Raw genomic sequence first — 53,848 nt, forward strand, 5'->3', positions numbered from 1 at the left:
TCTATTCAGTGAGCGGGTTAAAGCCCTGATAGGTGCCGCACTTCTGTAGGAGGGCTGGAGCCGGAATGGATTCCGGGAAATAAGGGCGCTTCATTATCTCTATTCAAAAGTTGTTTTTAAGAACGAGGGAATCAATGATTTTTTTTGTGTCTGTTGAGGATGGTTTTGGCGCAAACTGCCGGATCACTTTAAAATCTAATGGCCTCGTGACTATTTGCAGTATGAGTGATAATGAACCGGAATCAATTTTATTAAAATGCGTAATTACTAGTGGTTTGTGAGGACACAAACCATGGCCCACGCCACGGTCAGTGTCCTCACTGACCGAGAAAAGAAATAATTTTGATGCCGGCTTATTATGAAATGGTTAAAAGCATTTTCTTATGTCAAAACTAAAATCTTTCGGGGGTATTTTTAGCCCGGAATAATTTTTAAAGATGCTTGCGGCGGATAAAACCACTTCTTCGAAAAAACATGGTTTTTCTTCCGGTGTCCCGATTTTAAAATCGGAAATTGGAGTTTACTATATCATTCAATGTCTAGTTTCAAAAGGTTTTTAAGAAGCGGAAATAAGGCAAATATCGGCGCGGTGTGATAGCCTTTTTCTTGCCTTTCGAAGCGATCTACTATTTTCCCCTGTTTGTCTATCAGGATGAGCACAGGAATACCATTTACCATGTATTTGTTGAAAAGACTGTTTTTCTTATCCAGTACATTAATCCAATCCATCGTTTGGTCCTTTATAAGGGCATTTTTCCATTCTGTGAGGTTGCCATCACAAGAAATACTTATGATTTCAAAATCCTTTCGAACGCTGGCTTTGTAGTATCTCTTTAATACCGGATAGATCCTTCGGCATGGAAAACACCAGGATGCCCAAAAATCCAGCAAAACATATTTCCCTTTTAACGACTCCAACCTTATTTCTTTGCCATGTATATCGTTGGCGATAAATGAAGGGGCTGGTTTGCCTTTTGAAATTTTATCAGCGATTTGTAATTTCTCAAAAATTTCTTTTCCAAAAGTACTTTTTTGTATTGATGATGGAAACTGTTTATAATAATTGTCCACAGCATCCAGGGTAAAGCGTTCGAAATTTAAGTTTTGGGCAATTATAAAAGCACTGATAAATGATTTTGGATTTTCTACGATAAAAGCCGAATCCAGGTTTGCAATTTCTTTTTTTGACATCGTCAATTGCAGTGAAATACTGTCCCGGGGCAGATAGGCCCCGGTATCCGTTTGTAGTTGGCTTTCCAAAAGCTCCGTTTCCAAAAGAAATGGTTTCTTTTTTGTTGTTAAATCAATAAGCTGTTTTTGTATTTCCGTTCCGTTTTGAAGTTGAAAGTACTTAAGGCTATCCTTTTGTAATTTGATGGATGTTTGTCCCGGAACAATAATTAATGCTGCAGTATTGTGCGCTGATTCGGACGGGTAGAAGTATAACCTGGCTATTGAAGGGCCCGCAACTGTTCCCCGGTAGCGGAAACCATGGTTCTTTATCGTTATTGTGTCTATTTCATGGTGTTCGGTCAGTAGTTCAATGATAAGTTGGCCATCCTTCAGGTCATCAAATTTTCCTGATAGTTGAAATTGGTTCTGGGAGAATATTTTGTTGTGAGAGATACTTAAGCAGATTGAAAAAAAGAAAAATAGGACTAATGTTCGCATAATTTGAGGTATTGATCTGGAGTTGTTGACGGTCGTTCTTGATGTTTCATAAATAGGATGATTACTGACTAGAGTATTTGAATTCTAATCAGTAATCACTTTTAATATTACACCTAACAGGGCTTGTTTACTTACAATTTCCTGATTTTGCGTTTGCATCGTAATAAGTACAGGGAGATTGAGTACATTCATCTTTACATGGGGGTGGGGCGCTACCACTGTCACTGCCTTCAATCACCCTTTTCAGTTGCGCTCTTGTGAGAACCTGTGCGCCCTCAACGTTTTGAAGGGATAATTTTAATTTTTTCATCATTCCCAATTTTTAACGTTTTATAATAGCCCTCCCTCGTTCGTACTGCAGGTTAAATGAAGGAAAGCCTTTTCAACCATCAAGGCTAAAACCGTTCGGGCTGCTATTTCTGGCCCGGAAAAATTTCTTCAGATTTCTCTACAGAGCACAAAAATGGCTTTTTCGGAAAAGCAAACCTCTTCGGGTTTCCCGATTTCGCAGGCGTCTTCTCTTGTCAACAGATCTCCGTACTTCATAAACCTGGAAATACAAAACTCCCCGTCTTCTGTATAACAGTATGTTTTGCGCTGCCGGTCGTAGATAATGGTTGCCCCCAGTTCCCGCATTTGGGATAGGATCCCTTTTGTCGCGTTCCTGTATAAATTCATTTTGCGGGCAAAGGTTTCCAGGTCGCCGGAGGCTTTTCTTTTAATTAAATAGTTGGCATATTCCAGCCGCTTAATGGCTTTTATTAAGGACATAGGCAATCATTTCAGGTTATAATAATAATTCCGGTGCGCTGCAGTTATAAAGGTGGTCTCCCGGCTTCTTTATTTTAAAGATACTAAAAAGAAAATAGAAAAAAACGGTTTATCAGGGGCAAACGCGTCTGAATTTTATAAAGCAGTATATTCCTCCTGATGCGGGCTTTGGTAAATGAGCCGGAATCTATGTTGCCGTTGGTGTTGAGCGGGATGCAACATCAACGGCTTAGCGGGGTTTTAGGTGCGCTGTAGTTGTGCCAAACCGGGTGCAATAGCGGAAAAGGAAAGAGCAAAGGCTCAAAAGTTGTTTTTAAGAACGAGGGAATCAATGATTTTTTTTGTGTCTGTTGAGGATGGTTTTGGCGCAAACTGCCGGATCACTTTAAAATCTTTATCAATAATTATGTACCTGGGCAATTCTTCAACAAAATAGTCTTTTAGATTCAGGCGATTGGTGTTCCATTGGTTTCCCTTCAGGCCCATTGATGTTATATACGATTGCCACTTTTTTATATCCTCGTCTATCGATAAAGAAATAAAGGCAACATCATTATTGTCAGCATATTCCTGCTTAAGGCGCTCAAAGTTGGGCAGTTCTGCTAAACAGGGGCCGCACCAGGTGGCCCATAAATCTATATAAATTACACGACCCTTATAATTTTCAATAGACACCGTCATATTATCAGCATCAATGGCCCTGAATATTTTCGCTTTTTGTTCGCCTTCAAATTGAAGCAGTTTTTGCTCAAACACATTTTGAAGAACATCTTTATATTTCGGATTTTTAATACGATCTATTGCAGGCGCGAGGGTTTTCACCGATTCTGTATTTGACGTATGTTTTAACTGGTCGCTAATATTTTTTGCGAACAGCCAGTCCTCAACCGGAATCGCAGCTGTTTTTGTATTGGGCGTGGAGTAGTTTCTTATTACTTTTAAAATGTTCCGGTATACCGGAAGAACCAGTAATGATGCGTCGTAAAATCCAGCCGCGTATTTTTTTAATAAAGGGGGTGCTAAGCGGTCGTATTCTGCCAGGTATGCTTTTAGAGAATCTTTTGGTATTACATCTTCATAGTAAAGCTGCATATAATACAGGCTATTAATAATGTCGGATTTTATCCTGCCCAGCTCATAGTTTTTAAAAACGGGGCTGATATTTTTACAGGACCGCAGTGTTTTCTCTCGTTCATCAGCGCATAACAGAATATTTTTCCAGTTAGATATAAACCTGCCGCTGATACCCGCTCCGGCGTTGATAAAGGAACCTGCTTTTGGGAATGGGGTGTCTTTTAAATAAGAATTTGCCGCTGAGCCTTTCCCCGAAAACCTGGCTGATTTGGGATAATTTCTGTCTAAAAAAACACGCATACTGTCTCCAGGCTCAAGATACAGCATATTCCTGCCTATCCTGAAGTAGGAGGCTGTTTCAAGTGGCAGCACAATCTTAAAATGATTATTTGAGTCAATCAAAAATTGAAAAGCAACATCGGAAAGCATCAATTCTCCGATATCTGAAATATTTTCGATGGATGTTGTTTTTGAAAAATTGATTCCGATACCCTCCAGTATTACGGAACCAGGGTTGTATTCCCGGTTTTGCAACCAGGCGCTTTTAGGGATTAAAGAAAAAAACAGGAAAATAAAAAGAACGCGAAAAAGCATCGGGCAATATTTAATGATGTTGTTTGTTAAAAGTATAAAGAATCATGTTGATTACCACCTGTATTTTAAAGAAAATTTGAGACTGTTTCAAACTAAGGCCAGGCTTCTGATGAATGAGTATAAACCGGGTGCCCCGGAATAATATGAAAATTTAGATGCGTTGGCCCCGGCTGGTCGCACTATTTTTGCGGGTATAAAATTTTTTCTAAATATTTTTCCAGGTCTGTTTCGTATAAATCCTTTGCGATTATTATACCATCGGCGTCAACAAGAAAATTTTGCGGAAGTTTGGCAACCCTATAAAGAAGGGCAACAGGGCTTTCCATGCCCTTTAGGTCGGAAAGCTGTGTCCATGCCAATCCATCGCTTTTAATGGCTTTAATCCAGTCCTCTTTTTTTGAGTATTCGTCCAAAGAAATACTAACAATTGAGAATCCTTTATTCTTATACTTTTTATATACATTAACTAAGTTTTTGTTTTCCCGCCTGCACGGTCTACACCAGGAAGCCCAAAAATCAATTAATAAATATTTCTGCTTGATATCTCTTAAAGAAACTGGATTACCTAAGACGTTATTTAGGGTAAAATTGGGTGCTTTGCCGCCCACCCCAAATCGTAATGAAGCTATTTTTTTTTTCCACTTTTTTACCTAGTATCGATTTTTTATCTGCGGGTAATAAAAGATGAAATAGTGTATCAATCTTATCGATATCTTCCTCTTTAACGTTAACGGGCAACCTCCTGAGGTAGTCAGAAATTAAAAATAGCTTTAGATTGGAGTTGGGATTGCTGATGAGGTATTGGTAGTAAAAAGTTGCGAGTTTGTACGCTTCTTTATTGATTTCACCTTTCCAGTATGCTGCACTGTCTACATTTTTTAGCGCCTCTTGCTCAGACCGTTTTTTATAAAGTAATGATAACGCCTGGTGAAACGGCCGATCTAATTCGTCTACTATGGTAAGCATATCTTCTTCGCGCAAATTGTTTATATCATGAGGATTTGTTGCGTACAATGTAAGTAAGGTGGTTGTTGCTATCTTCTTCGAAAATTCAAACTTATGGTTTGTAACCAAAGAGCTGTCAATCCCGCCTTCTGTGTCGGCATATATTGCATATATATACCGGGGTGATGTTAATAGATTTGAAACTTCTCCACTGATTGTTAAGGATGATGCCGTTTGCTTTAACTGATTTGTTTGGCAAAGCGTTGAAACAGGGGTCAGGAAGAAAAGTATAAGAACGTATTTCATTGTTGTTTGGGAAAAAACTTAAGAAGATGGCTATAACCCTTTACAGGGCTACATTTTTCGGGGTTTAGGCGTATGGGATACTTTCCCTGATCTCGAACAAAGGGAACTGAAAAAAACGCTTGTTTGTATTGAATTAAAAGCATTTTTATTGAATTTTAGTCGGACAGAAATGATTTTTTATGTTTAGAAATAAAAAGATTTCGGCTTTTTAGAAAATCAGTCAATGCTTCCAATGAGAGGTTGGAGTCGATTATTTCCCCTTCTGAAGTAACAAGGTAATTCTGCGGGATCGCATTTAAATTATATTGAGTTTTTACAAGCCTGGTTTTAAAATTTTTATCGATGAAGTTTTTAATAAAAATGCGGTCCTCCTTTGACGCCATTTCCCAGTTTTTTATAGCATCGTCAATGCTCACCAATACTATATCAAATTTTGAAGTGTCCAGATCCGGATAGATCTGCTGTAGCTGTGCTATCGACTTTCTACATGGGCCACACCAGCTTGCCCAAAAATCAACCAGGGTATATGGCTTCTTTTTATAAATCGATTGAAGGTCCGTTGTCCTGTTCCCGGTTGAAAGAAGCTCTGCAGTGGGAAGCGTTTGCCCGATCATTAATTTCTTGTAATTCGTAATTGTAGTTAAAAGCTCCTTTCCCAGCTGTGTCCGCATCAGCGTATCTGTAAAAATCAGGGAACATTCCTCCAGTAATTTTGTGGACATGTATAATTCCTGTTTTAACAGCTTAAATAGCACGAAATAGGAATTGTTGTGATTTTTGACAATTTCCAGTATATTTTGCTCATATTCCCGGTAAGATGCATAAAAAGAGCCGCCTCCGTCAACAGGCGAAAAGTCGTATTTTTTTTTCATGCCGGACATCTGTGGATTGTCAGTAATGAGGGCTGGTGGTGCAAATAGCAGCTCCTTATGTTTTGCCATAAAATCGTTTTCGCCGCCGGTAACCGGGCTTCGTGCGGTTGGGTAATTGACGGTAATCTGAACCAGGTCCAGCGTGGCCAAAAAAGCTCCGATTCTTGTAAGAACGCTGTCTTTACGATCTTTCAGCAACAGTATACACCAGCGGGGCTCGGTTGCTGTTATTTTTAATAAATAGGATTGGAAATTCCGGGCGCCCTTTTCGCTGGCAAGCGCTTTGTCGCTATAAAAGTCTATGATTTCCAGGTTATACATTTGTTCAATACCACCCGGCAACTGCAGTGTTACACTAACCGGGCAAACATGCGTTTGCGCGGTTAGGTATGTAACAGAAAGCATGCAAAAAAACAAACAGAAAGTCTTACGCATAATGTAGTTTTAGTCTTTCATCTATAAGGAAAGATAAATTATTTTATTTGTTACCAGGATCTCAAGCTTTAGCTCCAGCAATTTTTTAACAGAACCAGGATCGTTACCCGCATCGGGGAAGGCCTGGCTGATCTTATCAACAAGCGTGGAAAAGCTGCATCCCTGCGAGGCAAGCAGGACCATATTTGCACAGAGCTCATCCAGAACAAATGTCCTGTGCCCTTTGAAGAACAACCCGGGTACAATAGCGGTAATGATATCCTTTTCATAGGAGGACCGGAACTGAATCGTATTTCCCGTAATTTGAATACTGGTCCAATCGTAGCAGCCATCAATGATTTCTAAAAAAGGATTGGTGTAAACCAATGCGGCTTGTTTCCGGCTTTCAGGAAGTGTAAAAAAAAGCATGCCGGATATGGATGCGGCTTCCTGCTTATGCAACAGCGCCGCATCAATTTTGTTGAATTGTAAGATGACCCGTTTGAGCGTACACTCATACCGGTAAAGGCTTTTTAAAAGTGAATTTTTGGACCGGGCCACCGCTTTTTTTAAATCTTTGCTGGATAGGGTATTTATTTTCCCGGTTATAGCATTCAGGAGCTGAACCGTTTTTGTAAAGGCCACCGGCCCGTTTTTTTTTGACGGAGGCCTGTTTGCTATTTCCTGGATCTTGTTGGGAAAATAGTAATGTGTTTTTCTGAACAGGGCTGTTATTTTTAAAAAGGTCTCCGGGTAATGATGGTAAAGCAGGTCGCATACCTGGTTGCAGATATTTTGGTTGCGCTTGTGGGGCCCTATAAAATGAAGATAATTGATCCTGGGCAGCATTGCAAAGTTGGCAACATCGGCTATCCCGTACCCGTTGTCCGGGAACTGTTTCTCAAAATAACAGTTCACTTCAAGGTTCATTTTCTTTGACAGGGAATAGAAAAGAACCTGTTCAAAAATGATATTAAAGTTCGTATTTAAGGGGTTCGCGGTATTCCTTTTTATGATCGTTGCTGCTTCAGAAAAATAGGTTCTGAAAAAAGACAGGTTTGTACCTCCTAAAATTCCTGCATTGTATGCGTTTACATGGGTTGTATACAGATCGGTTCTTAAATATTCCGGGTAAAAAAAAGCATCGGATCTGTAAGGAGAAAAAAGGTTGTTGTAGTAAGCGGTGCCGGTTTCGGGGTTCTGAGCAATTAAGGGGGATGTCAACAGCTTTTTCCGGAACGGTTTCCAGAGCACCACATCCCCGTCAACATGGATAAACGGCTTTTCCTGGCGGGCATAGGTGAGCAGCTTGGGATAGGCCCATAGGTCCGGCGCGCAATCCAGGTTGTCGTAATCCGTAATTATTTTTTTATAAGGCAGGTCCAAAGTATCTGAGAGGATTGCGGCCCCGTGTTTGTCGGTATACAGCTCCAGTTCTTTATAAAATTTATTTAACTGGAGGCTGCTTAATGCCCAGGCCATCAGGTGGTGTTGCGGCGAAACCCAGCCGAAAGGATCTTCCAGCAGGTTTTTTTTATGGGTCCATAGTGTCTGGCAGATAGTCATGGTTTATTTATTAGCTTCGATGATGATCTCTTTTTCCTGGTGCAGCAGATCTCCGTTTTCGGCAATACCCTCTACAATAATTTTGTAGTTGCCCGGGAGGTCACTGCTGTAAAAATCAAGCGTGGCGCTGCCGGGTACGGGTAAAAAGGGACGCCAGCAGAGGGTAGATAAGTAGTGGAGCGATTCCTGTTCTTTTATGTCCTTTTCCTCCATCCCGGTAAACAGGCGGGCAGTGTTTACACGCTCTATGTTGTTATCTGCACAGCCCTGGTATATAATATTTCCACCAGCGGATCTATATATCTTGCCCTTTACAGGCAGGGTATTTCCCTCGTCACCAATATGAGCCGGGCAGTTCAGTATATTGTTTATACATACGAAATCTCCGCAGTTATTGCCAAAAAGGGCATCGGGGCGTGCAAGCGGCTTTGTGGCCCGGACAGTGACCATCCTCATCGTTTTTGCTTCAAAGGAGTCCTTGAACACCAGGTAATTGCCGGTTAGGGCCTCCTGGTATGGACGGGCTGCGGGCAACCCCGGTTGCTGCAGGTAGTTCATGGGTTCCTGCATCGGGTTGGTCATGATAACAGCATAGCGAATGAGCCCGATCCCTTCCATTGCTCTTTTATTAATGTTCCCGGCTGCGGCGGTAAATACGCTGCCTTCCGGGGTTACCAGTTGTGTGGGAGCGGGAAAGAACCGGCCGCTGCTGTCTGTGGTTATAAAGTTTTTTAGGGTATCCCGGAGAAGGAGTACCATCAATTGTTTTTCGACCTCCACGCCACCCCGGGCCATTACGATGCTGCCGGACACGGTAGGTTTATGGAGGGGAGGCGCAACCGTATTTGCCGGTGTCCCGGCATCGGCTGCTTGTTCCAGGGTATTGCTCAGTAAGCTGCTGCTGCTATAAATGGTTGCCGATTGGTAGGGATCATTCAGGGGCTGCGTATAATAGTAGGCGGGTAATAGCAGGCGGTTATGGTTTTCGAGGCGCGTGGTGTTAACACACCAGGCAGTAAGAATGGCTTTTAAGGGCTGGCCCTGCTCGTTTCCCGCATTGATTTTTACGGTAATTTTTTCGCGGGTTTGGAACCGGTCTTTTGTTGTTTGAAGGGTTATTGTGCTGCGGTTGTTATAGTGGGCAAAAAAGGGTTTCTGGTCGAGTAAGGTCCCGGTTTCATTAAAAAGGGAAAGGATATAAGTACCTTTTTTAAACGACCCCAGTGGGAGGGATATTTTTTTGTGGCCTGTTATATAGATGGGATCCGATCGTTCCTGTTCTGTACTCAGCAGGTTCCTGTAAGCCAGCACCACTTTTTGGGGTTGGGTGGTGGTGATGGTGGCTTCCAGGGAATCATTGTTAATAGTATGGGCCAGCAGGAGGTTTGCCGGCTGGTGGGTGGGGATAGTCTTCTGCGGGCCTGTTGGAGCAGCACTGCCGTGTATTGTTTTTTTTAGGGGGAGCCATAGGGTAAAGGGTTTTGATTGCCCGTTGGCGGTGGTAACGGTATAGAGTACGGGCAGGGAGGTATCTGGTTGCCGGAGGGGTATGATGAGCGTAGCTCTTCCTGTAATATCCAGTTTTTGAGTGTTGGGTTTTTGGCCTGGGCGGTGGTAAGTAATGGCGGCTTTTTTATCATTGATGAGTACTCCTTCAGCAGCGGTGGCCTGCATGGATATGCGGATGGTATCGGATATATGGAGGCTGTCTTCTATATGAAAGGAGAGGTGGAAGGGGGGCTGTTCTGTGGTTTTTATTGTTAAGCGTTTACGGAAACTGAAGCGGGGTTTTCCGGAGGGATCCAGGAGGTTGAGCGCTGCCACAAGCTCGTAATTACCGGGCTGCAGCTCCTGCGGAAGGGTAAGCGTTCCGGGGCAGCAGCCCTGCTGCATCAGGTAGTTTTGGCTGAGGAGGAACCCGGTCGTGTCCTGCCGGATGAGTGCAACGGCCATGATGTCGGGTTGCAGTGTATCGGGTAATGGTTCCTGCGGCAGAAAATACCCGCTGAACCAGATGGCTTCTCCGGGGGTGTAAATGGTTTTATCCGTAGCTACATACAGGGCGCCCCCATTTGAGGAGGGGGCCTGGGCATTCAAAATTGCCCGGATAAAAAACAGCAGCAGTAACCCTTTTCTTTTCAAGAGTGGCAGGCTTTTGGGATGGTGAAATTACAAAAATAGGATCATGGATAATAATTTAAGGGCAACATCATTGCAACCTTCTCCGACCAGTTAAAAAATCCATTGGTAATAAGAGCGGAGTTTTTTCTGTAAGATCCGTTTGGCTTAATAAAAAGGGAAGGACTTTCATCAAGATAGAGCATACTGGAGATCCTGTTGGTTAATTCTTTAAAGGCGGGCATACGTGCAGCGTCCTGCAACCTGGAAAAGAAAAGAAACGAAGCGGATCTTAAATAGTCAAGTACAAGGGGTGCGCTATATAAACTGTCAGCCATCCTAACCAGGAGCGTACCCGGATAATTGAGCGCTACTGTTTGAGCATCCACCGGGGAAGTGATCTGGCCTGCCTGTATCTCCGTACTATCAACCGTTGTTTTGAAGGTATTGCCTATATGCCCCATTGCACGGGTTACAGCAGCCGTCCGGTTCCCCAGTATAACGGTATCCGCAATTTTCAGGGACTTCAGCCGATAAAGGGAATATCCTTGCTGCTTCAGTGAATTATTGTATAATGCCCGCATAAAACGGAGCAAGGATGTTTTGTAGACCTCCGCGCGGTTGCGTCTCCAGGTATTTTGTTTGCTGCTGTCCCCTTTCATTTCTGTAAAGTGCAGGGTTCCGGTGGATACGGTTTCAGCGGTCTTTTCATTCCTTAAAAACCGGTCTGTTTCATAATAGATCGTGTACCCCAGCGCTGCATTTTGTATAACCAGGGGGGCAGTCGTTCTTGCTTCTAATATCCCGTTTTTTTTGTGGTAGGAAAACACTACTACCTCTTTGTTTTCTATCCTGCAGGAGTTGGCATATATAGAATTCCCCATCACAATATCGAAAAAAACGGCGCCCCATTTTTTCCAGCTTCCAGATCTTTCCTTCGTTTTGGAGCGAACCACTACGGGGTTTAAAAAACCGGCCTTCGGGCGCATATATAAAGAATCCGGTCTGAAGGAGGAGGATAGCTGAAACTTCAAGGGATGATAGGCCACATGGGTTACGGTCAGTTCGTAAAAACCAGCGGGAAGATGGTCTATGCGAAATCTTCCATTCGTATCCGTTATGGTACCTAAAGTGGTGTTTGGTAAATAAACACTTGCCCCGGAAACAGGAGCAAGTGTTGCGCTGTCATTTACTATGCCGGTAACTGAAAAAAGTTGCCCCGTACTTTTTATAAAGAAAAAAGAAAATAGTAATAATAGAATACCTGTTTTCATTTATTCCTGGTAAAGGTGAACCGATCAGCTTTATGCGGCATTTGGAAGAAGTTTGTCTCCTGTTGTTCTAAGCACAGGGAAATGGCCCGCCTGGGGCGCAGAAGGCTTTGTACCCGCCGGGGCAGGATGAATCAGGACAGGCCCAGACAGCTGACCCCGGAGGACAGGTTCCGGCAGCGCAGGAGTCGCTGCCGGAACCACTGCCGCTACCGCCATCATGCTCCCCGGGCCAGATACATTCATTATTGATGCATTCCAGGCCCATATCACATTGGGACGTATAATTGCAGCCACTACCGCCCGATCCCCCATCAATTTTTTTCATTTGTTCTCTGGTGAGCAATGCTCCTGCATCTAATGGCAGGTTGCTCCATTTTAGTTTTTTCATTTTTAAAAAATTAAAGAGTGACTAATAATAACACTCAAAACTAAAACTGACCGGGGCACTATTTCTGCCCCCAATTTTTTTCAAATCTCCTCGCATAAAACAAAAACGGCTTTTTCTGAAAAACAGAGTTCTTCAGGCTTACCGATCTTCGCCGCTTCATTGCGGGTCAGTACCTGTCCGTATTCCATAAACTTTGAGATGCAAAACTCCCCCTCCCGGGCATAATAATAGGTTTTTCGTACCCGGTCATAGTGTATGGCTGCGCCCATTTCGCGCATCTGGGCAATCAGCGCTTTTACGGCCCGTTTTGACAGGTTCATTTTCCGGGCAAAGGTCGCCGGATCGCCGGTGGCTTTTTTCTTAATCAAAAAATTGGCATACTCCAGCCGCTTAATGGCTTTTATTAAGGACATAGGCAATCATTTCAGGTTACAGTAGTCTTCATCCCGGGATATAGCAACTCTAAAACAGAAACCCGGAACCATCCTGCTCTAAAGATAATAAAAACAAAGCAGAAAAAAACGGTTTATCAGGGCCAGGCGTGTCTGAATTTTATAAAGCAGCATATTCACTCCGGTCCGGCAATTGAAAATTTCAAAAGCAACCTGAAATTCGTTTGCCAGCATACCGGTTTCGCGTTAAAAAGATATTTCTAAAAGTATTGCTCCAAAATTGTTTTTATTTCAGGTGAGCCGGGATGTTCCGCATCATCATCAATCACCTCCCCATTTTTCCCCAATAAAATGTACCGTGGTATTGTTTGAATATTAAAAACTCTTTTTAAAAGAGCGCTATCGAAATCCGGGATAAGATAGCTGGCGTCAACAGGGAGGTTTTCTTCGGCTGCAGCTTTCTTCCAGGCGTTTATTTCAGCATCGGTGGAAATATAAATAAATTTAACCGGCTTGTCTTTCATTTCAAGCACGAGGTTTTTACTTGATGGAAATGCCCTTCTGCAGGGCATGCACCAGCTTGCCCAAAAGTCGATATACAACAAACTATCCTTATGTTTTTTTAATATCTCGTTCCATGTAATACGATTCCCTTTCAGGTCAATTAATACCTGCTGCCCGTTTGTCGATTTTAGAGCAAGAAGCGCGTCTATTTCATTGAGCAGGTAGTTACTGTATTTATCTTTATCATCGTTAATAAACTTATCATAATATTCCTTGTGCAGTGCATATTGTGTTTTTAGATTTCTTTTTAGCACAACAAATTCTAAGAACCGCTGCTGTTCTTTTATTTTTACCGGGTTGCTGCGTAAATATTCAAACAGGTCAGCAAATAAATTTTCACCGGCAAATTTTTTGGTATAATATGCAAAAACAGGCGATCGTAAAAACATCTGGTTCCCGATTGTCAGCTTTTCGGTGGAAGTAGCTTTCTTTATCAGGCTGTCCAGATATTGAATATATGATCCCGGGTAGTCGGTAATTTTCAGATTTTTCATATGTATGGCCGTTGTAGCCTGTAGCCGTTGAAAATTTTTATAAAGGCTTTCCACTTGTTCTACAAACGATGGGGATAATTGCTTTCCTGTCTGATAAGATTTAAGAAAATCAAGTCTCTTTTGATAAGTATCTAATGATGTTTGAATGTAAGCTGTAAAGTCTATATTGTTGCCTGTCGCAATTGCTTTTGTATTCGGCAAAGAAAAGAAGAGGCTTGATTCTATAATAGGATCCCCGGTTGCCTGGGCTGCAACAAAAAAAGACAGCTCATTATTCCTTATCGTATCGCTTTCGGTTTCGAGAACCGGGGATTTGTTATCACCCAAATATAAATGAAGCGTATCGCCCGGATAAACTAAAAAAAGATTATGCATGACTGCATCTATTAGCAGCACAGGGGTATTACTTTCAATTACTTTTAAAGAATCGGTATTTGTAAAAGAAAATGGCGGTACCGTATTGTCGAATTCTCCAAAATAATAAAAGAAAGCAGCTTGCCCTTTTTTCAAATTGCTATGAATAATTATTTGTTTTTTTTGAATCGTTTCTTTTTCAGACTCAGAAGGGGTAGTTGAACAGGAACATAAATTAAATAAGAGAGAGAGTCCCGTTAATAGGCCGCACCAATAATTTTTTTTATTGATAACAACATTAAATGAGTTTGTGTAAAGCTGTTTTTCCATTATAAAGTATAATTTTTTCCTCAATTTTGGCCCCTCAGCAGGTAAAGATTTGATGGTATTGTTTTTCTTATGAAGCTCCTTCACCCAAAGGGCGTGAAAAAAACTGGAATTGCTGCAGTTGTGGGCAATAGTCGTTTTAGTCAGTTTAATGAAACTCCTTTGTGAAGTTAGGGCATTTTGATAATGTGCAAAGAATAACTTTCTCAGAAGCTGTTTGAAAACGATTCTATATCATTGATACATTCATTAAAATGTGCGGGCGTACTATCGCATTTCTCATAGCATGGGATAGCTGTCATTTGCTAAAAACGGGAGTTACATCGTTTACAAAAGAGGGATCGCTTCCCTGCATATAGCCTTGCGCTCTTGCGCAGGCCGGGAGGCCTGGGCAGCCGTGTTCCTTCATTTTGCGGTAAGTAGGGCGCTGTTTAACTCAGAAACCAACCAAATCACGCGGTAAAACAGTGTGCTTCAAAAATACGCCAGCCCGCATACTACATGCAAAGAGACAAGAATCTTTCAAAATCCGCGCAGCAACTTTTGCGCTCTAGTACCTTTTTGTTTGCTCCAAAAGGACCACGGAGTCGGTTACAGCATGATGCCGGGGAAAGATTTCTATCGGCTTTGGTGCAGCGTAGCAGGTCCCGCTACGTTTATTGAAACCCTGGGAGGAGGGGCGCCCCGCTTCAGAACTTCTATACTTTAATCAACATACATAGCCTATCTGCGGCGGCTTAAATTCCAATCCTTATCCGATTATTGCGGGCAGCATTCGCCCTGGGGCGGACTTGTTCCGATCGACTATCAGGATTGCTTCACCTTGTGTCCAGGACAAAAGTGAAAAATAAGGTTAAGGGGGTGATTATAGTTATTTAGCAGACCCTAAGTATTAAATTTGAATACCCCATAATACGAAGAACGGCTGGTTTTGTTTTTTTCATTTTGCTTCCAATTGTAAGATCAAGGTTAACCAATACGATGTCATATTGATTTATTTGATCCCCCTCAAACATTTCACCTTCAAACACATCGTCTATCAAAAGTTGGTCATCGCCATTTTCGTGATTCCGCTTTATGTTTTAAAATGATATAGCCTATTGCAAGAATCAGTTCAATTTTGTCGCTAATATTATATTTTTCAAGAGTAGTCTTGGAAAGCAGGAGCTCCTTTAACTTTCTTATGTTCATTACTGAAAGTTTCATAAAATCCGATTTGTGAATACAACCTTTTCCAACTTCCAAATTGTTTTTATAATTGGTGATCCATGAGCATTTTGGGTATCATAATGAAAAAGCCGGGTACTACATTGAATCTAACAGGTCTTCAATTGTTGCAAGAAATGATCCCATAAAAAAATTGGTACTCTGTTGTTTTGTTGGAAATCCGCCCGAGCAAACTCTTTTAATCGTTCCCCTTTTTAAAATAAGATTGGTAGGATATCCGCTTTCAAAATTGAGCTTGTTACCAATGTCTCTTTCAACAGATACTGGCATATAAGGAAGATCATGCTGTTTGACGAACGCATTTACAGTTGAATCATCATCAGGCGTTATGGACAGAAAAAGAACATTTTTATTGTCTTTCAGTTTGTTATAGAGCAAACTTATTCCTTCCAGTTCCAAAATACAGGGTTTGCAATTAGCAAAACTGAAATTAAGGATCACAACTCTTTGTTCAAAGACGCTGCCGGGAATACCGGCTTCTTTGGATAGCAACTTTAAAAAAGGATATGAGGTTCCAACCAGGGATTTACTTCTTGTCTGAAATTTTTTGATCTCTGATTGAATAACATCCTCAGACACATTGTGCTGTGTTTTTAAAGGAGGCGCAGGCTTATCTGCTGGAGTTGTTGAGGAGTTACAGCCAATCACGAGAATTGAAAATACAATCAAGCGATACTTTAAAATGACAGCCATTGTGATATGCGATAGATGAATATTGATACACTTGAAAACTGTTGAAAATAGCACATACTTCTTTTAAGTGTATAAAAGAAACTTGGTAGCTATTTAATTCAAAAAACCAAGGCTGCTGATATTAAACAGCCTTGTTTAAAAATTAGTGCCCACAAATTGAAGCATCGCATGCTACTCCGCATACGATCGGTACACCTGCATCTGGCCCGTTTTTACAACAATAATCACATAAACATTTGTTGTCCGTTGTCCAACAGGTACCACATATGGATACGTTGGCTGCTCCTCCGCAGTGATCGATGGTTCCACTTCCTTCCCCGCTTCCCTGTCCCCCCATAATCCTTTTCAATTGGTCTCTTGTAAGCACCTGTGTGCCTTCTAAATTAACAAGATTCAATTTCAATTTTTTCATTGCTTCAAATTTTTAATGCTTTAATAATCGCTTCCCCATCATTCGTACTGCAGATGGAATAAGGGAGAGCATTTTCAACCATCAAAGCTAAAATTCCTCGGGCCGCTATTTCTGGCCCCGAAAAAATTTCTTCGTGTCTTTTTGTAAATGACAAGAATGGCTTTTATTAAGAACATAGGCAATCATTTCAGGTTATAATAATAATTCCAGTGCGCTGCAGTTATAAAGGCCGAACCTCTTAAAGGTAATAAAAATAAAAGGAACTTTTTATGAATATTTTATAGGCGGCTGCCATTCTGCTATCATAGCGGTTCTTTTTATACGCGGGCCCATTATAAATATAAGCAAATGCAGGCCAATCCCTTCGCTGCAATGCAGCCAATAGTCCTGTATTTTTTACAAAGTTACAAAAGGCCATAAGATGGGCCGGTTCGCCGGTATACATCGCATTTATAAATAATGGCAAAGTGGCAAAACCTGCTAATTTGAAGTTCAACCCCAATACCTGGAATTTTCCCCAGGATACGGCCATCAGTGCTGCCTGGCGATCCTGGGCCGCAGCCCTTTGCAAACGCCGGTGCTGGTCGCTTATTTTACCGTGCCCACCGGGTATGGAGTTGCTGATATCCGGGTATGCGGTATCATATTTTCCTGCGGTCAGCTGGTGAAACTTATGCCTTTCAAAAAGGATCTTTGGCGTGTCATTGGCAAGGAACCCGGCGCCGGCCGATTCTACTTCTGCCACCGCCGTTATTGCAGCAACCTCACAGCCCAATAACCGGGCCGCCTCCTTGTAATCCTGTTGTGTTAATATGGGTTTCATCGTTAAAATTTAAGAAGGTCCATATTGATACCACCCTGAATATATGGAACCATTTTACCCGCGTTATACAGGGAATAAAGGTATCCGGCCCCAATGTACGGGCTGAGCCGGCCATCCGGGGTAATGTGGAACTGCAGCCCGGTGGAAAGCAGGTTGCTTTGCTGATCCCTTAACCCTGTTACCAGGGTACTGTTCCAGGTAAGCGCAAACCTGTCCTTTGGGAACGCTACGGGCTTCTTATAGCGCTCCAGCCCGTTGATATGAAAATCAGGATCCGGCGATGACACATCGATAAAATTCCGGTAACGGCCAAACAGGCTTTTCCGTTTCCGGTACCCGATGATATCCAGTACCGCATGGTACCGGTAACGGATGGCCTGGCTGCTGCTATTGGTTGCCGCCCAAAAGTGAGGACCTGTATAAGTTGTTGTAATATTCACTGCCCCGCTTTTCAAGGTGTCTATTGGAACACTTAAGAGGTAATAAAACGTCGCTATCAAACAATTCCCCCCACAGATAGCGGCAACAGCCAAAGAGCCAGACTATACAAGAAATTAATTCGCTTTTCTCTTTTTTTCTTTTGAAACCTTTCTGGATGATTTCTTTGCATTTTATTTCAGCATCCTATTAGATATAGGAGCCGACTTCAAAATAGAAATTTATAAAGTCATTAAATTTAGCGTCGGACCATGTAGTTAAATTTTTCCCTATTCCAAAATTTGCCGGTTTTTCTTTTTGTTCATATAAGCGAATCATTTCTATTCCAGCTTCATAGTGATTTGCGAGTGAGCTTATGCGTATTGTGTTTTGGTGACTCAGATCGCAGCAGTAACTTGGCGGGGCTTGGGTGTGGTCTATGAAGAGACACTTCTCGTTTACCGCGCTTTTGTACCAACAGGAATGGACCTCTAAGGATTGCTGTTCACTAAACCCCTTTTTCTTCAAGTAGTTGTATCTCACTACGCAACTTCCCTCTAAATCGTTGTCCGCTTCCCGAAGCTGAACGTCCTCTAGCCCAAGCTTCTTAAAATATCTGCCCGGCTTCCAAACATTATATTCTGATTGTTTATTTAGAATGCTGGTAGAGTCTGCAAAATGCCCTGGAAGATAAAAATCATCATCGTCCATCAGGCTAACCAGATCTGTGTCTGGAGGGATATGAGAGAATGCGTCTCTGTAAATACTTCCCAGATGTTTGTATGGCTCCATCGTTATATAATCAATATGGTTATTTATAAGAGTTATGTCTTTGTGAGGTTTCATAGTGATGGGTATCGAAGCGTTGTTGAAAATAACAAAGTGCTTTTCTTTAGCGATTTGATTTAGAAAGCAAGTGACCACTCTTTCTAAATGGGAGAATCTGCCATTCGTACAAGTTAATCCAACTATTTTCATTGCTGTGTTTTTATTTAAAAGATCCCGATCTCATTTCATTGTATCTGTCAAGTAGTTCGGTACAATTGCTATTAAAAGCGAAGTTTTTTTCTGATTTGTAAAACGAATCCATCCATTCTAGTTGAGCGGCGTTTGTGTTGTAATGGTTGAATCTCAGATTCTTGCCGGTTGCGTCGCAATAAGTATTATAACCACAAATTACCGGAAGATGGTGGATATTCCATGTATTCATGACTCTGGCAGTATCGAAGTTTTCATGTTTTATAATATGCTTGGGTGCCCACATGGAAGTGTCGAGACCGGCGATACATTTCGTGATTTTTGTTACAGGACAGCGTAGATTGTTAAAACGGTCGTCAAATTTTCTTTGATGGAGGATTATGTCAGAGAAGTTGTTAAAGTCCAGAATGGTGATGAGATTCTTTAACTCGAATCTCGAAAAAATAAATTCATCAATGTCAACAAACGCGGTCCATGAGTCGATGCTTGGTGTATTTTTCAGGTAATGTAGAATGGATTCTTTTTGACCGTAGCAGATTTCGTTATTTTTATTTTTGGGTTGCCAGTCAACTACGGTAATGTGGCCTTTATATTTTGATATGATATTGTTGAACCGTTCATCCAGTTCTTCATCGGATATATCAGCGGTCAATTTTAGAAAGTTGATGTTATATTTATTGGTTGTCGGAGTACTTCCATTGCGTCCTATTGATTTTGAATTGTCGTATAAGTAAAAGTGGTCAACTCCCAGCAGAAGATGATAGTCTATCCACTCTTCCAAAAAGTATATATTCTCCCTGAGAATAAATATTGTGTGAATAAAAAGCTTCATTGGGTTTAAAGATTTTGACCGGAGAAATAAGCGGCTATAAGATGGTATTATTAGCTTTTTTCCTGATCAAAAGTTAGTGTATTTTAGTTTACAGATTTCTTTATTTATCACGCATCCCGTATAACTTAAAATTTAGTACTACACGCTCGAACCGTTGAGTCGATTGCTCAAAAACATAGTTGATATGCCGATATTCCAATGAACGATCATTTACATCAGAATAACCAAAGTCTTTTTGAACGGAAATGAAAGGGTAAAAGGATAACTTATTAGCGGCAATTTGCGAAAGAATGTTATCTGCAGTTACCGATTCATCGAATGGCTCGTTTAAAATTAAGGGGAATATTTTTCGGTAAAGAACCATAAATTGAGAACCATAAAAGGCGTTGATCCAACACAACTCATCGGTGATAGGGAGAATATGGGAAAATCCGCCTGATGGGCCACCCATTAAGATGTCTGCAGCTAATTCATGTGCATATAATATGGAAGTAACTAGCCATTGTTTTGAATATGAATTAGTAAACACATGATCATCCTCACATATAATGATCAGGTCTTCTTCATTTTCCATGGCAGTGGTAACAATGTTTCGGATTGTTTTCCATAAACCCAAAGCTCCCACAGGGTCTTTTATTGCTTCAACAATGGTAATGTCGAATTCTTGTCGTCCGTTAAATTCCTGCCTGATATGGGCTAAACGGTCACAGCGCTCCGGTAGATTGATAATAAAGGTAGGTATGGTAACCGTATCAAGATCAATAGATACATTGAAACCGGCCAGCATGCGTTTGTTGAAATACCGGGAAACCTCAAGTAATGTATTTAGCGCTCCTTCGCTTTGTCTGAACAATGTTTGCTGCCGCTCGGGCTTATTATTTTTCAGTGTAACATCCGAATAACCATAGTCCTGCTGGGTTGAAATATAAGGCCATATCACCCATTTCCTGTCTGTAAATGCGGATATGCGATAATCTCCCGCATCAAAATCGTCGAGTTCCAGGTCCAGAAATGGCTTGAAGAACCTCTTGAAAAAAATAGCGAACTGAAGGCCGGAGAACTTCTCTGTCCAAAATAGATTTTCGGTAGAAAAAAATGCACTCTGGAACCAGCTTACACCACCCAATAAGATGTCAGCATCCAGGGCTTTGGCGTCCTCAATGCACTGTTGCAGTTTTTCAAAGGAATAATGTTCTGTAAACTGATGGTCGTCCTGGCAAATTAAGATAAGCTCATCTTCTGTCTGTACACAATCTTGTAAAATCTGTTTCATCGTTGACCATAGACCAAGCAGACCTACCTCATTTTGTATGGCATCCACTACTGTTACCGTAAACTCGGGTTTGTTTTCAAATTCTTTTAATACGGCTTGCCTGCGCTCAGGACGTGAGGGAAGATTGATTATGTGAGTTGATATTTGCATGAATAGTCTGTTATTTCATTTTTGTATTGTTATGCGATTTATTCAGAATAAACTTACCTTGTTTCGAAATGATAGGAAGGCTTTGATTTAAAACATTCTTTTTAATGGTGTGCGATTTCTTATGGCGTTTTCAACATCCAGCTGTAGCTGTCTGCCTACAGTTGAAGCACCATCGTTATTGGGGTGGCGACGATAACAGTAGACAATGTTCTGGATCATTGCAGTGTTTTCAAAGCCAGCTATTTCCATAAGTGGAAACATAAGCGCTATGTCCGAGGCGTATTCATAAAATTGCCCAGTTTCTGTCTTGAGATTTTCACAATGCGGATCCTGCCGTAGAAAAGCTTTAAATAATTTATATTTAAAGGTTTTTATGTGCGAGGCCTTCCAACGAACGCTTCTTATACTGGCAAACTCTTCTTTTGAGTAAGGCGAACAAAATCCCATGCGTCCATAATTGTCTATAAATTGCCCATAAGAAAGCAAGGTATTACTATCGTATGTCGCGTTAATAATTTGTAATACATATTCCCCTAAAAGATAATCGTCCCCGTCTAATTGTATCACAATGTCCTCATCTTTAATGGGAAGCTCCATTAGTGCTTTATAAATATTTTCCATCAGACCAAGGCGTTTTTTATTTCTAACCCGGTGAAACTTCTCCACTTCTCCGTCAATAAGATCGAGTGTTCCATCGTCTGACGCATCGTCCAGTAAAAAAACTTCATAGTTGTTATAGTGTTGCCCAATAATAGAGTTTATACAATCAATAATATATGGACGTACATTTCTGAAAGGAACTAATATTATTATTTTATGCATAGTCAATGGTACTTCAAGCATTTTTACAGAGTTTTCGTAAAGTGTCCTGTTTTTATGAGTCCGGGTTCTAAAATCTTTTTAATTAACTGCTCATTTTTTGAGTAACAAACTATTAATTGAATCTGTCAGTTGGGACAATTGTGAACCTGGTACATTGTAGTTGTTTCCTTAGCTTTCACCTCGATTGAGCCCCGGGAAAGAAAAAAGTAAAGATCTCCGCGAAGAGACCGGTTGAGGTCATATATGGAAAGTATGGCTTTGCTCGTGCCATTAATTTTTCCTGAAAAATGGGAATGCTCTTTTTTTGATAGAAATGTATCTGTAACGGAGTTTTCTATACTATTGGTATATTGTAAAACAACAGTGGATTTTTCAGCAACAGATCCTGCTAGATAAAAATCATCGTTAACAATTGTTAGAAGGGCTGATTTTGAAACCAAACCAATAATGGCGAAGAAAAATATAAGGGAACCAATTTTAATTTTTCTCATGTCAATAGTTGTCTATTAAAGCGTTGGTAAAGAAAAAGCTACCTACAAAAAGTAAATAGCTTTTGAGTGACGTGTCAAGTAGTTTGACATATTTTATCTCCTTTTTTTCCAACGTTCGGCACATCGAACAATAATGCGGTACATTTTGTACATGTGTTGTCTCCACCAGAACAATCGGAGCCTGATGTACATGGACTGGCGCAATGAGGTTTCCCACTTTCACTATCGTTCCCACTTCCCCCCATCACCGTTTTCAACTGCTCTCTTGTAAGAATCAATGCTCCATCAATGTTTTGAAAGTTCAATTTCTTCATTGGCTACAATTTTGTTTCAAAAGCCTTATTTAGCTCAGTATAAAACAGATTTCCAGTTGAGGGATGTGGAAGGTTGTTGTTTGAAATCTCCCCTTTATTATTAACTACAATAAACCTGGGTATTGTAATTTCCCTGAAGTTCCCATATATGCGGCTTTGAATATCCTCTTTGAGTTTAAAACTGATCATTACATGAGAGCCCTCCAATGGATAATGCTTTATAAAATTGAGCATTTTTTCCCTTGTTTCGGTATTGTCAAAGGAAATATAAAGCCGCTCAACATTATTTATCTTACAAAAACGATCAATTTCGGCATTGAACTGCATTTCTTCAACACAAGGGCCACACCAAGTAGCCCATAGGTCTATTAAAACAGCCTTTCCTTTGAAGAACTTTTTAACGAGACTATCCAAATTGTCTATTGAAGAAAGTTGTAATAGTTTGACTTGTAAAGTATCGGTAGTATTCCTTGGTTTCTTTTCATAGAAAAAAGGAAAGAGATATTTTTTGTATGCCGATTGAGGGAATATCGCTAAAAATGTGTTTAGATCCTTTTGGGTATAACTCATTGGAAACAATTTTTTATATCGCAGTAAAGTCATAGCCCAAAAACCTTCTTTTACATCGTTAGGGGCTTTCATACACATGGAAAGGTTTCCATTTAAAAAATATGATTCCCCTCCTATCACTAAATGTTTTTGGGGAGGGTCGTTAACGTCAATATTATAATTATCCTCTTTAAGTAGTAAAAATGAGTATTTTGTAGATGCTGCAAGGCGCCCATATATGTAACCTTTAACGAGTTGCGGATCATTGTCAAAAAGTGGCGATAGCTGATTAAAAAGTGCTTTTTTTTCTGATGAAGAATATTGCCTGGATGTTTTCGCCTGATATAAAAAATGCATAAGCAAATCTTGCTTGATGGCACGTTCAATAAAATTAAAAAAAGGTGCCGTGATTTTTCCTTTTTTATACAGTTTTTCAAAATCATTTACCTGACTGTTTAGCACCGACTCAAAAAGTTTTAGATCTTTGCTTTGATATATATCAGTTTTTTCTAAAGAAGTATAAAAATCTTCATGTTTACGGGAGGGATAATAATTGTATTTATTAAAAAGGGTATTCCCGTCACCATTCCTACCTGTAAAAGTAATGACGCCGTCGTCTCTTAGCCCGCTACTGTCTCGAACAATAGATTTTTTTATATCAAACGAAATGGTGTCTCCTGAAAAAGCCAAAAAATAGAACGGAAAATAACCAACACGAATGCAAAAAAACATGGGCCCCTTTGGTAAAGTGAGCTTTTTTTGAAACGAATTATTTGAATCTAATAAAATAATATTCGTTGAATCAAAAATATCGGAATTATAAAAATTGTTTATTGGAGTATATAAGACTATCTTATTCTTTAAACTATCTTCTATTGTGCCATTAACGAATACCTGGCCCGAGCTCTGATTGTAAAAGAGCAACAATAAAAAAAGAATCCAAGTCCTCATGAGTTATCAATATTAAAGTACTGAAATATCTAAACAGTAAGTGCAAAGTTTCTCTTCATATTTGCGTAACGAAAAGCTAACTAAGCACTTAAAGTTAGATAAACTTATACGGGAATGGCTGTTTAAGCCGGACATTCTGCGCCGGGGTTGCTACAGTTTACCCATCCGCAACTCGAACTACCCGAACTGCAATTGGATGTAAAATTGTCAATAGAACTTTGAGATGGCATGTTATTCCAGTGCATCATGCCCGCACCGCCGACACAACTACACCGATACTTCATGTTACCACTTCCCCCGCTTGCGCCACTTCCCCCATCTCCCCCCAGTATTTTTTTTAACTGATCTCTCGTAAGGACCTGTGTTCCTTCAATGTTTTGAAAGTTCAATTTCAGTTTTTTCATTGTTTAAAATTTTTAATACTTTAATAATCGCTTCCTCCTCATTCGTACTGCAGATAGAATAAAGGAAAGCATTTGAACCATCAAAGCTAAAATTCCCCGGGCCGCTATTTCTGGCCCCGAAAAATTTCTTCATATTTCTTTACAAAGTACAAAAATGGCTTTTTCGGAAAAGCAAAGCTCTTCGGGTTTACCGATTTTGCAGGTGTCCTCTCTTGCCAGTACCTCTCCGTATTTCATAAACCGGGAAATACAAAACTCGCCATCTTCCGTATAATAATATGTTTTGCGCTGCCGGTCGTAAATAATGGTTGCCCCCAGCTCCCGCATTTGGCATAAGATCTCTTTTATGGCGCTCTTTGACAATTTCATTTTCCGTGCAAAGGTTTCCAGGTCGCCGGTGGCTTTTCTTTTAATTAAATAGTTGGCATATTCCAGCCGCTTGATGGCTTTTACTAATGACATAGGGTTTCTATTATACCGCTAAAAAATAATTCAGATCAGCTACTGTGTATAACTCCGGGAGTTGGTAAAATTTCGCATTTTCTTCTGCAGTATTCACACACAGGAAAAATGTGGGTGTAAAAGCTACCTGGACTGCATCACACCATTCCCGCATCGCTTTTATTTTACGGTCCTGCATTTTTAGCTCCCCGTTTAAAGGATAATTGGCGGCAAAAGCCGCATAATCTTTTACCGGCGCATTATACCAATCGTCTAATGCTTTTTTGGTAAGTAGTTGATCATTTTTTGAATCAACGGCCAGTAAATGGCTTACCGGGGCTTTTTTAATGTCTTTTTCATCCTCCGTAGCGGTAAAGACCACCTGCAGGCAGAGGTCCTCATTATTCTCTGCAAGCGCTTCCATTACAGGATGTGCTTTTGCACAAGGTCCGCAATAAGGGTTGCATACTTTTACGAGCTTAAACCGGGCTTTAGCGTTACCCAGGGTAATGCCCAGGTCTGTAGCCGGCATCTCAATAGACTTTTGTTTGGCCAGTAAGGCCTCAAAGATCTGTGGGTTGTGTTTCAGGCGCTGGAGTTCCGTGGTTTTTTTCCGCAGTGCTTTTGCTTTTTTAAGAGCCGGTATTAGCAATTGAATAGCGATAAATACGGTTCCGAAGATGGCCGCTGTCGAAAACGCTGCAGCGCCGGAAATTTCAGACAGTGGCAACAAACCGTGAAAACTCCCCGAAAGGGCGGTTACAAACTGTAACAGGAGCAGGCCCTGGATCAGCAGGCAGAGCAGGCACCACTGCCGGGCGATCTTCCATTGATAATAAATACTAAAACCGATATAGGGGAGTGCGAGCATATTGATCCAGCTGAGCAGCTCCAGGCTTACCGGGTTGCGGATACCGGTAACCAGTAACAGGATCAGCATACCTGCGAAATAGGTAAAGCCAATGCTGCTCCAGCTTAACCCGAACAGGGTTGAAGCCCTGGAATTTAAAACGGCGGAACAGTTTACCTTTTTGCCGGCCTGGCAGATCTGCTTTAAGGCCGGGTTGTACTGGTCTACCTCAAACCATAAGAGCAGGGTGCTGACAACCGTGCCGGAAAGAGCGATGAGGGTGAAAACCACCGGTGCAATAACCGCATAGGAGCGGGTGGTAATAACCGCCAGCAGGCAGATAGCCAGGGTGAGCACCGGCAAACTCAGCAGCAGCAGGTGGGAAAGCCTATTTTTTTGTTTTTCTTCCTGCTGATGTTTTGCGTACTCCTTTTCTATGGAACTTTTTTCTGCTTCCACGGCCAGGATGGTTCCCAGGTACAGGGCATCAAAGGCTTCGGGAGAAAGCGTTTCTGTTTTTTGGGAGCCGGGATCATAAAGCCCGATGGCGTTTGCAGAAAAACGGGTAACAACGGAAAATACGGTTCCGCCCCGGGGGCTTTTGATATGTGCCATAAAAGGCGTTCGGATCTCCGTTTGGGCAAGGATCTGCTCCCGCTGCATGTTAAGCGCTCCACTGGCCACATTATAGGAAATACCTAATACATCAGCAATAGCAGCCAGGCTGGGATAATCCGGATGCTCCTCTAATTCTTTCTGTAAATGGGTACGGGTAAACGGTACGTTTAAGCAGGTTAATAGATAAGCTGCTGCGGTTTCGCAGGGTTGCATAGGTTGCAGCAACCGGGTTAAAAAGGACATTGGCAATCATTTTAGGTTAAAATAAATGTTCTGAGATTGAGCAGTTATAAAAAAATCCCGACTATTATCTATCCTAAAAATAATGAATATAAATCACAAAAAAAACATATTTTTTGATTGTGTAATGTAATATATCATGTGTCTTTTTTTCCCAAATGAAGAAAAATAAGTAGGTTTGAAATAGCCAAAAACAAACGCTGGTGAAACTATTTGACAAACGCTTTGCCTTCTATAAGCAGCTCAATGCCATGGACTGTGGCCCTACCTGTTTGCGCATGGTTGCCCGTTCTTACGGCAAACATTATAATGCGGATACATTACGCCAGATGGCGGGTTTTAGCAAGGCCGGGGTATCCATGCTCGGTATCAGTGATACAGCCGAAAAGATCGGCTTCAGGACCCGGGGGGTAAAGCTTACCTTGAAACAGCTACAGGGAGTGCCGGTGCCGGCGATCCTGCACTGGAACCATAATCATTTTGTGGTACTAACAGCTATAAGGCGACGCAGCGTTATGGTGGCTGACCCGGGGAAGGGATTTATAACCTATACGGCTGCCGAATTCTTAAAACACTGGGCCGCTGCAAAAGATGAGGAAGGCAATGATACAGGCGTTGCTTTATTATTAGAACCCACCCCGGTGTTCTATGAATCTGAGGGGGAAAAAGAGCACAAGCTTAGCTGGTCGCTGGTTTCAAAGTATTTACTCACGGCCAGGTGGCAACTGGCCCAGGTGTTTATGGCCTTTATCATTACCTCTTTGCTAACCCTTATTTTCCCTTTTCTTACACAAAGCGTGGTGGATGTGGGCATCAATGCGCAGAACCTGCAATATGTGGTAGTGGTATTAATTGCCCAGACCATGCTTTCTTTTAGCCAGACCTTTGTAGGCTTTATCCGGAGCCGTATTATGCTGCGTATTTCCAATATCCTCAACATACAGATCTTATCCGATTTCTGGATCAAGCTCACAAGGTTGCCGGTTTCGTATTTTGATATGCATCACACCGGTGACACCCTGCAACGCATCGGTGATCATGGCAAGATCCAGGGTTTTCTTTTAGGCACGGCATTGTCTACTATTTTTTCTTTTTTCAATTTTATTATCTACGCTATAGTACTGATGATCTACAGTGTGGAGCTCTTCTTTGTATTTGGCATCGGCAGTATTATTTATTTTATATGGGTACAGTTATTTTTAAGGATCCGGAGAAAACTGAACTATGAAAGCTTTCATCTTTCTGCAAAGGAAAATAATACCACATTGCAGATGATCCAGGGCATGCAGGAGATCCGCCTGAACAATGCCGAAAAGCAGAAACGCTGGGAGTGGGAAAATATACAGGCCAATGTATTTAAGCTGGGTTTTAAGAACCTGAACTACAGCCAGGTGCAATCTGCCGGGGCTACTTTTATCAGCAGCCTGCAGGGGATTGTCATCAGCTTTTTGGTGGCCCGGCTGGTCATTGATGGCAAGCTTACTTTTGGGGCCATGCTGGCCGTGCAATACGTGATCGGCCAGCTCAGCGGTCCCATACAGCAATGGGTGGGCTTTGTACAAAGCTTCCAGGATGCTAAAATAAGCATGGAACGGCTGAACGAAATTCACCAGCTGGATGATGAAGAGGACCGGCAAAAAAGTTATATCAGTCAGCTGCCGGAAAATAAATCCATCGCCATCAACAATCTTTCTTTTACTTACCCGGGAGCCGGCAATGACCCGGTTTTGGAACATATAAACCTGGTCATCCCGGAGAACAAGGTTACCGCTATTGTGGGGGTGAGCGGCAGCGGCAAAACGACCCTGGTTAAATTGTTATTAAAGATATACGAGCAATATGAGGGCGATATAAGGGTGGGAGGCGGCCCCACAGCCTCCTCGGGGGAGGGGGAAAATAACGCAGGACTTAAATTTGGGTTCATCAGCCATCCTTACTGGCGCAGCGAATGTGGTGCCGTATTGCAGGATGGCTATATCTTTAATGATTCCATTGCCCGGAATATTGCAGTGAGAGACGAGGAGATCGATTATAACCGGTTGCTCCAAAGTTGCCGTATCGCCAATATCCATTCTTTTATTGAGGGCCTGCCCAATGGTTATTATACCAAACTGGGGGCCGAAGGTACCGGCATAAGCCAGGGGCAGCGGCAACGGATCCTGATTGCCCGGGCCGTATATAAGAACCCTTCTTATTTGTTTTTTGATGAAGCGACCAACTCCCTGGATGCCAATAATGAAAAAGAGATCATCGAAAACCTGGGGCGGTTTTTTAAAGGCAGAACGGTGGTGGTAGTGGCGCATCGCCTGAGCACAGTGAAAAATGCGGATAAGATCGTAGTCCTGGACCGGGGTAAGATCGTTGAGGAAGGGACGCACCAGGAGCTTTCTGATTTAAAAGGGAAATATTATGAACTGGTAAAGAACCAGCTGGAGCTGGGCAATTGATTACAGGTTTGTGATTTGATAGTTGAAATGAGAAGCAACATGAAAAATATGCACAGGGACATTGTAGAACTCAGCCGGGCAGACCTGGAGACCCTTCCCCTTGGAGAGGACCAGGGTGAGGCTTTCCGGGAGCGCTCAGATATCGCCCAGGAGATCATCAGCCGCAGGCCGGATTTTTGGGAAAAATGGGCATTGATCGTTTTCCTGGTCCTGTTATTATTGCTTACCGCGGGTACCTGGTTTATTAAGTACCCGGATATTATCGAAGCGGGTGCCGTGCTTACCGGCCAGAACGCACCCAAGGAAATTGTACCCAAACAAACCGGGAAGCTGACAGCGCTATTTGTTCAGAACAATGAACACGTAAAGCAGGGCCAGATACTGGGCTGGCTGGAGTCCAATGCCGACACCAAAGAAGTGATTGCGCTTTCCGCCAGGTTGGACAGCAGCCTGAAAATGCTGGGTGGCGGACTGCCAGGTTCCATTGTCGGTTTATTTAATACACGTTTTAACAACCTGGGAGAACTGCAGGCCGGTTATCAAACCTTTGTTACTGCATTGCAACAGTACAATGATTACCTGGTGAACGGGTTTTATTCCCGGAGAAAAGAACTGTTGAGCAGTGATATTGCATCGCTTCAGAATATGAAAGAGAAGGTAACGCAGCAAAAAGAATTTACGACAAAAGACAATGAGCTGGCCCGGACAACCTTTGAAATGAACGAAAAGCTTTTTAGAGAAAAAGTGATCTCCGCAGAAGAATACCGCCAGGCGCAAAGCGCGCTTTTGAACAAACAGAAGTCCGACCCGCAAATGGAGATAAGCCTCATTACCCAGCAAAGCCAGATACGGGACAAGCAAAAAGAAATAGACCAGCTGAACCACGATATCCTGCAGCAACAGCAAACTTTTGAGCAGGTATTGCAAACCTTAAAAAGCAATGTGGATGAATGGCTGCGGCAATATACCCTGCAGGCTCCTGCCGGGGGAACGGTGGTGTTTGCACTGCCACTACAACAAAACCAGTATTTACAAGCCGGGAAAATACTGGGTTATGTAAACCCGCCGGACAGCAAATATTATGCAGAGGTAAAATTGTCTCAAAGTAACTTCGGAAAAGTGGATACCGGTATGAAAGTGCAATTGCGGTTCGACGCCTATCCCTACCAGGAAATGGGTTTTGTGCCCGGCATCTTAAATTATGTGTCCGCTATATCCATAGACAGTACCTTTTTGGGAACGGTGCAGCTGAACCAGGGATTGCTGACCAACCAGGAGAGAACGATCCAATACAAAAACGGTTTGAAGGCCCGGGCACTTATTATTACAAAAGACATGCGCCTGCTGGAGCGGCTCTATTATTCGATAGTTAAGTCTACCACTGTTAATAAGTAACAAGAGAATAAATGAATGGCTTTGCTGGTGCCATTAATTTTTCCTGAAAAATGGAAACGCCCCTTTTTTGACAGACAGGTGTCCGTAACGGAGTTTTCTATACCATTGGTAGATTGTAAAACAACCATGGATGCCTCAGCAACAGATCCTGTTACATAAAAACGATCGTTGACAATAGTTAGACTGGCCGAATTTGAAATAAAATGAATAGCGACAAAACAAAACAGGAGAAAGCTGTTTTTCAGGCCGGTAACGGCCTTTGCATAGTGCCGGAAGGGCTGCAGCAACCGGGTTAAAAACGACATAGGCAATCCTTTCAGGTTACAATAATTATTCTTGGGGATAGCAGTTATGAAGTAGGTCCCTAGAAACTTTACATCTTAAAGATAAAGGAAACAAATGATAAAAAATTTATTTTTAACGCATCAATAAAAATGGCTTCCTGCATGAAATGGTGGATCGGTTTGTTTATCGGTATTATCCTGTACTCCTGTAAAGCAGGACGGGAGGCCTTTAACCCTGATAAAAAATTCGGCCCGCAGCAGCTGCAGTCCGATTACCGGCTCTTCCGCAAGATACTGGAAGAACGGCATCCTTCTTTATACTGGTATACGGCCAAACCGGCCATGGACAGTGCGTTTGAAGCAGGAGCCCTCCAATTAAAGGACAGCCTTACAGAACAGGGATTCCGCAGGGTGCTGACAAAGGTGATTGCTACGGTCCGCTGCGGGCACACTTCTGTAAGGGCTTCCAGGAACTATACGAAGTATATGGATACGTTGAAAACCAAGCCCCTGTTCCCTTTATATATAAAAACCTGGAATGATACGGTGGTAGTGGCCTATAATATTTTTAAGAACGACAGCAGCCTGGTACGGGGGGCATTGATCGACTCTATTGGGTGCAAACCTGTAAAAGCAGTGCTGGACAGTTTGCGGGGCTACATTCCTGCAGACGGGGGTAACCGCATCGCGCAGGACCAGCGCCTGAGCACCGGTACTTACCTGGGGGCATTGTATACCTGGGTCAATGGCTGGCCCGGGGACCTGGACATCCGGTTCCGCGACAGTACGGGCAGGCCCGGCAAAAGGCTGATCCGCCCCTACAAGCCCCCGGTGGATACCAGCCGTAAACAAACGGCTTTATCAAAACGTAAACAAAAGGAGCCACGACGGAAGCGGCTGCAGGAAGAGCGCTCCCTGCAAATAGACAGCAGCGGCCGCTTTGCCGTGATGGAGCTGAACAGCTTTTCCGAAAAACTGGAGTTGCGGTCATTCTTCCGGCATTCGTTCCGGAAACTGCGCCGGCAAAAAATTGAAAACCTGGTGGTGGGCCTGCGAAGCAATGGCGGCGGCAGGGTCAGCAACTCCAACCTGTTTATGAAATACCTCAGTAACCGGCCGTTTAAGCTGGCCGATTCGTTGTTTGCGGTAACCCGGAGCTCAGCCTATAGTCGATTCATCCGCAACGATTGGGCGCTGAAGTGGTTTATGCGTTTTACCACGCATAAAAAAGCTGACGGACGCTTTCATTTTACCTGGTATGAGAAACACTATTTCCGGCCAAAGAAAAAGAACCACTACGAGGGAACTGTTTACCTGCTGAGCGGTGGCAACTCTTTTTCTGCTACGTCGCTGGTGGTGGGTGGCCTGCGGAGCCAGGAGCATATAATCGTGCTGGGAGAACCTACCGGTGGCGGCGCCTATGGCAACAGCGCCCTGCTGATACCGGACGTAACCCTGCCTGCGACCCAAATACGGTTCCGGCTGCCGCTTTTCCGGCTGGTTACGGATAAAAGTATTCCGAAGGATGGGCGGGGCGTTCAGCCGGAGATCCGGGTGCTGCCTACGGTTGAGGCGATCCGCCAGGGGCGTGATTATAAAATGGAAAAAGTAAAGGACCTGATCCGGATAAATAGCCGTCCCGGCTTATGGAAGTAACATACTCCCTGCACAGATAAAAGGCAAAAGAAATAATTCGTTAAAGCCGGGTTGTTTTGTTACATTTAATGCAAAAATAATTGTGCCTGTAAAAAAATCGTCAGCCGCTAAAAGGGAAAAGATAAATGTAAAAATAGTCGTTTCACACACACGCAAGCCCGGGAACATGACAGAAGCCGAATGGCAATCGGAATTGAGAAAGCAAATGGCTGGCCAGGTATCTTTTACTATTAAAAATATTGGAACGGAGCTGCTCTTTAGCGATTACCTTGTATATAATCCTGAATCTGCAAACACCTATAAGGTGGCGCTACGTAGCAAAGACAATAGCCGTAATTTTTGCAATTGCCCTGATTTTAAGACCAACGGCCTGGGTACCTGTAAGCACATTGAGGCGGTACGACTGATGCTGGGTAAAAAACGGGGGATTAAAAAATTGTGGGACAGCCCGCCGAAGCCGTTGTACTCCTCCCTGTATGTAGCCTATAGTGATGGACGGAAAATAAAACTGCGCATAGGCAGCGAAAACCAAAAGAAAATGAAGGCATGGGCAAAACAATATTTTGATGAGACCGAGGTATTGTTTGAAGCGGCTTATTTTGATTTTGATAAATTGCTTGCAGAGGCAAAAAAAATAAATAAAAGTTTCCGGTGCTATCCCGATGCGTTGGATGCTGTTATAGCGGAGCGCAGCCGGCAGCAGCGGCAATTACTGGTGCGCAAAAAAGGCACTGCACTTTTAAACGGAATGGTAAAAGCATCGTTGTTCCCTTATCAGCAGGAGGGTGTTTTGTTTGCCACTAAGGCCGGGCGTTCTATACTGGCCGATGATATGGGCCTGGGAAAAACCCTTCAGGCGATTACCTGGGCGGTCTTAATGCAAAAACAACAGGGCCTGGAAAAAGCATTGATCGTTTGTCCTACCTCACTTAAATACCAGTGGAAAACCGAGATTGAAAAATTTACAGGAGTCACTGTTACGGTGGTGGAAGGAAATGCACTGGCCCGTCGCGCCATTTACGAGCAGGATAAGCATTATTTCAAAATTGTGAGTTACCATGTGGCGGGCAACGACTGGCAGTATCTGAATGCAATGGAGCCGGATATTATTATCCTGGATGAAGCACAGCGTATTAAAAACTGGCGCGCTAAAATTTCAACAAATATTAAACGGCTGCGCTCGCCTTATTCGTTAACGCTTACCGGTACACCGCTCGAGAACAATATTGAAGAGCTGTACTCTCTTGTTCAATTTACAGACCCCCTGTTGCTGGGTTCATTGCGGGGCTTTTTGAGCCGGCATCAGCAAACAGACGAAACGGGGAAAGTAACCGGATATACCAACCTGAACGAAATTGGTCAAACTCTATCCGGGGTGCTCCTGCGGCGGAACAAAAAGGAAGTGCTGAAGCAACTGCCCGGCAGGATGGATAAAAATTTGGTGGTCTCCATCACCGAAGAGCAGAAGGCTATTCATGATGAAAAGAAGGATATTGTTTCAAGACTGGTAAGCAAATGGCGGCGTATGGGGTTCCTTAACGAAAAAGACCGCCAAAGCCTGCTAAACAACCTCAACATGATGCGCATGGTTTGCAACAGTACCTATATTCTTGACCAAAAAACCAACTATCAAACCAAGCTGGATGAACTTTTCAGCATCCTGGAAGAGCTGCTGGCAATGGAAGGAGAGAAAGTGGTTGTTTTTAGCCAGTGGGAACGCATGACCCGGCTGATTGCTGCGGAGTTGAAGCAGCGGAATATAAAATTTGAAAACCTGCATGGTGGTGTTCCCAGCAGGGAAAGGGAAGCGCTTTTCACTAACTTTAATACGGATCCGGAGTGCCGGATCTTTCTTTCGACGGATGCCGGTGGTGTGGGACTGAACCTGCAATCGGCGGCGTACATGATCAACATGGATATACCCTGGAACCCCGCAGTGCTGGAGCAGCGTATTGCACGTATTTACCGCATGGGTCAAAAGAAAAATGTATCCATTATTAATCTCGTGGCTCGGGGTACCATTGAGGAGCGAATGCTGGCGGTGCTGAAATTTAAAAGTTCTGTAGCCGCAGGCGTATTGGATAATGGTGAAGACAGCATCTTTATGGGCGACAGCAAGTTCAAAAAACTGATGGAGTCGGTGGAAGCCATTACAATGGAAGCACCAGGCGGCGAAGTGGCGTATTTTGTTGATAAGGAGGAACAGGCTGAAATAACCGGAACGCCGGAGCCGGAAGATCGTCAAAAAACAATGGCCGATTTTTCGGCTGCAATGGAAGAAGATCCGGTGGCAGATGAAGCAATAACGGGTATGGATCAGCAGGAAGCTCCTGTGGCAGCATCGTCGTCCGCAGAGGATGTTGCTGCATTAGTGCAGCAGGGCGCTCAGTTCTTTTCAAAATTCATCAGTGCATTAAGTACCCCCGATGGCGCTAAAAACCTCGCTGCCACGATCACGGAAAAGGATACGGTAACAGGTGCCACCTATTTAAAAATTCCGGTAGCAAAAGAGCAAACCATTACCGATGCATTGAGTTTAATAGCCGGGCTATTAAAGACGGTAGGAAAGAATTAGTTGAATAGCGCTCCCGTTTATAACGCGCCGTCTATCTGGTACACCCATGCATAAGGACTGGGGTTGTTGCCCGGTGTAATTTGGGGCGCGCGAATGGTGATGCCTCCAGCTGCGGGTTGAAAGCTGAGTTTGCCCGGCACTCCAAGCATTTTGATACCCGAAGCTTTTTTAATGCCTTTGATGGTCAGTACCTCCTTCCAGGTGGTGGCAATGGCATAAAGGGTATTGCCTTTGCGGGTAAAGCGGATGGTGGAATCGCTCTGCAGGGGTTTGTCCTTCCATGCGGTGGTGCCGTAAATGGCGTCACCGTTCACTTTAAGCCAGTCGCCCATATCCTTCAACCGTTGCTGCATAATAACCGGGATGGAGCCATCTGCTGCGGGCCCGATATTCAGCAGCAGGTTTCCCCCGCGTGAAACAATATCAATAAGCATATGCACCAGGCTTTTGCTGCTTTGATATTGCTCCAGGTTTTCATTACGATTAAAGCCAAAGGATTCACCAATGCCCCGGCACTCTTCCCAGGGTTTGTGCAAACCGGCATTCCCTTTCCCGTATTCGGTGGAGTTAAAAGTTCCATAATGCTTATTGCCGGTACCCCAGCGGTCGTTGGTAACCACCGTATTTTTTACCGGCGATTCATTATACAGCCAATCGATAAAGGAACGGCTTTTCCATACTGTGTCGGAGTGGTCCCAATCCCCGTCGGCCCAGATCACATCGGGCTGGTACCGGGTTACAATATCCTTTAATTGCGGCAGCATATGCTGGTCCACGTATTTCGAAACATCCGTTTTATACAGCGGGTTGTACCATTCATACAGCGAATAATAAAACCCCATATGCAGGCCCGCATCTTTTACGGCTTTGGAAAGGTCGCCGGCCAGATCGCGGTGGGGGCCCATGTCCACAGCGTTCCAGTTCCAGGCTTCCCGGCTGGGCCAGAGCGCAAACCCATCGTGATGCTTGCTGGTGAGCACTACATATTTTGCCCCGGCCTCCTTAAAGATCTGCGCCCATTTTGAAGGCTCAAATAATTCCGCTTTGAAAAGCGTGGCAAAGTCCGGATATTTAAAATTGGGACCATAGACCCGGTTCTGGAAGTCGACAAATTCTTTATGGATCTTGAGTTTGGTATTGTTCAGCCGCTCCCAGTACCACTCGGCATAGTTGCTGCCAAAGCCATCGGCATTGGAATTGGTGGCCCATGCCGGAACACTGTACAGGCCCCAGTGGATAAAGATCCCGAATTTGGCATTGGTGTACCATTCCGGTACGGGCCTTGATTCAAGCGACTCCCAGGTAGATGGGGTCTGCTGGCTGTTAGCCGTAAAAGCGACGAGTATTGCCGGAAGCAAAAATAATTGAGCGACCTTTTTTTTCATAGCGGCAAGTTAGGAAAGCATGCGGAGAATTTGAAGATTTGAGCACATGGAAATTTGAAAGTGGAGATCTGCGGCAGTCCGGTATGCGTCGCTCCCCTGCCCGCAATACCCCTCTGTGCATATCCGCGGAATTTTTGCGCAAAAGGCAGATGCTATCGGCCGGGGTTCCGGTTGATTCTTCAATGCGGCATCTTAAGCTTACTGTTGCCCGGGGCTATATCTCTGTGAAATTCTGTGCGCAAAAGATGCACGCTATAGGCGAAGACACTGGTTTCCGGCAAGCGCAGGCCAGTGAACGTTGTGCATTAAACCTGGAACAAAAGATCTAAAAAACCAACGGGTATTGCCGGCGGGCATCTGCATAAATGGCTTTATAGGCATGGTACCGGGCAAGGGTAAACAGGATCGCAAGCGTGCAGAACGCGGCCATTGCCAGGTTGAACCAGGGTGTGTGGTTGATATCGAGCTCAAAACCATTCACCGCCAGGTTAAAATAAAGATTGGGAACCTGGAAAAGACCCACGAAAACAGTAAAGCCGCCGGTGTGTTTTAACGACAACAGTTTTTGGGCCGGGCGTTTGAACCGGATGCCCACAAAAATGATGGCAAAAATGGCAAAGGCAAATAAAAATATGCAATAGGTTTTATAGATGGCTGCGGCATTTTGTACGTTAAAAACTGAGACAGGCGCGCTTAGCAGCAGGAAGAGCAGCAGGGACAGGGCTATTTTGGGGAATGTAAACCAGGCTTTGAAATATTGGTGCTCTCTTTTCCGGGAGCGCTTCCGGGTCGCTTCTTCCCGCTGCCGGATCACATTTGAAAAGCCGGAGATGCCAAAGGCACTGTATACACGCTGAAGCGCCGTATCAAAGCCTGTTTGGGGATCCAAAGTCATCTGCCCTTCTATACCTTCCGCCAGGTGGTCCACCATCTCCTGCCGGAGGTCATAATAATGGATCCCTTTCTTCTGGCAGAAAAGGTCAAGCGTCTTTATTTGTTCGTTTGTAAGCATGTTCAGGAAGTTTTTTTCAAAGCGTTCAAAAACGGTATCTACCAGTGCCGGAAAATCAATACGGGCATTGTTTTCCATTATGGCTTCCACCTCTGTGGCCAGGTGATCTGCTATTTCTATACGGAGATCATAATAACGAATGCCTTCCATTTGGCAGCGCTGATCGAGGTATTGGATTTGATCATCAGTAAGCATCTTATGCCAGTTTAGGATTAAAGATCAGCTGCAGGGTGTTTTTAAATGCTTCCAGCTCGATCATGGCCTTTGCCTGCTCTTTTTTGCCGGTTGGTGTTAAGGAATAGTATTTACGTACCCGGTTCCCCAGGTTTTCCATTTCCACTTCCAGGATGCCCTCTGCTTCCAGCCGGTGCAGCAGTGGATATAAAGCGCCTTCCGTGATCTTTAATTCACCGGCTGTAAGTTCCTTTACCCTTTGAGTGATCTCGTAGCCATACATCCGCCCGTTTTCCTTTAATAGCTTCAGCAGGATGGGCTCCAGGCAACCTTTATATAAACTGGCTTTATTCACGGAGATATTAATTTCTGTATAAAGATACATAAGAAATCAATACATAAGTAATTTAGGTATTTATTTTTCCGGATTGTTTCCGCGCAGTGAACGGTTGACTTTGCCGGTCAATAAATCGTAAACCCATCCGCATCTTTCCAGAAGGGAAATTTTGTGCGTACTTCTTCCAGCTTTGTTTTATGCAGGGTAATGGTAAAAATGTCCTCTTCATCTGCTTTATGATAAAGGGTTTCGCCCAGCGGATCAATGACCATGCTATCCCCGCTATGGTAAATGCCATTGCCATCATCACCTACCCGGTTTACGCCCACTACATAACATTGATTTTCGATGGCCCTGGCCTGTAGCAGGGTTTTCCAGGCCAGGCTGCGTCGCTGTGGCCAGTTGGCTACATTAATAAGCAGGTCATATTCCGGCATTGTTTCGGGCGCTGCCGGGTTCGTGCTTTGCCGGCCCCAAACCGGGAACCGGAGATCATAACATACCTGCAGGTTCACCTTCCAGCCGTTTACAGAGGCAATAAGCCGCTTGTTACCGGCGGCATAATGCTCGTCTTCCCCCGCAAAAGCAAACCGGTGGCGTTTATCATACACACCATATTGCCCGTTGGGCAGCATCCAGATAAGCCGGTTAAAATAAAGACCTCCTTCCTGAATGATCAGGCTGCCGGCAAGGATGATTTTTTTCCGGGCGGCTATTTCTTTCATCCACTGAACCGCAGGGCCTTCCATTGTTTCAGCCAGCGGCGCCGGGCTCATGGAAAACCCCGTGGAAAACATCTCGGGTAATACCACAACCTGTGTTTGCGGAATGCTTTCAATTTTCTCCCGGAGCATAGCAAGATTGGCTGCTTTATCTTCCCAATGGAGCCGGGTTTGTATCAGGGTAATACGAAGGGACATAAGAAACCTAAAGTTCGGTTATTTTGAAGAAAGCCGGGCCTGCTCTTCTTCTTTTTCCATCTGCCGGCTGGTTTTCCGGCTGCCGTCGTGGCTGTAACCGGGAGGTCCAAAAAGGTAGCCCAAACGTTGTTTGGTACTGATGCCTTTTTGGGTTACGTCCTTGTAAACCTGTATCCATTCGTGAAAAATAAGGGTAAAAGGATTGGGGTTTTCCAGGTTTTTTGTAAGACCATATTGAATAGGGGCGTATTCGTTTTCCGGCAACTCCCTCTGAAAAGTGCCAAAAAGTTTGTCCCAGATGATCAGGAACATGCCCATGTTTTTATCGAGGTATTTGGGGTTGGAGCTATGGTGCACCCGGTGGTGCGAGGGGGTAACAAATATTTCCTCCAGCCAGCCCAGCTTTCCCACCAGTTCTGTATGTACCAGGGTTCCCCATATTTGGGTGGCTGAATACATAAACAGGATATCCACCGGCTGGAACCCGATCCAGGCAAGCGGAATGAAAAAAATAAACCGGTAAAGCGGCTCAAAAACGGAGGAGCGGAAGCCCACACTGAAGTTGAATTTTTGAGAGCTGTGGTGGGTAACATGCACCGCCCATAAAAAGCGGGTGGTATGGTCCAGGCGATGCAGCCAGTAATACACAAAATCCTCCAGAACCAGCAACAGGAGCCAGTAAACCACGGGATTACTGATGGGTTGAACCACACTATGATTGGCCACCTGGATAAGCACCCAGAGGTAAGAAAGTTTAAACGCCACGTCAACCGACCCGTTGGCAAGGGTTAAATAAATATTGGTAAACGTGTCTTTTACGGTGTAGGTTTTCTTATGAAAATGAAAATTAGACAACAGGAGCTCCGCTCCGATGATCATAACATAAAAGGGAGTGGAAAATAGCAGCAGTAATTGTTCGTGGTAACTGAAACCGTGCATGGCAATGGTTATTTGATGGTATGAAGCAGCGATTGGAACAGCTCCGGCTCATATCCTCTCTGGATAAGAAAGCCGGCCGTTTTTTTCATTTTTACAAAACGGTTGCGCTCTCCTTTGAGACTGTCCCATTTTTGCTGCAGTAATCCGGTCATGATTTGTTCATAAGCTTCCTCGTCGATCTCTTTCATCCCTGCTTTGATGCAGTAGGGACTGACCTGCTTTTGCTGAAGGGCCGTTTTGATCTTATTGCGGCCCCATTTTTTCTGGCGGAAATGGCCTCCGGCAAAGGCTCTGGCAAAACGTTCCTCATTCAAATAGTTTTCCTCGATCAGTGCGGCTACAATTGCATCGTGTTCTTTCCTCCATACACCCAGCTCAAAAAGTTTATTGACCACATCGCTGTGGCAACGCTCGCTGTAGGCGCAATAATGCTGCAGTTTTTTTAGTGCCTGTGCTTCAGTTAATGATCCGGGATATGTCATATACGAATGCTGTGTGTGGCAAATTTACAGGTCCCAGGGGTTTTGCAGTTTTAACCCTGCAATGTGCTTAAAATCAGAAACATTCCGGGTAAGTAATATGGAGTTAACGTGAAGCGCTGTAGCGGCTATTACAGCATCAGGTAATTTAATCCTTGCTCTTTTTTTAATTTCAATTGTTTTTAAGGCAACCGGCAGATTCAGAGGAAGAATGGTCGCAATGGAAATAAAATCATTCAATAGCTTTTCTTCTTTCCTTTCAGCTATTTCAAATCCTAATACCTCAATCTGGGTAATTACAGAGATAACAGGCTGCTCAATGGCAAAGAACAGTTCTCTTGCAGGGGCGGGTAATTTGCCATTGCAGAAATCAATGATACAATTAGAATCAATTAAATATTTCTTTCCCATTCATCTCTGGTCTTTGTAATATGGGTATGCAACTTTGTGGCGGTATCATCAGAAAGGATACCCCAAAAATCTTTCATTGTTTTGGAGGAAAGTGGTTGTCTTTCCTGGTTCACCTCTTCAAGAGGGATGTAGGTGATCTCAATCTCCTTTCCTATGTACTCTTTTGGAATATCCAGTTTGATCTGCTGTTTCTCAGCCCTGACGATGGTGCGTATCATTTTTATTTCATTTTTATGAATAAACTTCCCTGAATTCGGTGATCACAGAGTACCAAAGGTACTAAATTTATTAGATCGTATTTTTGTTCTGGCTTATCCAGGACAAGCCGCTGTGCAGGATTCTTATTCACTCCTCCAAACGTGCCGTACAGCCAAATTCGGTCTTTAAATAATCATCATAATGATCAGCCTGCTCAAACAGGTTCTTGAATTCTTCAATACCGGATTCCCGGGTCATATCCAGGTCGTACAGCAGGCGGCTGAGCACGATGTTATTTTTATTACAGCTCAATACCAGGCCGGTTGATCTGTTGTTCTCCTGCAGCAGGTACTGGTACAGGGGCTTTATCCGGGTGGCTTCCAGCGGCATCTGGCACAGGTAGGCGTCTCCTACTATAAAATAGTTATCCGGGTTATAGCTGATATTGATCTTTGCCGACCCCTGTTTTACGCTCCACTGGTTGGCTCCATCGCGTGCCAGCCGCACGTCCTTGCCCAGATCCTTTAAAACATCTTCTATAAGTTTGGCAACGCCCATTAATTCCGCTTCCTGTTCAGGAACCTGGAGCAGTTTTACCTCAGAACCACAGTTGGGACAGTATTTGTTATTGTCGATATTGGCTGCAGTGACCAGGGAATCGCAGCTGGAACAGCGGGTGGCTTCCCGGCCTTTAAACGGCATATAAAGATCGATGGCCTCTTTCAGGTAGCTGACCGGGAGTGCAAATCCCAGGTTGTCGCCGCCTTTTATAATAAAGGAGTTGACACCGATCACATCCCCGGCATAGTCCACCAGCGGACCACCGCTGTTACCGGGGTTAATGGCTGCGTCGATCTGGATATATTTCAGTCCTTCCCTGATACGGTCCACCTTGGAAATGACCCCCTGGGTTGCAGAGTAGCTCAGGTTATAGGGATGGCCGATGGCAATCACGTTGTCTCCGTCCTTCATGACCTCGTAGTTCCCGATATTGACCAGCGGAAGATCGGTGTCAACAGGTGATTGCAGGAATGCAAGGTCGTGCTTCTGATCTGTATAAAGAACCCGGGAAAGCTGCTTTTCAAACAATTTTCCCTGTATGGTCACCTCCGGGGTATCGTTAATGACATGGTTATTGGTAATGACCAGGTCGTAGGCTTTCAGGTAAAACCCGGTACCCGTACCCGTTTGGGTGGCGATCTGGATAATAGCCTGTTGATATTTATTAATGATTTCCTGCGTGTTCATAAATGCTCAATTAACGGGACCCTATGCCGGGATGTCCATATTCAGTTGTTCTATCTGCGTGGTAAAGCTGTAGTTAAAAGCGGTGAGGCCGGAAAAATTCAGTCCTTCTGTTCGGAAGTTCATATAGGGATAACGCGCCTTCCACTGTCCTTCCACGGTGCGGATATATTTAATAATAGCGTCTTCTTTAAAACGTTTGGAAACCGTGTCGAAATAGCTTTCATTATAACCGAGGGCCTTAAAAAAGGAGGGATAGTTTACCTGCATAAATAACCGTACCAGCAGGGTAATGGGTCTTGGAAGGCTATAGGAATACTGGCAATAGGATAAGCCGTACTCTATTAGCCTGTTGGCAAAATATTCATGCCCGTTATCCCGGTACCAGAGCATGTTTTCGTTGGCTTCATGAATGGCGTCTGCGGTCACTTTATGCACCTGGGGCATAACAATGGAAAAAGTATATTTAGACCGGAACAGGTTTTTGAAGATCTCTTCCCTGGGTTTGGTCTGCAGCTGCCGGAAGGCATCGATCATTTCCCGGTTTTTATCAACAATGGAGCGTTCATCTTTTTTGAAATAAATACCCCCGATCTTTTCCAGCTGGTTCAGCAGCTGTCCTTCGGGAGTGACCAGGAAATCGATCCGGTAAACCAGGCTCAGCAGCAGGTAGGAGATACCCCCGGAAAACTTGTCTGCGTCTATTTCCGCTATCTTCTCCAGTGTTTCTGCGATCCAGCTTTGCAGGAATTCATATTTTACCTGCTTTTCCGCGTCTGACAGGGAAGTAACATGCTCCTGGTCAATGGCTTCAAGATGGGTAAAGTCTTCTATCAGCAAATCATCCTGTTTATCCGATTTTGTGGCCAGTTCTTTTAAGCCATAGTATAGTTTATTGGGGTTGGCGGTGTTCAGATCTGTATCAAAACGCATACAGAGCTCGTTGTTATTGAGTGCAAAACGGCTGTAATAAAGCCCGAAGTTCATTTCCAGCAAACGGCGCATCACTGGTATGGAGGGCTCCGGCATCAATGCCAGCTTTACATCGGCCGAAAGGCGGTTTTCCCGGATCTCGCCCCGGATGACCTTGGACCCCTGGTATAATTCAAAAGTAGCGGTATCGCCGTTGCGGATATAGCGCACATTCTGGGTGGCATCATCTTTCAGGTAGTCAAAAAAGGCATCTACGGATGCGACATAGCTTTTTTCCTTAAAAAGGTTATCGGCTTCCTTCCAGCGGCGGACCTTGCCGGGCACCTTATTATTATCAGAATACCGGCCGAAATCTATGGAACTATTGTTCTGCGCAGCCGGTTCCTCTTTGCCTCTGACCCAATTTAAAAATTTATTCAACATAGGCCCCTTTTTTAAGTCGGGGAAGTTACTAAACCTTATCAAACTACCTAAAAAAATTTGCATCGGGGAAAATCATCGTTTTCCCCCTATATTTACCGAAAAATGGGCATAGATTTTTCGAAACATTATTGAATAAAATAGTAGTTTCGCTACCATCATTTTGCTTAACAGGGAACAGAAACGTAAAAATTAATATATAACAGATGAAATTTATTGCATCATCATCGGCTTTACTGAAACAGCTACAAAATATTTCAGGTGTCATTAATGCGAATAATGTATTGCCCATTTTAGAGGATTTCTTGTTTGATATTGATAAAAACCGTCTGACTATTGTGGCTACTGACCTTGAAACGGTAATGAAAACGGAGATGCAGATAGAAGCAAAGGACAGCGGCCGCGTTTGTATTCCCGCAAAGATCCTGATCGATTCTTTAAAAAATATTCCTGAACAGCCCCTTACTTTTAATATCGATAAAAATTACAGTGTTGAAATCACCAGCGATAATGGTAAGTACAAAGTAATGGGCGAAAACCCGGATAATTTTCCGAAAGATCCTACTGCCGATGATGCTTCCAGTTTTACAATGACCTCTTCTGCCCTGGTAACAGCGATCAATAAAACCCTGTTTGCCACCAGCACTGATGACCTGCGCCCGGCTATGACCGGCGTTTATTTTGAGCTGGATAAAAAAGGGATACAGTTTGTTGCTACCGATGCGCACCGGCTGGTCCGCTATAAAAGGACCGATGTTAGCTCTCCCAATACGGATACCTTTATTGTGCCGCGTAAACCGCTCAACCTGCTGAAGTCAGCATTGCCGGATAATAACGACGAGATCACTATTAACTACAATACCAACCACTTTTTTGTTATACACGGAACTACCCAGATGAGCTGCCGGCTGATCGATGCCCGTTTTCCGGATTATAAGGTGGTGATTCCGGCAGAGAACCCTTACCGGCTTACGGTGAACAGGACCGAATTTTTGGGAGCCCTGCGCCGTGTAAGTGTATTCAGTAATAAAAGTACCTACCAGGTGGCCCTGAACATCAGCGGAAGTGAACTGCAGCTGGCGGCACAGGATGTGGATTTCAGCTTTGAGGGGAACGAGCGTATGAAATGCCAGTATAATGGCGAGGACCTGGTCATTGCTTTTAATGCGAAGTTCCTGATCGAAATGCTGAATGCTACCGATAGCGATGAAGTATATATGGAGCTGAGCACGCCTACCAAAGCAGGTTTGATCAAACCGGTTGACCAGGACGAGAATGAAGAACAGCTGATGCTGGTGATGCCGCTGATGCTGAACCAATAAGAAAAGATGATATTTTTTAATCTGCCTTCCGGGGCGGTTGAGCCTGACTAATTTCCGCCTTCGGCGAAGTGGTCAGGCTCATTTTATCAGAGCCTTCTGTAATGATTTCTACCAAAGTATGTATTATTGGCGCCGGTCCGGGAGGGGCTACTGCGGCCCTCCAGCTGAATAAGGACGGGATCGATTGCATAGTAATTGACAAAGCGGTTTTTCCCCGGGATAAGGTTTGCGGCGATGGTTTGAGCGGTAAAGTGCTGACCTGTCTGAAAAGGATCGATCCTTCGGTAGCCGAAAGGCTGAAGCAGGCAGGCTTTAAGCTCAACAGCTGGGGCGTTAGTTTTATTGCGCCCAACCGCCGGGTGCTGGAAGTGGGCTACCGGCCCGATTTTAATGCGGAGGACAGCCATCATAAGGAAGTGCCCATCGGCTATGTTTGCAAGCGCATGGATTTTGATCATTTCCTGGTAGAAGAGCTGAAGCGTTGCGCACATGTGACGCTTTATGAAGGTATTGCCGTTACGGAATATACACTCGAAGCCGATGGATACCGGGTAAGCGATGGCAAGGGGTTTGTGGTGAAAGCCGACTTGCTGATCATTGCAAACGGCGCACATTCTGCCTTTACAAAAAAGATAGCCGGTATCCAGATGGAGCCGGCGCATTATATAGCCGGTCTGCGCGCATATTATAAGAATGTGGAAGGGATGCATCCCGAAAATTTTATTGAGCTGCATTTTTTAAAAAGCCTGCTGCCGGGTTATTTCTGGATCTTTCCGCTGCCCAACGGGCAGGCCAATGTGGGAGTGGGCATGCTCAGCGAAACCGTGAGCCGGAAAAAGGTCAATCTCAAAAAAGAGTTACTCCGCATTGTGAAAGAGGACCCGGTACTTAAAGGGCGGTTTAAGGATGCGCAGCTGGAAGGCGGTATTGAAGGCTACGGACTGCCGCTGGGAAGCAAGAAAAGAGTGCTTACCGGGGAGCGGTACCTCCTGGTAGGGGACGCGGCCTTTCTGATTGATCCGTTTACCGGTGAAGGCATCGGCAATGCCATGGGCTCCGGCCGGCTGGCGGCATTACAGGCGGTAAAAGCCATTCAGGCCGGTGATTTTTCTGCAGCGGGTCTTGCCGGCTATGATAAGGACATCGAACGTGTGCTCGGATCCGAGTTGCGGCTGAGCACCCGCATTCAAAAACTGGTTAACTATCCGCGGCTATTTAACCTGCTTATCAATATCAGTGCCCGTAATAAAAAGGTACAGGAGCTGCTGTCCTGTATGTTCTATGAAGTGGATCTGCGGAAAAAACTGACAAAGCCTTCGTTTTATATAGGGTTGTTGCTCAATAAATAAAAACGGCGCTAATTTTGCAGTACCATTATATATTTAAAATGATCCTATGCAACAAAAAGTGTTTCAGGGTATTTTGTTTTTCACAACAGGTTTGATGCTGTCCTGTAGTTCCGGCAGGAACCTGGATACACAGGTGCATAAAAGAGATGGAGACGGAAGGGATGTAAATATCAAATACCCGCAGCAGCAAACGATAACCCCGCAAAATATCAACATGTCGTACGATTTTGAACAGCTGTTTACTGCTGCGCAAAATAAAAAGATCGACAGCCTGGCAAGGGTGTTTGAAAAAAGCAACCTTATTTCCATCAGGGTAACAACATTGCCGGCTGATAAGGTTACAGCCGGCTCGTTTGAGAACCATAATAAAAGCCTCCTGAAAGAATGGGCCGGGGTACATGGTAATACGGACAAGGCCCTGGTGATCTCCATCAGCAAGGCCCTGAATAAAGCAGCGATCGATTATGGCCCGTTTGTAGGTAAATTATTATCCCGCCAGGAGGCCGGCCAAATTATAAACAACGATCTTCTTCCCGCCTTTCAAAGCGGATCGGTTTACGATGCTACCCTAAAGGCGCTCAGCGACCTGATGGATACCATCCGGAGGAATATTAAATAACCCTGCACCAAGCCCTGTTAAGTTTTTAAAACCTAACAGGGCTGTTTTTTTCTTACATTTGCAGCGCATTGGTTAAATGTTCACTCTTATGCAGGAACATTTATTAAAAGGGAATCAGGTGTAAATCCTGAACAGACCCGCTACTGTAAGTCCTATGCAACGTTTTTAACAACCTGGAGGCCACTGTGAAGCCAAGGCATCATGGGAAGGCCGTTAAAAACGGGGATAAGTCAGGAGACCTGCCAGCGCAGTTTTTGTTTTAAGCTTTCGTGGAATAAGGCTTGGAATGCAAATGTGCTGGTAGCTGTTACCCATTTGTTTTCTGTTTATTTCAGGTGAAGCTGTTTGATGAACTCAAATAGTAATGAACCGATTTTATTGTTGGATCCGTTGTTCGGGAGTAATGGTGTTTTTGTACGGCATTGGCTGTATCAATGCAAGGGCGCAAACCCATGATGCTGTGCGTGCAAAGGAACTGGATAGCGTACTGATCCGTTCCGGAAAGACGGTTTTTGCCCTCAATGCCACCACCCCGGTTCAAACACTTTCCGGTAGCCGGCTGCAGCAACTGAACAGCTTTTCAGTAGCAGATGCACTGCGTTATTTTTCCGGAGTACAACTCAAAGATTACGGAGGCATTGGCGGACTAAAAACCCTGAATGTAAGAAGCCTTGGGGCCCAGCACCTGGGTGTTTTTTATGACGGGCTGCAGGTGGGGAATGCGCAGAACGGGATCGTAGACCTGGGAAAATTTTCGCTGGACAATATCGATGCATTGAGTCTGTATAACAGTCAGAATACATCCCCCCTTCAGGCTGCAAGAAATTTTGGGAGTGCTGCTGCCTTGTATATAAAATCGAAACAACCGGTATTTGAGCCGCACAAAAATTTCCATATAAATGGCGCTTTTAAAACGGGTTCTTTCGGTTTCATAAATCCTTCCCTGCACTGGCAGCAGCAAATGGCCGCAAATATAGCCTCAACGGTAAGTATCGAAACCGTAAATGCGCATGGGAAATATAAAACCCGTTATCAAAAGCGGGCATACGATACAACTATTGTACGGCAAAATGCAGACGTGGCATCGCAACGTATAGAGCTTGCAATGCAGGACCTGGAAAAGGATGCTGCAATCAACTGGAAAATACAAACCTACTTTTATAATGCAGAACGGGGACTGCCCGGTGCCATTGTTGCGGAGCGGTTCTATAACTCGCAGCGGTTGTGGGACCGCAATTTCTTTACGCAGGGCATGCTGCGTAAACAGTTCAATACCCGCTACCAGCTCTTATTGCAGGGAAAGTATGCCAACGATGGTACCCGGTACCTGGATACTACCATCAAAAAAATTGGAGGAGTACCGCTTGATAACAGGTATCGCCAGCAGGAATATAATGCATCACTGGTAAACGAATACCGGGTTGCGTACGGTTGGAATGTATCACTGGCCACCGACTGGATCGTAAATAAGATGCAGGCAAACCTCGACAACTTCGTGTACCCGGTGCGGAATACCGGCTTAGTGGCGGTTGTAACGGAGTTGAAGCGGGAACGCTTCACGGCTGCCGGTAATTTGCTGGGAACGTTTATCCGGGAAAAAGTAAGGTCCGGAACAGCTGCGGGAGACAGGAATGTACTAACGCCGGCCATAAGCGCCTCCTGGCGGCCCTGGGATCATATGCCCATCAGCATCCGCTCTTTTTACAAACGCATTTTCCGAATGCCCACCTTTAATGATCTGTATTATACGATCATTGGCAGTGTTACCCTTAAACCGGAATACACAACCCAGTATGATATCGGGCTTCAGTATAAAAAAAGCTTTGCCGGCTCCGGATCCGGAATCGGCGCTCAGGCAGATGTGTACTACAATGACATCAGTAACAAAATTATTGCGATACCGGCCAATAACCTGTTCCGGTGGAGCATGATCAATATGGGGAAGGTGGCGGTTAAGGGAATGGATCTGCAGCTCACCTATGCGGCCTCCATTCGGCAACAGGTGTTTCTCAATGGCACTGTTACCTACTCGTATCAGGAGGCCGTAAACAAAACCCCCGGAGAACGGTCCTATGATCAGCAAATTCCCTATGCGCCCAAGCACAGTGGATCCGCAACGGTACAAACAGCCTATCGGAACTGGGGCCTTAACTATAGCTTTATTTATACCGGTGAGCGGTATATGCTTCCGGAAAATGATCCGCAAAATTACCTGGAGCCCTGGTACACACATGATTTGTCGCTTACGAAAAAATTCCGGTTCAAGCAGGCATATGCAGTGCTGGCCCTGGAGGTCAACAACCTGCTGAATCAATATTACGATGTGGTGGTGAATTACCCCATGCCGGGCCGGAATTATCTGGTAAAACTTGCCTTTAAGTTATAAATATAAAATATGAAACAAAATCTTTGGCTACCCGTTTGCTTATACCTGGCAGGCATCCTGCTTATAGCTGCTTGCAGAAAAGAGCGCGATTGGACACTTCCTCCCCAGAACGCTGAGAAAGACACTACCAGCACCGGCTTTTATTTTTTAAATGAAGGGGGATGGGGATATAACAATGCCACACTGGACTATTTTGATACGCACAGCGGGGTATACGAGCGCGATGTGTTTACAAAGGCCAACCCCGATGCCGTATTGGGCCTGGGCGATACGGGAAATGATATGGGCGTATACGGCAGCAAATTATATGTGGTGATGAACTGGTCGAAAAAGATAGAGATACTGGATGCCCGTACTGCGCGGAGAATAAAAGTACTGACCGATCAGACCCATAAGGCCATAGAAAATGCGCGTTCTATAACGTTTGCCAATGGATTTGCCTACCTGAGCTCTTATACCACCTCCGAAAAAGGGATGGTGCTGGAAATAGACACGGCTACGCTCAACGTTACAAGAACAGTAGAAGTAGGCCGGCAACCGGATGAGCTGACGGTAGCAGGCAATAAATTATATGTTGCCAATAGCGGAGGCTACAGTCCGGCCAATTTAGAGCGTACGGTTTCCGTAATTGACCTGTCTGCTTTTAAAGTGATCAAGGCCATATCGGTTGCACCCAATTTAAGACGGTTAAAAAAAGATGGCAATGGATTTCTATATATCTGCCCCTGGGGTACCACCGGTAAGTTGTATGTGGTAGATACCAAAACTGACCGGCTAGCTGACTCTATCAATGTAATGGTGGAAGACTTTACCATTGTACGCGATACCGCATATATATACGGAACCGACTATGGCGGAGGGCAGCATGCCTACACAAGGGTGGATCTCAAAAACAAAAAAGTGATTCCGGGATCTTTTATTTCTGACGGAACAAAAATTACCATGCCCTATGGTATTGCCGTGGACCCGAACAACGGCAGCATCTACATAGCGGATGCCCGGAATTATAGTGAAGCGGGTGACCTGTATTGTTTTAACGCTTATGGAAAACTAAAAAGCACGATCTGGAAAACGGGGATCATTCCCGGCCATATAGCCTTTTATAACCGCAACGGATCACCTGGCCGTTGACCCCCTTATTTTCAACCGGGTATTATACATCGTATAGCAATCAAACAAAAAATACACACATGAAACAATTTTTCTTTTTTGCATTCCTTCTTTTAATAGTGATGAACAGTTGTAAGAAGGATGAGGCTGTAACTACAGCCCCTGTATACAGCTTTTCTGTAAACACAGACACCGTCAATGCCGTTATCCAAAAGTCCGTGACCATTGAGTCTAATAAAATAAGCGGTACAGAAGCATCTGTTACCTGGGTGGTTGATGGTAAAACGTCATCGTCGGCAAATGCATTTACGCAGGTATTTACGGTGGCTGGTTTTTATAAAGTGCTTTTCAAGGCCCGGAACGATGCGGGCGTATTTGAAAAAGAATTTATTATTAATGTAGCACCGGTGGTGCGTGAAGGAGGCGAAAGCAAATATATTTCGCGGATACTGGAATATTTACCGGCTCCGGGTCAATTCATTAATGTGGCGCCGGGTAATGCAGCAAGCGCCGAAGGCATTGTGGGAAAGAACAGCGGACTGGTAACATTGGGCGCTTACGGGGGATACATCACTTTTACATTTGATCATTCGATCCAAAATAAGGAAGGTGCCGATCTTGCGATTTACGGAAATCCTTTAAAGCCTCCAACAGACTGGAGCGAACCGGGTATTGTAATGGTAAGCCGCGATGACAACGGAAACGGGATCGCGGATGATACCTGGTATGAGCTGGCCGGAAGTGAATACGGCAGTGCCGGAACTATTAAAAATTACAGGATCACCTATTACAACCCCAGGGCATATGCAAATGTGCCGTGGAAGGATAACCAGGGCAATTCAGGAGCCGTAGAAATCAATGCCTTTCATAAACAACAATATTATCCCTTGTTTGCCCCCGACCAGGATTCCCTGGTGTTTACCGGCACCCTCCTGAAAAGTACGTTTGGCCAGGTGAACGGCATCTGGATCAATGCCGGTTTCAGCTGGGGATATGCGGACGCTTATTCATCCGGCGATGATTATGATACGAAAAAATACAACTCCTTTGATATTGACCGGGCAGTAGATGCCGGTGGAAAACCGGTTCAGCTGAAGGCGATCGATTTTGTGAAAGTATATACGGCTCAAAACAATAAGGGGAATGCTTTAATGGGCGAGATCTCTACAGAGATCAAAGGGGCCGAAGATTTACATTTTGGGAAATAAAAATTAAACAATGAATAGGTATATGAAACGACCGTTACAAAAATTACTACTGTTGCTAACCCTTGGTATTCTGCTGCAAGCCTGCTCCAAAGACGATGGCTATTTCCGGGAACGACCGGGAACTGATCCCGGGGAAAAAGCAGCGCCTTATTCCAACGGCTTTTTTGTGATCACCGAGGGGTCTTACGGGCAAACTGCCGGAACCATTAACTTTTATGCTTATGGGGCAGATACCATCGTTACCCGGGCATATGAAAAAGCAAACCCGGGTAAGGTTACAGCTAATCCATCCTTAGCCAATACGCTGCAGTTTGCCTCTCTATACAACCAGAAGCTGTACCTGGTCAGCAAGATGAATGGCCCCATGCTCCGGCTGGATGCGCGTACACTGAAAGAAGAGGCCCGCTATAACCAGGAATCCAGTAACTGGAGAAGCCTCATCGGTATAAAGGAAAACCAGGGGCTGGTTAGCGCTGCAGACGGCGTTTATGCTATCGACCTCAAGACCCTGGGGGTGGAGTATAAGCTTACATCCGTTTCCGCTGTTAATACGGGCGATATGCTAAAAGAAGGAAATTATGTATACCTGCTGCAAAGCAACGGGGCAAAAATAATTGATGCTTCGAACTACTCCTTTGTAAAGGGTTTTGCAAACATCAACAGGGGTTTTGCCCGTACACCCAACGGAAAGGTATGGGCTGCAACCGGCAGCCGCCTGATTGCCATTGACAAAAACCTGGATACTGCGGGTATTGCATTACCGGTCAGCATCGGCTCCTTCGGATTGGATGCGCCCACAAGGATCACCGCCTCCACAAAAGAGAACGCTGTTTTTTATCATTCCGGATCCGCTATTTACAAATATGCAGAGGGCCATGCTGCTTCGCTCAACCAGCCATTTATTACCATCAGCGAATCACCGTTTATGGTATACGGGGCTGTTCGTTATGACCGGAATAAAGATTACCTCGTTGTAAATGGCATCAAAGGGTATGGCGGACTGGCAGGGATCAATTTCCTTTTGATCTATAATGCCTCCACAGGGGCGCTGGTAAAGAAAGTTACCTACGGTAATGATGGTTCCGTGGTGGATTTTAATCATATTTACTTTCCGGAACTGGCGGTTTTTTATTAACCGGAACTGTATTAAGGACACGGTCCGGAATCATCGAAACAGCGCCTTTTTAATAAGCAGGTTTCTACAATTGACAAGAGGCCGGTGTCAGGTAATGATCACCGGCTTCTTATTTTCATCCACCGCCACAAAGGAAAATACACCGCTCACGGCTTTTTCGCGGTGTGTGCTGTACATCTGTTCTACATAAATATCCACCTGCACCTTCATACTGGTATTGCCGATATGAATAATATTCCCAGCCAGTTCAATGATCGTACCGGAAGGAATGGGATGTTTAAAGTCGATACGGTCACTGCTTACAGTTACCATTCGCAGCCGGCTGTAACGGGTGGCGGTAATAAAAGCCACTTCATCCATCAGCTGCATGGCCATACCGCCAAAGAGTGTATCATAATGGTTGGTGGTATTGGGGAAAACGGCCTTGAATATACGGGTTGCAGCTGCGGCAATCCGGTCTTCTGTGTGCATATGCTATTGGGTTTTAACGCTGAAAAAAATACTTAGGTATCGGACGGGTCCTTATAAAATACGCCCAGGATGCCTTTTAGTTTGTGCTGGAATTGTTGTTGATGGTACTGTGCTCTTAATGTTTTTAAACACGCGGCACAGAGACAGTCTTCATACTGTTTATTAATAAAATCCCGTTCTTCATCATTCAGGGGCACGGTGCCGCATTGGCAAAGAAGAATACTGCCCACTTTGCATTCAAAGGGTTGCTTACAGCGTGGGCAGTATTTGTCTTCATGTTTGCACATTGCAATAATGAGTTCGTTTTTGTGAATGTACTTTTACGCAGCGGCCAGCATCTGAGCCAACGGTATCTTACCGAAATGTAATTTACTGCTTTTCGGTAGCAATATAGCCCCCCTCCCAGGGCAAACGCATCTAAATTGAGTAAAAAGAGCACACCAGGAGTATTTTCAGGCACTGTAAGTGCCGCGTGTTTATAGTAAGGTATTAAAGAGAAAAGCCGGCTCCTGTAGGAGCCGCGTAAAATTTCGGGCCCAACAAACACGCGGCTCCTACAGGAGCCGGGTTGATAAAACAGCAGATTACTATAAATACGCTGCTCCTCCGGAGCTGAACAATGCTGAAATTAGATGCATTTGCCCTGGCCCCCTCCCGGACGGAGCAGGGGCATGAGGGAAATAGCAGCGGTTCAATACCATTCCGTTCTTTTTACCTGGTTTAGATGCGGCTGCCCTGAAACAGATTTGAGTTACATGAAGGGAAATCTTAATTTTGAATAGCGGGTATCTGTTTGGTCTGCAACAAAACCTTAATAAAATGAACAACA

General features: G+C 44.1%; 49 protein-coding genes and 1 riboswitch. Of the genes, 11 read left to right on the forward strand and 38 right to left on the reverse strand.

Annotation, left to right across the window (positions count from 1 at the left end; translation table 11 throughout):
- Positions 1-528: 528 nt before the first annotated feature.
- From BLS44_RS24440 to BLS44_RS24555, 25 genes are all read right to left on the reverse strand, one after another.
- Positions 529-1,671 carry a TlpA disulfide reductase family protein gene (locus tag BLS44_RS24440; RefSeq protein ID WP_090393389.1) on the reverse strand — a complete coding sequence of 381 codons (1,143 nt, stop codon included), beginning with the start codon at positions 1,669-1,671 and terminating at the stop codon, positions 529-531.
- A 438-nt stretch (positions 1,672-2,109) separates the two neighbouring features.
- Positions 2,110-2,442, reverse strand: coding sequence for a hypothetical protein (locus BLS44_RS24445; protein ID WP_090393390.1), 333 nt, complete (start codon positions 2,440-2,442; stop codon positions 2,110-2,112).
- Positions 2,443-2,742: 300 nt separating this feature from the next.
- Positions 2,743-4,110 (reverse strand): TlpA family protein disulfide reductase, encoded by a 1,368-nt coding sequence (locus BLS44_RS24450; RefSeq protein ID WP_090393391.1) that lies wholly within the window; start codon positions 4,108-4,110, stop codon positions 2,743-2,745.
- A 179-nt stretch (positions 4,111-4,289) separates the two neighbouring features.
- On the reverse strand, positions 4,290-4,718 hold the full coding sequence (locus tag BLS44_RS24455; RefSeq protein ID WP_176954542.1) for a peroxiredoxin family protein: 429 nt from the start codon (positions 4,716-4,718) through the stop codon (positions 4,290-4,292).
- Positions 4,684-5,361 (reverse strand): DUF4369 domain-containing protein, encoded by a 678-nt coding sequence (locus tag BLS44_RS24460; RefSeq protein ID WP_090393393.1) that lies wholly within the window; start codon positions 5,359-5,361, stop codon positions 4,684-4,686. The genes BLS44_RS24455 and BLS44_RS24460 overlap by 35 nt, the downstream gene beginning before the upstream one ends.
- Positions 5,362-5,516: 155 nt before the next feature.
- A complete protein-coding gene (locus BLS44_RS24465) occupies positions 5,517-6,668 on the reverse strand; it encodes a TlpA family protein disulfide reductase (RefSeq protein WP_090393394.1) in 1,152 nt (383 codons plus the stop codon).
- 21 nt (positions 6,669-6,689) lie between these two features.
- Positions 6,690-8,213 carry a DUF6734 family protein gene (locus BLS44_RS24470; protein WP_090393395.1) on the reverse strand — a complete coding sequence of 508 codons (1,524 nt, stop codon included), beginning with the start codon at positions 8,211-8,213 and terminating at the stop codon, positions 6,690-6,692.
- A 3-nt stretch (positions 8,214-8,216) separates the two neighbouring features.
- On the reverse strand, positions 8,217-10,355 hold the full coding sequence (locus BLS44_RS24475; protein ID WP_090393396.1) for a hypothetical protein: 2,139 nt from the start codon (positions 10,353-10,355) through the stop codon (positions 8,217-8,219).
- 41 nt (positions 10,356-10,396) lie between these two features.
- The gene (locus tag BLS44_RS24480) at positions 10,397-11,605 is read right to left on the reverse strand and encodes a carboxypeptidase-like regulatory domain-containing protein (RefSeq protein ID WP_090393397.1); all 1,209 of its coding nucleotides are present in this window, start codon (positions 11,603-11,605) and stop codon (positions 10,397-10,399) included.
- A 67-nt stretch (positions 11,606-11,672) separates the two neighbouring features.
- Complete coding sequence (locus BLS44_RS24485) at positions 11,673-11,993, reverse strand: hypothetical protein (RefSeq protein WP_090393398.1); 321 nt, start codon at positions 11,991-11,993, stop codon at positions 11,673-11,675.
- An 80-nt stretch (positions 11,994-12,073) separates the two neighbouring features.
- Complete coding sequence (locus BLS44_RS24490; RefSeq protein WP_090393399.1) at positions 12,074-12,406, reverse strand: hypothetical protein; 333 nt, start codon at positions 12,404-12,406, stop codon at positions 12,074-12,076.
- 239 nt (positions 12,407-12,645) lie between these two features.
- Positions 12,646-14,127, reverse strand: a complete 1,482-nt coding sequence (locus BLS44_RS24495; RefSeq protein ID WP_143019918.1) for a TlpA family protein disulfide reductase — start codon at positions 14,125-14,127, stop codon at positions 12,646-12,648.
- A 1,302-nt stretch (positions 14,128-15,429) separates the two neighbouring features.
- Positions 15,430-16,044, reverse strand: coding sequence for a peroxiredoxin family protein (locus BLS44_RS24505; RefSeq protein WP_090393401.1), 615 nt, complete (start codon positions 16,042-16,044; stop codon positions 15,430-15,432).
- A gap of 650 nt (positions 16,045-16,694) precedes the next feature.
- Positions 16,695-17,279: an N-acetylmuramidase family protein gene (locus BLS44_RS24510; RefSeq protein WP_090393402.1), complete on the reverse strand. Its 585-nt coding sequence runs from the start codon at positions 17,277-17,279 to the stop codon at positions 16,695-16,697.
- A 2-nt stretch (positions 17,280-17,281) separates the two neighbouring features.
- Positions 17,282-17,719, reverse strand: a complete 438-nt coding sequence (locus BLS44_RS24515) for a hypothetical protein (protein WP_143019919.1) — start codon at positions 17,717-17,719, stop codon at positions 17,282-17,284.
- A gap of 187 nt (positions 17,720-17,906) precedes the next feature.
- Positions 17,907-18,674 (reverse strand): hypothetical protein, encoded by a 768-nt coding sequence (locus BLS44_RS24520; protein WP_090393404.1) that lies wholly within the window; start codon positions 18,672-18,674, stop codon positions 17,907-17,909.
- A 10-nt stretch (positions 18,675-18,684) separates the two neighbouring features.
- Positions 18,685-19,455 carry a glycosyltransferase family 92 protein gene (locus BLS44_RS24525; RefSeq protein ID WP_176954543.1) on the reverse strand — a complete coding sequence of 257 codons (771 nt, stop codon included), beginning with the start codon at positions 19,453-19,455 and terminating at the stop codon, positions 18,685-18,687.
- Positions 19,456-19,606: 151 nt separating this feature from the next.
- Positions 19,607-20,929, reverse strand: a complete 1,323-nt coding sequence (locus BLS44_RS24530) for a glycosyltransferase family 25 protein (RefSeq protein WP_143019920.1) — start codon at positions 20,927-20,929, stop codon at positions 19,607-19,609.
- An 87-nt stretch (positions 20,930-21,016) separates the two neighbouring features.
- Positions 21,017-21,772, reverse strand: a complete 756-nt coding sequence (locus tag BLS44_RS24535) for a glycosyltransferase family 2 protein (protein WP_090393407.1) — start codon at positions 21,770-21,772, stop codon at positions 21,017-21,019.
- 104 nt (positions 21,773-21,876) lie between these two features.
- On the reverse strand, positions 21,877-22,242 hold the full coding sequence (locus BLS44_RS24540) for a DUF4369 domain-containing protein (RefSeq protein WP_090393408.1): 366 nt from the start codon (positions 22,240-22,242) through the stop codon (positions 21,877-21,879).
- A gap of 74 nt (positions 22,243-22,316) precedes the next feature.
- Positions 22,317-22,556, reverse strand: a complete 240-nt coding sequence (locus BLS44_RS26350; RefSeq protein WP_143019921.1) for a hypothetical protein — start codon at positions 22,554-22,556, stop codon at positions 22,317-22,319.
- Between the two features lie 3 nt (positions 22,557-22,559).
- Positions 22,560-24,056, reverse strand: a complete 1,497-nt coding sequence (locus tag BLS44_RS24545; protein ID WP_090393409.1) for a TlpA family protein disulfide reductase — start codon at positions 24,054-24,056, stop codon at positions 22,560-22,562.
- A gap of 369 nt (positions 24,057-24,425) precedes the next feature.
- Positions 24,426-24,593: a hypothetical protein gene (locus BLS44_RS26725; RefSeq protein ID WP_176954544.1), complete on the reverse strand. Its 168-nt coding sequence runs from the start codon at positions 24,591-24,593 to the stop codon at positions 24,426-24,428.
- A complete protein-coding gene (locus BLS44_RS24550; protein WP_090393410.1) occupies positions 24,590-24,922 on the reverse strand; it encodes a hypothetical protein in 333 nt (110 codons plus the stop codon). The genes BLS44_RS26725 and BLS44_RS24550 overlap by 4 nt, the downstream gene beginning before the upstream one ends.
- Positions 24,923-24,932: 10 nt before the next feature.
- Positions 24,933-26,612, reverse strand: coding sequence for a vitamin K epoxide reductase family protein (locus BLS44_RS24555; RefSeq protein ID WP_090393411.1), 1,680 nt, complete (start codon positions 26,610-26,612; stop codon positions 24,933-24,935).
- Between the two features lie 200 nt (positions 26,613-26,812).
- On the opposite strand from BLS44_RS24555, the gene BLS44_RS24560 reads away from it, so the two are divergent.
- Entirely contained in the window at positions 26,813-29,056 is a 2,244-nt protein-coding gene (locus BLS44_RS24560; protein WP_245729415.1) for a peptidase domain-containing ABC transporter, read from the forward strand.
- A 39-nt stretch (positions 29,057-29,095) separates the two neighbouring features.
- Entirely contained in the window at positions 29,096-30,451 is a 1,356-nt protein-coding gene (locus tag BLS44_RS24565) for an HlyD family secretion protein (RefSeq protein ID WP_176954545.1), read from the forward strand.
- Here BLS44_RS24565 and BLS44_RS26355 read toward each other — a convergent pair.
- On the reverse strand, positions 30,415-30,756 hold the full coding sequence (locus BLS44_RS26355; protein WP_143019922.1) for a hypothetical protein: 342 nt from the start codon (positions 30,754-30,756) through the stop codon (positions 30,415-30,417). The two genes, BLS44_RS24565 and BLS44_RS26355, sit on opposite strands and share 37 nt — an antisense overlap.
- Before the next feature lie 141 nt (positions 30,757-30,897).
- Between BLS44_RS26355 and BLS44_RS24570 the strand changes: the two genes are divergently transcribed.
- On the forward strand, positions 30,898-32,391 hold the full coding sequence (locus tag BLS44_RS24570) for a S41 family peptidase (protein WP_090393433.1): 1,494 nt from the start codon (positions 30,898-30,900) through the stop codon (positions 32,389-32,391).
- An 82-nt stretch (positions 32,392-32,473) separates the two neighbouring features.
- On the forward strand, positions 32,474-34,966 hold the full coding sequence (locus tag BLS44_RS24580; protein WP_218127811.1) for a DEAD/DEAH box helicase: 2,493 nt from the start codon (positions 32,474-32,476) through the stop codon (positions 34,964-34,966).
- A gap of 17 nt (positions 34,967-34,983) precedes the next feature.
- Here BLS44_RS24580 and BLS44_RS24585 read toward each other — a convergent pair whose 3' ends face one another.
- The 10 genes from BLS44_RS24585 to BLS44_RS24635 all read right to left on the reverse strand — a co-directional run bounded on the left by BLS44_RS24585 (position 34,984) and on the right by BLS44_RS24635 (position 43,422).
- Positions 34,984-36,351, reverse strand: coding sequence for an alpha-L-fucosidase (locus tag BLS44_RS24585; protein WP_090393415.1), 1,368 nt, complete (start codon positions 36,349-36,351; stop codon positions 34,984-34,986).
- Positions 36,352-36,676: 325 nt separating this feature from the next.
- Positions 36,677-37,558 carry a hypothetical protein gene (locus BLS44_RS24595; protein WP_090393417.1) on the reverse strand — a complete coding sequence of 294 codons (882 nt, stop codon included), beginning with the start codon at positions 37,556-37,558 and terminating at the stop codon, positions 36,677-36,679.
- A 1-nt stretch (position 37,559) separates the two neighbouring features.
- Positions 37,560-37,922 (reverse strand): PadR family transcriptional regulator, encoded by a 363-nt coding sequence (locus BLS44_RS24600; protein ID WP_218127812.1) that lies wholly within the window; start codon positions 37,920-37,922, stop codon positions 37,560-37,562.
- A 77-nt stretch (positions 37,923-37,999) separates the two neighbouring features.
- A complete protein-coding gene (locus BLS44_RS24605; RefSeq protein ID WP_090393418.1) occupies positions 38,000-38,794 on the reverse strand; it encodes an amidohydrolase in 795 nt (264 codons plus the stop codon).
- Between the two features lie 18 nt (positions 38,795-38,812).
- Entirely contained in the window at positions 38,813-39,733 is a 921-nt protein-coding gene (locus tag BLS44_RS24610) for a sterol desaturase family protein (RefSeq protein WP_090393419.1), read from the reverse strand.
- An 8-nt stretch (positions 39,734-39,741) separates the two neighbouring features.
- Positions 39,742-40,215, reverse strand: coding sequence for a regulatory protein RecX (locus tag BLS44_RS24615; protein WP_090393420.1), 474 nt, complete (start codon positions 40,213-40,215; stop codon positions 39,742-39,744).
- A gap of 24 nt (positions 40,216-40,239) precedes the next feature.
- Positions 40,240-40,623: a type II toxin-antitoxin system VapC family toxin gene (locus BLS44_RS24620; protein WP_090393421.1), complete on the reverse strand. Its 384-nt coding sequence runs from the start codon at positions 40,621-40,623 to the stop codon at positions 40,240-40,242.
- Positions 40,605-40,841, reverse strand: a complete 237-nt coding sequence (locus BLS44_RS24625) for a hypothetical protein (protein ID WP_090393422.1) — start codon at positions 40,839-40,841, stop codon at positions 40,605-40,607. The genes BLS44_RS24620 and BLS44_RS24625 overlap by 19 nt, the downstream gene beginning before the upstream one ends.
- A 127-nt stretch (positions 40,842-40,968) precedes the next feature.
- Positions 40,969-42,069 (reverse strand): trypsin-like peptidase domain-containing protein, encoded by a 1,101-nt coding sequence (locus BLS44_RS24630; protein WP_090393423.1) that lies wholly within the window; start codon positions 42,067-42,069, stop codon positions 40,969-40,971.
- A gap of 21 nt (positions 42,070-42,090) precedes the next feature.
- A complete protein-coding gene (locus BLS44_RS24635; protein ID WP_090393435.1) occupies positions 42,091-43,422 on the reverse strand; it encodes a type III secretion system chaperone family protein in 1,332 nt (443 codons plus the stop codon).
- Positions 43,423-43,625: 203 nt separating this feature from the next.
- Here BLS44_RS24635 and dnaN point away from each other — a divergent pair, with 203 nt between their 5' ends.
- The 7 genes from dnaN (at position 43,626) to BLS44_RS24670 (ending at position 52,548) form a co-directional block, all read left to right on the forward strand.
- The gene (dnaN, locus tag BLS44_RS24640) at positions 43,626-44,741 is read left to right on the forward strand and encodes a DNA polymerase III subunit beta (RefSeq protein WP_090393424.1); all 1,116 of its coding nucleotides are present in this window, start codon (positions 43,626-43,628) and stop codon (positions 44,739-44,741) included.
- 101 nt (positions 44,742-44,842) lie between these two features.
- Complete coding sequence (locus BLS44_RS24645) at positions 44,843-46,090, forward strand: NAD(P)/FAD-dependent oxidoreductase (RefSeq protein WP_176954546.1); 1,248 nt, start codon at positions 44,843-44,845, stop codon at positions 46,088-46,090.
- Between the two features lie 46 nt (positions 46,091-46,136).
- On the forward strand, positions 46,137-46,709 hold the full coding sequence (locus BLS44_RS24650) for a TPM domain-containing protein (RefSeq protein WP_176954547.1): 573 nt from the start codon (positions 46,137-46,139) through the stop codon (positions 46,707-46,709).
- A gap of 52 nt (positions 46,710-46,761) precedes the next feature.
- Positions 46,762-46,970, forward strand: a riboswitch (cobalamin riboswitch).
- Positions 46,971-47,073: 103 nt separating this feature from the next.
- Positions 47,074-49,095: a TonB-dependent receptor plug domain-containing protein gene (locus BLS44_RS24655; protein ID WP_090393426.1), complete on the forward strand. Its 2,022-nt coding sequence runs from the start codon at positions 47,074-47,076 to the stop codon at positions 49,093-49,095.
- Positions 49,096-49,104: 9 nt separating this feature from the next.
- The gene (locus BLS44_RS24660) at positions 49,105-50,226 is read left to right on the forward strand and encodes a YncE family protein (protein WP_090393427.1); all 1,122 of its coding nucleotides are present in this window, start codon (positions 49,105-49,107) and stop codon (positions 50,224-50,226) included.
- A gap of 59 nt (positions 50,227-50,285) precedes the next feature.
- Positions 50,286-51,413, forward strand: a complete 1,128-nt coding sequence (locus BLS44_RS24665) for a PKD domain-containing protein (RefSeq protein ID WP_143019923.1) — start codon at positions 50,286-50,288, stop codon at positions 51,411-51,413.
- A gap of 22 nt (positions 51,414-51,435) precedes the next feature.
- Complete coding sequence (locus BLS44_RS24670; protein WP_176954548.1) at positions 51,436-52,548, forward strand: DUF5074 domain-containing protein; 1,113 nt, start codon at positions 51,436-51,438, stop codon at positions 52,546-52,548.
- A gap of 87 nt (positions 52,549-52,635) precedes the next feature.
- Here the strand turns inward: BLS44_RS24670 and BLS44_RS24675 are convergent, their stop codons facing one another.
- On the reverse strand, positions 52,636-53,019 hold the full coding sequence (locus BLS44_RS24675) for an acyl-CoA thioesterase (protein WP_090393430.1): 384 nt from the start codon (positions 53,017-53,019) through the stop codon (positions 52,636-52,638).
- Positions 53,020-53,051: 32 nt separating this feature from the next.
- Entirely contained in the window at positions 53,052-53,306 is a 255-nt protein-coding gene (locus tag BLS44_RS24680; RefSeq protein ID WP_090393431.1) for a cysteine-rich CWC family protein, read from the reverse strand.
- Positions 53,307-53,848: the final 542 nt, after the last annotated feature.

This window comes from Niabella drilacis, assembly GCF_900101395.1.
In the GTDB taxonomy this organism is placed as follows: Bacteria; Bacteroidota; Bacteroidia; order Chitinophagales; family Chitinophagaceae; genus Niabella; species Niabella drilacis.

Coding starts and splice junctions, on each gene's coding strand:
- BLS44_RS24600 (WP_218127812.1), bottom strand. CDS start 37,922: ATGTATCTTTATACAGAAATTAATATCTCCGTGAATAAAGCCAGTTTA.
- BLS44_RS26350 (WP_143019921.1), bottom strand. CDS start 22,556: ATGAAGAAATTGAACTTTCAAAACATTGATGGAGCATTGATTCTTACA.
- BLS44_RS24630 (WP_090393423.1), bottom strand. CDS start 42,069: ATGAACACGCAGGAAATCATTAATAAATATCAACAGGCTATTATCCAG.
- BLS44_RS24555 (WP_090393411.1), bottom strand. CDS start 26,612: ATGTCCTTTTTAACCCGGTTGCTGCAACCTATGCAACCCTGCGAAACC.
- BLS44_RS24495 (WP_143019918.1), bottom strand. CDS start 14,127: ATGGAAAAACAGCTTTACACAAACTCATTTAATGTTGTTATCAATAAA.
- BLS44_RS24665 (WP_143019923.1), top strand. CDS start 50,286: ATGAAACAATTTTTCTTTTTTGCATTCCTTCTTTTAATAGTGATGAAC.
- BLS44_RS24485 (WP_090393398.1), bottom strand. CDS start 11,993: ATGAAAAAACTAAAATGGAGCAACCTGCCATTAGATGCAGGAGCATTG.
- BLS44_RS24625 (WP_090393422.1), bottom strand. CDS start 40,841: ATGATACGCACCATCGTCAGGGCTGAGAAACAGCAGATCAAACTGGAT.
- BLS44_RS24615 (WP_090393420.1), bottom strand. CDS start 40,215: ATGACATATCCCGGATCATTAACTGAAGCACAGGCACTAAAAAAACTG.
- BLS44_RS26725 (WP_176954544.1), bottom strand. CDS start 24,593: ATGAAGAAATTTTTCGGGGCCAGAAATAGCGGCCCGGGGAATTTTAGC.
- BLS44_RS24675 (WP_090393430.1), bottom strand. CDS start 53,019: ATGCACACAGAAGACCGGATTGCCGCAGCTGCAACCCGTATATTCAAG.
- BLS44_RS24620 (WP_090393421.1), bottom strand. CDS start 40,623: ATGGGAAAGAAATATTTAATTGATTCTAATTGTATCATTGATTTCTGC.
- BLS44_RS24520 (WP_090393404.1), bottom strand. CDS start 18,674: ATGAAAATAGTTGGATTAACTTGTACGAATGGCAGATTCTCCCATTTA.
- BLS44_RS24440 (WP_090393389.1), bottom strand. CDS start 1,671: ATGCGAACATTAGTCCTATTTTTCTTTTTTTCAATCTGCTTAAGTATC.
- BLS44_RS24670 (WP_176954548.1), top strand. CDS start 51,436: ATGAAACGACCGTTACAAAAATTACTACTGTTGCTAACCCTTGGTATT.
- BLS44_RS24660 (WP_090393427.1), top strand. CDS start 49,105: ATGAAACAAAATCTTTGGCTACCCGTTTGCTTATACCTGGCAGGCATC.
- BLS44_RS26355 (WP_143019922.1), bottom strand. CDS start 30,756: ATGTCGTTTTTAACCCGGTTGCTGCAGCCCTTCCGGCACTATGCAAAG.
- BLS44_RS24635 (WP_090393435.1), bottom strand. CDS start 43,422: ATGTTGAATAAATTTTTAAATTGGGTCAGAGGCAAAGAGGAACCGGCT.
- BLS44_RS24655 (WP_090393426.1), top strand. CDS start 47,074: ATGAACCGATTTTATTGTTGGATCCGTTGTTCGGGAGTAATGGTGTTT.
- BLS44_RS24540 (WP_090393408.1), bottom strand. CDS start 22,242: ATGAGAAAAATTAAAATTGGTTCCCTTATATTTTTCTTCGCCATTATT.
- dnaN (WP_090393424.1), top strand. CDS start 43,626: ATGAAATTTATTGCATCATCATCGGCTTTACTGAAACAGCTACAAAAT.
- BLS44_RS24650 (WP_176954547.1), top strand. CDS start 46,137: ATGCAACAAAAAGTGTTTCAGGGTATTTTGTTTTTCACAACAGGTTTG.
- BLS44_RS24545 (WP_090393409.1), bottom strand. CDS start 24,056: ATGAGGACTTGGATTCTTTTTTTATTGTTGCTCTTTTACAATCAGAGC.
- BLS44_RS24565 (WP_176954545.1), top strand. CDS start 29,096: ATGAAAAATATGCACAGGGACATTGTAGAACTCAGCCGGGCAGACCTG.
- BLS44_RS24585 (WP_090393415.1), bottom strand. CDS start 36,351: ATGAAAAAAAAGGTCGCTCAATTATTTTTGCTTCCGGCAATACTCGTC.
- BLS44_RS24680 (WP_090393431.1), bottom strand. CDS start 53,306: ATGTGCAAACATGAAGACAAATACTGCCCACGCTGTAAGCAACCCTTT.
- BLS44_RS24530 (WP_143019920.1), bottom strand. CDS start 20,929: ATGCAAATATCAACTCACATAATCAATCTTCCCTCACGTCCTGAGCGC.
- BLS44_RS24450 (WP_090393391.1), bottom strand. CDS start 4,110: ATGCTTTTTCGCGTTCTTTTTATTTTCCTGTTTTTTTCTTTAATCCCT.
- BLS44_RS24535 (WP_090393407.1), bottom strand. CDS start 21,772: ATGCTTGAAGTACCATTGACTATGCATAAAATAATAATATTAGTTCCT.
- BLS44_RS24550 (WP_090393410.1), bottom strand. CDS start 24,922: ATGTCATTAGTAAAAGCCATCAAGCGGCTGGAATATGCCAACTATTTA.
- BLS44_RS24460 (WP_090393393.1), bottom strand. CDS start 5,361: ATGAAATACGTTCTTATACTTTTCTTCCTGACCCCTGTTTCAACGCTT.
- BLS44_RS24470 (WP_090393395.1), bottom strand. CDS start 8,213: ATGACTATCTGCCAGACACTATGGACCCATAAAAAAAACCTGCTGGAA.
- BLS44_RS24445 (WP_090393390.1), bottom strand. CDS start 2,442: ATGTCCTTAATAAAAGCCATTAAGCGGCTGGAATATGCCAACTATTTA.
- BLS44_RS24570 (WP_090393433.1), top strand. CDS start 30,898: ATGAAATGGTGGATCGGTTTGTTTATCGGTATTATCCTGTACTCCTGT.
- BLS44_RS24490 (WP_090393399.1), bottom strand. CDS start 12,406: ATGTCCTTAATAAAAGCCATTAAGCGGCTGGAGTATGCCAATTTTTTG.
- BLS44_RS24595 (WP_090393417.1), bottom strand. CDS start 37,558: ATGCTTACTGATGATCAAATCCAATACCTCGATCAGCGCTGCCAAATG.
- BLS44_RS24465 (WP_090393394.1), bottom strand. CDS start 6,668: ATGCGTAAGACTTTCTGTTTGTTTTTTTGCATGCTTTCTGTTACATAC.
- BLS44_RS24505 (WP_090393401.1), bottom strand. CDS start 16,044: ATGGCTGTCATTTTAAAGTATCGCTTGATTGTATTTTCAATTCTCGTG.
- BLS44_RS24610 (WP_090393419.1), bottom strand. CDS start 39,733: ATGCACGGTTTCAGTTACCACGAACAATTACTGCTGCTATTTTCCACT.
- BLS44_RS24480 (WP_090393397.1), bottom strand. CDS start 11,605: ATGAAAACAGGTATTCTATTATTACTATTTTCTTTTTTCTTTATAAAA.
- BLS44_RS24605 (WP_090393418.1), bottom strand. CDS start 38,794: ATGTCCCTTCGTATTACCCTGATACAAACCCGGCTCCATTGGGAAGAT.
- BLS44_RS24510 (WP_090393402.1), bottom strand. CDS start 17,279: ATGAAACCCATATTAACACAACAGGATTACAAGGAGGCGGCCCGGTTA.
- BLS44_RS24645 (WP_176954546.1), top strand. CDS start 44,843: ATGATTTCTACCAAAGTATGTATTATTGGCGCCGGTCCGGGAGGGGCT.